Origin of the sequence: Salmonella sp. NW645 (genome assembly GCF_051703725.1) — a bacterium.
Classification (GTDB): domain Bacteria; phylum Pseudomonadota; class Gammaproteobacteria; order Enterobacterales; family Enterobacteriaceae; genus Salmonella; species Salmonella enterica.
Map to the genome: position 1 here is coordinate 320,582 of NZ_JAMMKR010000006.1, position 57,671 is coordinate 378,252.

General features: G+C 51.7%; 56 protein-coding genes, 1 tRNA gene and 3 pseudogenes (2 of these 60 running past the window's edge). 17 read left to right on the forward strand and 43 right to left on the reverse strand.

All coding sequences use genetic code 11. From position 1 onward, the window contains the following. On the reverse strand, positions 1–324 hold the 5' end (the start) of the coding sequence (locus tag NA389_RS15195; protein ID WP_000834258.1) for a glycoside-pentoside-hexuronide family transporter. The gene continues 1,059 nt to the left of window position 1, outside the view; 324 of the gene's 1,383 nt are visible here — the first part of the coding sequence; the start codon lies at positions 322–324; the stop codon falls past the left edge of the window. Positions 325–611: 287 nt separating this feature from the next. Here NA389_RS15195 and NA389_RS15200 point away from each other — a divergent pair. After that, positions 612–706 (forward strand) — tRNA-Sec (locus NA389_RS15200). A gap of 14 nt (positions 707–720) precedes the next feature. Here NA389_RS15200 and NA389_RS15205 read toward each other — a convergent pair. Continuing rightward, positions 721–1,081: pseudogene (locus tag NA389_RS15205) on the reverse strand (transposase); the annotation flags it as partial. Positions 1,082–1,460: 379 nt separating this feature from the next. Between NA389_RS15205 and NA389_RS15210 the strand changes: the two are divergent. The 3 genes and pseudogenes from NA389_RS15210 to misL form a co-directional block, all read left to right on the forward strand. Further along, positions 1,461–1,571, forward strand: a pseudogene (locus tag NA389_RS15210) (transposase); the annotation flags it as partial. A 756-nt stretch (positions 1,572–2,327) separates the two neighbouring features. Beyond that, entirely contained in the window at positions 2,328–2,945 is a 618-nt protein-coding gene (locus NA389_RS15215) for a helix-turn-helix transcriptional regulator (RefSeq protein ID WP_000984803.1), read from the forward strand. Between the two features lie 74 nt (positions 2,946–3,019). Then, positions 3,020–5,833 carry an intestinal colonization autotransporter adhesin MisL gene (misL, locus tag NA389_RS15220; RefSeq protein ID WP_071645422.1) on the forward strand — a complete coding sequence of 938 codons (2,814 nt, stop codon included), beginning with the start codon at positions 3,020–3,022 and terminating at the stop codon, positions 5,831–5,833. Positions 5,834–5,927: 94 nt separating this feature from the next. On the opposite strand, the gene NA389_RS15225 is transcribed toward misL, so the two are convergent. Together NA389_RS15225 and NA389_RS15230 are read right to left on the reverse strand one after the other, a co-directional pair. Next, positions 5,928–6,392 carry a hypothetical protein gene (locus NA389_RS15225; protein ID WP_023213975.1) on the reverse strand — a complete coding sequence of 155 codons (465 nt, stop codon included), beginning with the start codon at positions 6,390–6,392 and terminating at the stop codon, positions 5,928–5,930. 10 nt (positions 6,393–6,402) lie between these two features. Continuing rightward, the gene (locus NA389_RS15230; RefSeq protein ID WP_023229738.1) at positions 6,403–7,260 is read right to left on the reverse strand and encodes a winged helix-turn-helix domain-containing protein; all 858 of its coding nucleotides are present in this window, start codon (positions 7,258–7,260) and stop codon (positions 6,403–6,405) included. Between the two features lie 785 nt (positions 7,261–8,045). Between NA389_RS15230 and NA389_RS15235 the strand changes: the two genes are divergently transcribed. Continuing rightward, positions 8,046–8,726, forward strand: coding sequence for an isochorismatase family protein (locus NA389_RS15235; RefSeq protein ID WP_000106461.1), 681 nt, complete (start codon positions 8,046–8,048; stop codon positions 8,724–8,726). Positions 8,727–8,888: 162 nt separating this feature from the next. Here NA389_RS15235 and cigR read toward each other — a convergent pair whose 3' ends face one another. From cigR to NA389_RS15260, 5 genes are all read right to left on the reverse strand, one after another. Further along, positions 8,889–9,368 carry an anti-virulence regulatory inner membrane protein CigR gene (gene cigR, locus NA389_RS15240; RefSeq protein WP_001065324.1) on the reverse strand — a complete coding sequence of 160 codons (480 nt, stop codon included), beginning with the start codon at positions 9,366–9,368 and terminating at the stop codon, positions 8,889–8,891. 101 nt (positions 9,369–9,469) lie between these two features. Next, positions 9,470–9,556 (reverse strand): magnesium transporter protection protein MgtU, encoded by an 87-nt coding sequence (gene mgtU / locus NA389_RS15245; protein WP_252515021.1) that lies wholly within the window; start codon positions 9,554–9,556, stop codon positions 9,470–9,472. Between the two features lie 12 nt (positions 9,557–9,568). Then, positions 9,569–9,661: a protein MgtR gene (gene mgtR, locus NA389_RS15250; protein ID WP_001082118.1), complete on the reverse strand. Its 93-nt coding sequence runs from the start codon at positions 9,659–9,661 to the stop codon at positions 9,569–9,571. A gap of 21 nt (positions 9,662–9,682) precedes the next feature. Then, entirely contained in the window at positions 9,683–12,409 is a 2,727-nt protein-coding gene (mgtA, locus tag NA389_RS15255; protein ID WP_000131296.1) for a magnesium-translocating P-type ATPase, read from the reverse strand. Positions 12,410–12,627: 218 nt separating this feature from the next. Continuing rightward, complete coding sequence (locus tag NA389_RS15260) at positions 12,628–13,323, reverse strand: MgtC family protein (RefSeq protein WP_000392700.1); 696 nt, start codon at positions 13,321–13,323, stop codon at positions 12,628–12,630. Between the two features lie 506 nt (positions 13,324–13,829). Between NA389_RS15260 and NA389_RS15265 the strand changes: the two genes are divergently transcribed. Then, positions 13,830–14,732: an EamA family transporter gene (locus tag NA389_RS15265; RefSeq protein WP_000535970.1), complete on the forward strand. Its 903-nt coding sequence runs from the start codon at positions 13,830–13,832 to the stop codon at positions 14,730–14,732. Between the two features lie 42 nt (positions 14,733–14,774). Here NA389_RS15265 and NA389_RS15270 read toward each other — a convergent pair whose 3' ends face one another. From NA389_RS15270 to dagR, 8 genes are all read right to left on the reverse strand, one after another. Beyond that, entirely contained in the window at positions 14,775–15,716 is a 942-nt protein-coding gene (locus tag NA389_RS15270) for an Rpn family recombination-promoting nuclease/putative transposase (protein WP_000749540.1), read from the reverse strand. Positions 15,717–15,951: 235 nt separating this feature from the next. Beyond that, on the reverse strand, positions 15,952–16,695 hold the full coding sequence (dagF, locus tag NA389_RS15275) for a 2-dehydro-3-deoxy-phosphogluconate aldolase (RefSeq protein WP_001186144.1): 744 nt from the start codon (positions 16,693–16,695) through the stop codon (positions 15,952–15,954). After that, positions 16,682–17,791 carry a D-glucosaminate-6-phosphate ammonia lyase gene (gene dgaE, locus NA389_RS15280; protein ID WP_000188460.1) on the reverse strand — a complete coding sequence of 370 codons (1,110 nt, stop codon included), beginning with the start codon at positions 17,789–17,791 and terminating at the stop codon, positions 16,682–16,684. The genes dagF and dgaE overlap by 14 nt, the downstream gene beginning before the upstream one ends. Positions 17,792–17,794: 3 nt before the next feature. Further along, positions 17,795–18,655, reverse strand: a complete 861-nt coding sequence (locus NA389_RS15285) for a PTS system mannose/fructose/sorbose family transporter subunit IID (protein WP_001526325.1) — start codon at positions 18,653–18,655, stop codon at positions 17,795–17,797. After that, the gene (locus tag NA389_RS15290) at positions 18,652–19,401 is read right to left on the reverse strand and encodes a PTS mannose/fructose/sorbose/N-acetylgalactosamine transporter subunit IIC (RefSeq protein WP_061377880.1); all 750 of its coding nucleotides are present in this window, start codon (positions 19,399–19,401) and stop codon (positions 18,652–18,654) included. Before NA389_RS15290 ends, NA389_RS15285 begins: the two co-directional genes overlap by 4 nt. A gap of 145 nt (positions 19,402–19,546) precedes the next feature. Further along, positions 19,547–20,032: a PTS system mannose/fructose/N-acetylgalactosamine-transporter subunit IIB gene (locus NA389_RS15295; RefSeq protein ID WP_001284295.1), complete on the reverse strand. Its 486-nt coding sequence runs from the start codon at positions 20,030–20,032 to the stop codon at positions 19,547–19,549. A gap of 10 nt (positions 20,033–20,042) precedes the next feature. Then, positions 20,043–20,468, reverse strand: a complete 426-nt coding sequence (locus NA389_RS15300) for a PTS sugar transporter subunit IIA (protein WP_000214106.1) — start codon at positions 20,466–20,468, stop codon at positions 20,043–20,045. Positions 20,469–20,686: 218 nt separating this feature from the next. Beyond that, positions 20,687–23,485 (reverse strand): transcriptional regulator DagR, encoded by a 2,799-nt coding sequence (gene dagR, locus NA389_RS15305; protein WP_001252667.1) that lies wholly within the window; start codon positions 23,483–23,485, stop codon positions 20,687–20,689. 196 nt (positions 23,486–23,681) lie between these two features. On the opposite strand from dagR, the gene NA389_RS15310 reads away from it, so the two are divergent. Then, on the forward strand, positions 23,682–23,975 hold the full coding sequence (locus NA389_RS15310) for a YicS family protein (protein WP_000824215.1): 294 nt from the start codon (positions 23,682–23,684) through the stop codon (positions 23,973–23,975). Between the two features lie 105 nt (positions 23,976–24,080). Further along, a complete protein-coding gene (locus NA389_RS15315) occupies positions 24,081–25,463 on the forward strand; it encodes a glycoside hydrolase family 1 protein (RefSeq protein ID WP_001270481.1) in 1,383 nt (460 codons plus the stop codon). Positions 25,464–25,522: 59 nt separating this feature from the next. Here NA389_RS15315 and nepI read toward each other — a convergent pair whose 3' ends face one another. Next, positions 25,523–26,716 carry a purine ribonucleoside efflux pump NepI gene (gene nepI / locus NA389_RS15320; protein ID WP_001004800.1) on the reverse strand — a complete coding sequence of 398 codons (1,194 nt, stop codon included), beginning with the start codon at positions 26,714–26,716 and terminating at the stop codon, positions 25,523–25,525. Positions 26,717–26,931: 215 nt separating this feature from the next. Between nepI and NA389_RS15325 the strand changes: the two genes are divergently transcribed. Both NA389_RS15325 and NA389_RS15330 read left to right on the forward strand, forming a co-directional pair. Next, complete coding sequence (locus tag NA389_RS15325; protein WP_001217953.1) at positions 26,932–27,291, forward strand: type II toxin-antitoxin system RelE/ParE family toxin; 360 nt, start codon at positions 26,932–26,934, stop codon at positions 27,289–27,291. After that, positions 27,275–27,598: a helix-turn-helix domain-containing protein gene (locus NA389_RS15330; RefSeq protein ID WP_001274841.1), complete on the forward strand. Its 324-nt coding sequence runs from the start codon at positions 27,275–27,277 to the stop codon at positions 27,596–27,598. The genes NA389_RS15325 and NA389_RS15330 overlap by 17 nt, the downstream gene beginning before the upstream one ends. A 90-nt stretch (positions 27,599–27,688) precedes the next feature. Here NA389_RS15330 and NA389_RS15335 read toward each other — a convergent pair whose 3' ends face one another. The 15 genes from NA389_RS15335 to rbsK form a co-directional block, all read right to left on the reverse strand. Continuing rightward, positions 27,689–27,958 carry an HPr family phosphocarrier protein gene (locus NA389_RS15335; protein ID WP_000621024.1) on the reverse strand — a complete coding sequence of 90 codons (270 nt, stop codon included), beginning with the start codon at positions 27,956–27,958 and terminating at the stop codon, positions 27,689–27,691. A 9-nt stretch (positions 27,959–27,967) separates the two neighbouring features. Then, entirely contained in the window at positions 27,968–28,828 is an 861-nt protein-coding gene (locus NA389_RS15340) for a class II aldolase (protein WP_001131798.1), read from the reverse strand. Positions 28,829–28,890: 62 nt separating this feature from the next. Continuing rightward, entirely contained in the window at positions 28,891–30,375 is a 1,485-nt protein-coding gene (locus NA389_RS15345) for an FGGY-family carbohydrate kinase (protein ID WP_001113550.1), read from the reverse strand. Further along, positions 30,368–31,726: a PTS galactitol transporter subunit IIC gene (locus NA389_RS15350; protein ID WP_000997826.1), complete on the reverse strand. Its 1,359-nt coding sequence runs from the start codon at positions 31,724–31,726 to the stop codon at positions 30,368–30,370. Before NA389_RS15350 ends, NA389_RS15345 begins: the two co-directional genes overlap by 8 nt. Before the next feature lie 76 nt (positions 31,727–31,802). Beyond that, on the reverse strand, positions 31,803–32,090 hold the full coding sequence (locus NA389_RS15355) for a PTS sugar transporter subunit IIB (protein WP_000041396.1): 288 nt from the start codon (positions 32,088–32,090) through the stop codon (positions 31,803–31,805). After that, positions 32,087–32,560, reverse strand: a complete 474-nt coding sequence (locus tag NA389_RS15360) for a PTS sugar transporter subunit IIA (protein ID WP_001152237.1) — start codon at positions 32,558–32,560, stop codon at positions 32,087–32,089. Before NA389_RS15360 ends, NA389_RS15355 begins: the two co-directional genes overlap by 4 nt. A gap of 17 nt (positions 32,561–32,577) precedes the next feature. Further along, on the reverse strand, positions 32,578–33,321 hold the full coding sequence (locus tag NA389_RS15365; protein WP_000854957.1) for a GntR family transcriptional regulator: 744 nt from the start codon (positions 33,319–33,321) through the stop codon (positions 32,578–32,580). A gap of 352 nt (positions 33,322–33,673) precedes the next feature. Continuing rightward, positions 33,674–34,126, reverse strand: coding sequence for a DUF1198 domain-containing protein (locus NA389_RS15370; RefSeq protein ID WP_001519640.1), 453 nt, complete (start codon positions 34,124–34,126; stop codon positions 33,674–33,676). Between the two features lie 192 nt (positions 34,127–34,318). After that, complete coding sequence (gene uhpT, locus NA389_RS15375) at positions 34,319–35,710, reverse strand: hexose-6-phosphate:phosphate antiporter (RefSeq protein ID WP_000879181.1); 1,392 nt, start codon at positions 35,708–35,710, stop codon at positions 34,319–34,321. Positions 35,711–35,852: 142 nt separating this feature from the next. Next, positions 35,853–37,181, reverse strand: a complete 1,329-nt coding sequence (locus NA389_RS15380; protein ID WP_000948164.1) for an MFS transporter — start codon at positions 37,179–37,181, stop codon at positions 35,853–35,855. 9 nt (positions 37,182–37,190) lie between these two features. Further along, positions 37,191–38,693 (reverse strand): signal transduction histidine-protein kinase/phosphatase UhpB, encoded by a 1,503-nt coding sequence (gene uhpB / locus NA389_RS15385; RefSeq protein ID WP_001091247.1) that lies wholly within the window; start codon positions 38,691–38,693, stop codon positions 37,191–37,193. Then, complete coding sequence (gene uhpA / locus NA389_RS15390; RefSeq protein ID WP_000633672.1) at positions 38,693–39,283, reverse strand: transcriptional regulator UhpA; 591 nt, start codon at positions 39,281–39,283, stop codon at positions 38,693–38,695. The genes uhpB and uhpA overlap by 1 nt, the downstream gene beginning before the upstream one ends. 73 nt (positions 39,284–39,356) lie before the next feature. Beyond that, a complete protein-coding gene (locus NA389_RS15395) occupies positions 39,357–40,370 on the reverse strand; it encodes an aldose 1-epimerase family protein (RefSeq protein WP_000213194.1) in 1,014 nt (337 codons plus the stop codon). Between the two features lie 11 nt (positions 40,371–40,381). Further along, positions 40,382–41,698 (reverse strand): L-fucose:H+ symporter permease, encoded by a 1,317-nt coding sequence (fucP, locus tag NA389_RS15400; protein WP_000998359.1) that lies wholly within the window; start codon positions 41,696–41,698, stop codon positions 40,382–40,384. 30 nt (positions 41,699–41,728) lie between these two features. Next, complete coding sequence (rbsK, locus tag NA389_RS15405) at positions 41,729–42,649, reverse strand: ribokinase (protein ID WP_000350272.1); 921 nt, start codon at positions 42,647–42,649, stop codon at positions 41,729–41,731. A gap of 313 nt (positions 42,650–42,962) precedes the next feature. On the opposite strand from rbsK, the gene NA389_RS15410 reads away from it, so the two are divergent. Then, positions 42,963–43,748: a DeoR family transcriptional regulator gene (locus NA389_RS15410; RefSeq protein ID WP_000448643.1), complete on the forward strand. Its 786-nt coding sequence runs from the start codon at positions 42,963–42,965 to the stop codon at positions 43,746–43,748. Between the two features lies 1 nt (position 43,749). Here NA389_RS15410 and ilvN read toward each other — a convergent pair whose 3' ends face one another. The 3 genes from ilvN to ivbL form a co-directional block, all read right to left on the reverse strand. After that, positions 43,750–44,040 (reverse strand): acetolactate synthase small subunit, encoded by a 291-nt coding sequence (gene ilvN, locus NA389_RS15415; RefSeq protein WP_001171826.1) that lies wholly within the window; start codon positions 44,038–44,040, stop codon positions 43,750–43,752. A 3-nt stretch (positions 44,041–44,043) separates the two neighbouring features. Beyond that, entirely contained in the window at positions 44,044–45,732 is a 1,689-nt protein-coding gene (gene ilvB / locus NA389_RS15420; protein WP_000168439.1) for an acetolactate synthase large subunit, read from the reverse strand. A 106-nt stretch (positions 45,733–45,838) separates the two neighbouring features. Next, on the reverse strand, positions 45,839–45,937 hold the full coding sequence (ivbL, locus tag NA389_RS15425) for an ilvB operon leader peptide IvbL (protein WP_001541152.1): 99 nt from the start codon (positions 45,935–45,937) through the stop codon (positions 45,839–45,841). Positions 45,938–46,459: 522 nt separating this feature from the next. Here ivbL and NA389_RS15430 point away from each other — a divergent pair. From NA389_RS15430 to emrD, 4 genes and pseudogenes are all read left to right on the forward strand, one after another. Further along, positions 46,460–46,574: pseudogene (locus NA389_RS15430) on the forward strand (hypothetical protein). Then, the gene (gene tisB, locus NA389_RS15435; protein WP_000117642.1) at positions 46,571–46,660 is read left to right on the forward strand and encodes a type I toxin-antitoxin system toxin TisB; all 90 of its coding nucleotides are present in this window, start codon (positions 46,571–46,573) and stop codon (positions 46,658–46,660) included. Before NA389_RS15430 ends, tisB begins: the two are co-directional and overlap by 4 nt. 92 nt (positions 46,661–46,752) lie before the next feature. Then, entirely contained in the window at positions 46,753–47,613 is an 861-nt protein-coding gene (locus tag NA389_RS15440) for a DMT family transporter (RefSeq protein ID WP_001636137.1), read from the forward strand. A 202-nt stretch (positions 47,614–47,815) separates the two neighbouring features. Further along, on the forward strand, positions 47,816–49,000 hold the full coding sequence (emrD, locus tag NA389_RS15445) for a multidrug efflux MFS transporter EmrD (RefSeq protein ID WP_000828737.1): 1,185 nt from the start codon (positions 47,816–47,818) through the stop codon (positions 48,998–49,000). Here emrD and NA389_RS15450 read toward each other — a convergent pair. Both NA389_RS15450 and dsdC read right to left on the reverse strand, forming a co-directional pair. Further along, positions 48,927–50,012 (reverse strand): cellulase family glycosylhydrolase, encoded by a 1,086-nt coding sequence (locus tag NA389_RS15450; protein ID WP_000238926.1) that lies wholly within the window; start codon positions 50,010–50,012, stop codon positions 48,927–48,929. The two genes, emrD and NA389_RS15450, sit on opposite strands and share 74 nt — an antisense overlap. 63 nt (positions 50,013–50,075) lie before the next feature. Next, positions 50,076–50,999, reverse strand: a complete 924-nt coding sequence (gene dsdC / locus NA389_RS15455; RefSeq protein ID WP_001541637.1) for a DNA-binding transcriptional regulator DsdC — start codon at positions 50,997–50,999, stop codon at positions 50,076–50,078. Positions 51,000–51,224: 225 nt separating this feature from the next. Between dsdC and dsdX the strand changes: the two genes are divergently transcribed. After that, positions 51,225–52,562, forward strand: a complete 1,338-nt coding sequence (gene dsdX / locus NA389_RS15460) for a D-serine transporter DsdX (RefSeq protein ID WP_000543319.1) — start codon at positions 51,225–51,227, stop codon at positions 52,560–52,562. A 17-nt stretch (positions 52,563–52,579) separates the two neighbouring features. Continuing rightward, positions 52,580–53,902 (forward strand): D-serine ammonia-lyase, encoded by a 1,323-nt coding sequence (gene dsdA / locus NA389_RS15465; RefSeq protein WP_000428003.1) that lies wholly within the window; start codon positions 52,580–52,582, stop codon positions 53,900–53,902. An 81-nt stretch (positions 53,903–53,983) separates the two neighbouring features. On the opposite strand, the gene NA389_RS15470 is transcribed toward dsdA, so the two are convergent. The 5 genes from NA389_RS15470 to ibpB form a co-directional block, all read right to left on the reverse strand. Further along, a complete protein-coding gene (locus tag NA389_RS15470; protein WP_079917069.1) occupies positions 53,984–54,514 on the reverse strand; it encodes a radical SAM protein in 531 nt (176 codons plus the stop codon). Next, positions 54,511–54,873 carry a DUF202 domain-containing protein gene (locus NA389_RS15475; RefSeq protein ID WP_001113454.1) on the reverse strand — a complete coding sequence of 121 codons (363 nt, stop codon included), beginning with the start codon at positions 54,871–54,873 and terminating at the stop codon, positions 54,511–54,513. The genes NA389_RS15470 and NA389_RS15475 overlap by 4 nt, the downstream gene beginning before the upstream one ends. Next, positions 54,863–55,210 carry a YidH family protein gene (locus tag NA389_RS15480; protein ID WP_000703964.1) on the reverse strand — a complete coding sequence of 116 codons (348 nt, stop codon included), beginning with the start codon at positions 55,208–55,210 and terminating at the stop codon, positions 54,863–54,865. The genes NA389_RS15475 and NA389_RS15480 overlap by 11 nt, the downstream gene beginning before the upstream one ends. Before the next feature lie 443 nt (positions 55,211–55,653). Beyond that, the gene (locus NA389_RS15485) at positions 55,654–57,315 is read right to left on the reverse strand and encodes a putative transporter (RefSeq protein WP_001279795.1); all 1,662 of its coding nucleotides are present in this window, start codon (positions 57,313–57,315) and stop codon (positions 55,654–55,656) included. A 188-nt stretch (positions 57,316–57,503) separates the two neighbouring features. Then, a protein-coding gene (ibpB, locus tag NA389_RS15490; protein WP_001246919.1) for a small heat shock chaperone IbpB crosses the window boundary here: on the reverse strand, positions 57,504–57,671 show its final stretch. 261 nt of this gene lie beyond the right edge of the window; the window shows 168 of its 429 coding nt (coding positions 262–429); its start codon lies off the right edge, out of view — the gene reads right to left on this strand; the stop codon is at positions 57,504–57,506.

Consider the following 57,671-nt stretch of genomic DNA (forward strand, 5'->3'; position numbering starts at 1 on the left):
TTTGCCGTTCAGACTGAGATCCGGCGTGCTATAAGCCAGCACACAAACGATACCAAACGGCAACGCGCCAAACAGCACCCAGGGTCGGAATTTGCCCCAGCGAGAGCGGGTGCGGTCGGCCAGCAGGCCCATGCAAGGGTCGGAGATGGCATCAAGCGCACGCGCCAGTAAAAACATGGTGCCGACAAAACCAGCAGGAATGCCGAAAATATCGGTATAGAAGAACATCATATATAACATGACGTTATCAAAGATGATGTGGCTGGCGGCATCGCCCATACCATAGCCAATCTTCTCCTTAACGGAGAGAATCTCACTTTTCATTACGCATCCTTAACGCTCACAACGCCCACTGATACCGGTTACAGTTTTTGTAAACCTTCCCTGCGAGCGTGAATATTCCGTTATTTAGTTATCAAATTACGATTCTTGTTTTCTGTGATCAGGGTAGCGTCAAAAAGTGTGATGAAATGTAACTAATGGATTTTATGGGGATTTACATGAAACCGATCATGGCAGAAGGAAAGGGAAGTTAAAAAAGCACGGGAGGGGATGTGGAAACGCCAGGAAGTAGCTATAATGCGCGCGCCTCCATGTAGCAATCGAGGCGCGGAAGATCGTCGTCTCCGGTGAGGCGGCTGGACTTCAAATCCAGTTGGGGCCGCCAGCGGTCCCGGGCAGGTTCGACTCCTGTGATCTTCCGCCAATTAGCCTCTTCTGAACTAAATAAAATGAATTGCCACGCGCCCGTGGACTTCGGTATCCGACCCGAGCCTTTATCCCCACACGTTGCATCAACCACCAGACTTTGCTTACACCGCATTGTTCCTGATATCCCGCAGATCGAGACAGATCTTGCGATAGCCATAAACACAGCCCGATTCCAGCCAGAACTGCCTGTATGCCCCGTCAGATTCAGGTCAACATGATGCCGTCGTGAATGTGGCGGCTTTATCCAGGCGTAAAGACTATGGGTAGTAATATCAAGACGTGTTGCGACGCTGGAAACAGAATGGCCGCGCTCAATAACCTGTTTTACCGCTTTAATTTTAAACGCTTTGGGATAACATTTACCGCTCATGGGCTCCTCTCTTTAAGTCATCTTAAATGACTCTGCGGTGTCTGTTAAACCTGTGGCGATTCACTCCTCCGTTTTATCCAGACGAAATTATCCTGATAATGTGCTGTAGCGGCTGAATGACTTAATGTCACATCATCCTAAACATTGAATAGTTTCTCAGTTACCTGATTTTTCATTGTTATCTATTAGATACTGCAAGCATTTCATCTTTATACCCTTGTTCTCCATACGTCCTGTTTATTCGTAACCCCTCCCATTATTATATTTCAGTAGTAAAATATCCGTATACATTCTTATACCAGGTACTCATATTACTCCACATAATCGTGCTATTCACATTTAGAGATCACGTAATCGATCTGCTGACGAAGGAATCTCTATGTGTAAAGTCCGTCTCACTGAGCATCAGAACATCGCCGTAATTAAGTTGGTCGAAGCCGGACGAACGGTTAAAGATATCTGCCAGGAGGCGGATATTTCTGAGGTGACTGACGACATCTATAGACATTAGGTTTGACCACATTCTGTTTCTCACTAATGTGCTCCGGGGAAGAGTTTTCATCAGATGAGCAATTGAAAAGAGAAGCCAGAAGCTGAAGTTGCTTCGACCGATAAGTCTGTCGGTTGCTCAGACCGTCACGATCAGAATTAAGTTAGATCAACTTATTGGCAAGGTATAACTCCCGGCGTTAAGTTACAAGATTTTCTCATGGCATTAGCATTACACCCTCTTAAAGTTTACATGTGTCTCTATAAAATAGTCTTAAATTTGTATATAAGAAGTTGACGAGAGCACAAATGTCACCAATAAGTCATTGAATAACAATGCAATAAAAGAAAAAATCTTAAATTAGGTTTTAATAATAAGAATTCATTACAGGTTTACAGGAATTACTTTTATATTTCATCACATCACCCCGATAGTGACGAAGGCAGCAGATAGATGGTATTGAGAATCGTTATTCATCACTCTCATGATTTAGCAAATAGTGCTGTTTTAAGATTTTTTATGATATTGGAGATTATGTATAAAAATCCCAATGGGTGAAATACAAATCCGAAATGATGTATTACGACTGTCGGATCTGTCATGGCTCCTTAAAGCTGTATTTTAGGTCTTTCCAGGAGTTTATGACACTGACAATAATCCGCGACTTTTGACAGTCGTAGCACTGTATATTATCTGGATTGACACATTTATTTACCAATGAAATATTAATAGAAACATCGACGGGAGTCGTTCAGGATGATGAGAAAGCCTTCAGAAATTGTCCATTGCATTAGTTGCGATTTATCCTGTCAATTATTCCCTGACAGCGCAGTACGGGTGCAATACTGTCATAATGCGGCATTTTCCATCTGGCCAGATGGTAATGCTTTCCTGAAAAAAGGGTTTATTGAAAAGTTATTGCTTGATAGACACAACCATTTATCCAGCGGTTTTATCTTTGTTGATTTTTCTTTCCCGAATCTTCGACGATTTACCGATTTGCAATGGGCTGACAGTCTGGCAGACAGTGGCATGCATATTGTCCTGATTTCTGACAGAAGTTTAACTCCGCTGGCCAATTACTGGATTTTGAAAAGCAATAAAATACAAGGAATTATTTATTCCGATGACGATGATATTGTGCAACAGCAAAAGATGCACCGCTTGTTTACCGGTCGGCTCGCCAACAGTAAACGTGGACGAACGCTTAACTATACGGAATTTATATTACTGAAGCGCTTTGTATCAGGAATAAGTATTCAGCAGATTGTAAATATTGACAATATTGATATTAAGAAACTTTATGTGCATAAGCTGCGGCTTGAAAATAAGCTAGGGCATAGCATTCATAAAATAATATCAAATATTTTATAGATCCGTTTCCATTTTTATTATTTCCATATTATTGCGATGTGGAAGACGCTTTACGCCATAATGCAGGAGGCAGAATGCCAACTCCCCAAAATTACTCATTCATCGCCATAGCGGTATCAGCAGCATTAGCCTCTATGGTATTTTCCTCCCAAGCGGCCTGGGTTGACGTTGATAGTCTGCCATCCAGTGGGCTAGTCAGCCAGTTGCCGCCGGAATTACAGGCCATTATTCCCGCTCAGGCCAGTACCGGTTTCACCAAAGTCGGTACCATGCCCAACTACGTTTATCAGTGGAACACCGGCACCATCCCGGTTTATGGCAATGGCCTCACGCTTAATGGGCCGGGCGCGGAGGCGTTTGAACACACTGTCACGGTTATTCAAAACAGCGGGACGGGAAGTCCGGGCGTGATTTTTGGCAACGACCTGACCATTCGGACGCAGTCGGCGAATGCCGCGAATAATGGTAGAGACGTCGATGGCATCCGTACTCACGGCGCGAATACTCCGGATAACCCGGTATTTATTATTACCGGTGACCGTACCCGCATCTACGTGGATGGTCAGGATGGTGACGGTATTAACGCCGGATATAACTCACTGGGCCAGGGTTGGACCGGATCGGCCAATATTTATGTCGGCGACGATCTGTATATCAAAACAACCGGTAGCCAGGGACGTGGAATTACAGCCAACGCCATGAGGGATGCGTCACGTGCCAAAAATACGATTGTCGTCGGCAATCGTGCACATATTGTTACTACTGGCGACAGTTCGGAGGGGCTACGTACCGGACAAAGCGGTTCGTTGATTCGTCTGGGTGACGATGCAACCATCGAAACCTCCGGCGCATCCTCAACGGGGATTTACGCAGCATCATCCTCCAGAACCGAGCTTGGCAACAACGCTACTATTACGGTGAACGGTGCCAGCGCACACGCGGTATATGCAACTAACGCTACCGTTAATTTGGGAGATAATGCCACTATTAGCGTCAACAGCGCCAGTAAGGCTGCATCCTATAGTAAAGCCCCTGCCGGTTTATACGCCCTCTCCCGAGGCGCCATTAATCTGGCAGGCGGTGCGGCTATTACTATGGCGGGCGATAACAGTAGCGAAAGTTACGCCATCAGCACGGAGACTGGCGGCATTGTTGACGGTTCTTCAGGAGGACGTTTCGTCATCGACGGTGATATTCGTGCTGCTGGCGCCACCGCTGCCAGCGGTACGCTACCGCAGCAGAACAGTACGATTAAACTCAATATGACGGACAACTCGCGATGGGACGGGGCGTCGTACATCACCAGCGCTACGGCGGGCACAGGCGTTATCTCTGTACAAATGAGCGATGCGACCTGGAATATGACCAGCAGCTCAACGCTCACTGACCTGACGCTGAATAGTGGCGCAACCATTAACTTCAGCCATGAAGATGGCGAGCCATGGCAAACGCTCACCATCAATGAAGATTATGTAGGCAACGGCGGTAAGCTGGTCTTTAATACTGTGCTCAACGATGATGATTCCGAAACGGACAGGCTGCAGGTTCTCGGCAATACTTCAGGTAACACATTTGTTGCAGTAAATAATATTGGAGGAGCCGGGGCACAAACCATTGAAGGTATTGAAATTGTTAACGTTGCTGGCAATTCCAACGGTACTTTCGAAAAAGCAAGCCGTATTGTTGCCGGAGCCTATGACTACAACGTGGTGCAGAAAGGTAAAAACTGGTATCTGACCAGCTACATTGAGCCGGACGAACCGATTATTCCTGATCCAGTAGACCCGGTCATCCCTGACCCTGTCATTCCCGATCCGGTGGACCCTGATCCTGTAGACCCTGAGCCAGTAGACCCGGTCATCCCTGATCCGACAATTCCTGACATAGGGCAATCTGACACACCGCCGATAACAGAACATCAGTTCCGTCCGGAAGTGGGCAGCTATCTTGCCAACAACTATGCGGCAAATACGCTGTTCATGACGCGTCTCCATGACCGTCTGGGTGAAACCCAGTACACCGACATGCTGACGGGTGAGAAGAAGGTCACCAGCCTGTGGATGCGTAACGTCGGCGCCCATACTCGCTTCAACGATGGCAGCGGGCAGCTAAAAACCCGCATCAACAGCTATGTGTTACAACTGGGAGGCGATCTGGCACAGTGGAGCACTGACGGTCTTGACCGTTGGCATATTGGTGCAATGGCAGGTTATGCCAACAGCCAGAACCGCACGCAGTCGTCCGTGAGTGACTATCATTCCCGTGGTCAAGTCACCGGTTACAGCGTCGGCCTTTACGGCACCTGGTATGCTAACAATATCGATCGGTCTGGGGCTTATGTGGATACCTGGATGCTGTACAACTGGTTTGATAACAAGGTCATGGGTCAGGATCAGGCCGCTGAGAAATATAAATCCAAAGGAATTACCGCCTCGGTTGAAGCCGGTTACAGCTTCAGGTTAGGTGAAAGCGCGCATCAAAGCTACTGGTTGCAGCCCAAAGCGCAGGTGGTATGGATGGGCGTGCAGGCTGACGACAATCGCGAAGCCAATGGTACTCTCGTGAAGGATGATACCGCCGGTAATCTGCTAACCCGCATGGGCGTAAAAGCCTATATTAACGGCCACAACGCTATTGATAACGATAAATCTCGAGAGTTCCAGCCGTTCGTGGAAGCGAACTGGATCCATAATACGCAGCCTGCCAGCGTGAAGATGGACGATGTCAGCAGCGATATGCGTGGTACGAAAAATATTGGTGAACTGAAAGTGGGCATTGAAGGGCAAATTACCCCGCGCCTGAACGTATGGGGTAACGTGGCGCAACAGGTAGGTGACCAGGGCTATAGTAATACCCAAGGCCTACTGGGGGTTAAATACAGTTTCTGATTCAGGTAACAACAGAGCCGCTGATCTTCAGCGGCTTTTACCCGGAAGCGCTTTCATTTGGCTGATACGTTCCATAAACGGCTCCCAAAACAGCTTAATGTGTACAGAAAAATATCGGGCGTTTCCCGATAGTGAACATAAAGCCACGATGGCCCTGAGTCAGGATGGTGTAACTGATACTTTTCCCTGGATAGACATAAAAATCGGGTAAAACCGTCTCGATAACCGCATCGGACAGTGTTTCGTCACGCGTGACTTTGTTGATATCCGTCGATATAAAATGGGTGCTGTCTTTATTTTCACTCCATACATAGGAAACATCACGGCGGATCACGCCGCTCATTTTATTATCGACGTAATACGTTCCGCTGATGGAAACCACCCCAGTGCGTTTTTTCAGCGAATACATAAAGTCCAGCGTCAGGTTAGCCTGAGTGTTGTTATAAAACACAATCACAGGCGCCGTACATTTCTCTGGATCCCGGTTCTTTTCCGTATATAAATGAACAAGATGCCCAAGCCCTACTCCCAGAAACAGTAGCGTCAGGCAGGCTAACATCAGTGCCTTTTTACCCATGTGTCACCCCGCGGAAAAAAAGCGTCACGCAGCCTGTATCGCCGCGCGTTTTATACGGTTGCTGACAAATCAATGCCGTAACCGCTGGGGTGCGACTGCTGGAAGGAAAATAGACCCATGGGTATTTCTGACAATCCATACCGGTTTTTAGAATCATTGACTTATAGCCTGCAAAGCGGCTACCGCTTTCGATATCTTCATTCCGCGAGAAAAAATGACAACCCTGCGTTGTTTCAACCAGCGTGTAGCGATCATAAAAATCCTTATCGGGAACGGTTTGCCAGCTTATAGTGCCAAGCAAAATACCGACAGCAAATGTCCCGGTCATCCAAAGTACAGGTACATAATGTTTAAACCAACGCCCTGACATACGCGGCGGCGTCTCACCCTTTTTTTCTATTGTCTGAGCGAAGTCTTTGCGGATGGTCATGATGCTCACGCCAGGCTCAATCTGAAAGCCTCTACGCGGAACCGTGATTATCAGCGTATCTTCATTTTCGCCAACGGTACGTAATCCGCGGCGAATAATGGAGATATTCTGATAAAGCGTATTTGCCGACACCACCATGCCGTCTTCTTCCCACACTTTTTGAAAGAATGTTTGTTGTGAGACGACAGAGGGGGCGTTTTCCAGCAGAAGGCGCAAGCAACGGCTGGCGGGCGTTGTCAGAATAATGTTGAGATCTGGCCTCGATAATGACGCCAGGCGATTCATTTCTGGATTAAATTCAATATTATCGTTAATTATCCATAACATCGCATTGTTACCATGCCAAAACATAACGTAGTTGGAGAGGGTTAATAGACACCACTGAGTATAGTCTGATGCTGTGGCTGCGTAGCAGGACATGGATTGTCCCCTGCACATACCAATCATATAGAAGAGCGAGAGGCATAAGACATTAACAGGTAAGCGTAGACGTCGCTTTTCTCATTATAGCAGACTCAGGGGTGAAAGTACGTTTGGTTTTCTTGTTCGTTAAGTCACCTGTTTTGTGTTGAGGTGAGAATATCACCTTTAATCAGGTGGCCAAATTTACTGTGCCACTACGCTTTAATATCTCATATATAAATCATGAAAAAATATATCCTGACAATCTATATCATATGAAAGACAGGGTTTTATTGAACGTGTTCTCTATAATGGCTTGTAATATCCAAAAAAGCAGCACTCGTCATGTAGGGATAGTTTTCAATTTATTAAGAGTTACAGTAGCCATACTTAATGTCAGCACGCTTCCCACTTAATATTTAAGCTACGCTTTATATTATTTAAATATAAATAAGTTAATCCTTAAATTGAACTATTTCAAATTTATACTAAATAAGTTTAAAACTATCTATCAGAAACAATTTGTAGGGATATTGCCTGTTTTTTCAATCAATAATCCTCTCTGACATGTAAAATAGAAACATTTATTCATAATATGAATATTGTTGTGATAACAGATTCGCGTGAAAGTAAATCGACTGAAGGTGATGCCGATGAATATTCCTTCAGAAAGAACTCAACAGGGTAATCCAAAATCGGCAACGGATTACTGTCATCAGCTTAAAAACGGAAATCGCCCCGGCGATTAATGACTTTAACACTGATAGTGATTATCAGTGAAAGGCAACAACAAGGAATGAATTATGTCTACACCCGCGAATTTTAACGGTCAACGCCCTGCCATTGATGCTAACGACGCAGTAATGCTGCTGATTGACCACCAAAGTGGCCTGTTTCAGACCGTCGGCGACATGCCGATGCCGGAATTACGCGCGCGCGCCGCGGCGCTGGCTAAGATCGCTACCTTATGCAATATGCCGGTCATTACTACCGCATCCGTACCACAGGGACCGAATGGTCCGCTGATTCCGGAAATCCATGCGAATGCGCCACACGCGCAATATGTCGCGCGTAAAGGGGAAATTAATGCCTGGGATAATGCCGATTTTGTACAAGCGGTAAAAGCGACAGGCCGTAAAACGCTGATCATCGCCGGTACTATTACCAGTGTCTGCATGGCTTTTCCAGCCATCAGCGCCGTCGCGGAAGGTTACAAGGTATTTGCGGTAATTGATGCCTCCGGTACGTACAGTAAAATGGCGCAGGAAATTACGATGGCCCGCGTGGTGCAGGCGGGCGTAGTACCAATGGATACCGCGGCGGTAGCCTCTGAGCTGCAACGTACCTGGAATAGGGAAGATGCCGCAGAATGGGCGGATGTATATACCAAAATATTCCCGGCCTATCAGCTACTGATTGAAAGTTATACCAAAGCGCAGGAAGTAGTAAAAAATAATGAACTGCTGGATTCTCAGCGCGCATAAATAACGCCCTGAAGCGGCTAAATAGCCCCATTTAATGGGGCTATTTTACTTGCCATTTTGGTCCTGGGCAGAAAATCCTCACGTACTACGTGTACGCTCCGGTTTTTGCGCGCTGTCCGTGTCCAAACTGGCTGCGCCAATAACGCCTGGTGGGATAGGCTCTTAATCAAATACGCCATTAATAATCGCCGTGACCACCGCGGTACTGAGCGCGATCAGCACCAGATTATCCCCAACGATTTTCCACTCATAGCCCGGATAATAAGGTAATTGTCCTAGCATAGACGCCGGCACCGTTTTTTTAGCGATTCCCGGCGGCAGCGGTTTTCCTCTCGCCAGATTTTTCGCAATCCCCGGAGGTAAAGACTGATAACCCGTCAGCCCTAAATTCACTGCCAGTTGCCTGGCGACAGCATAGCTAATGTCCGACTCGACGTGATCCGGTTTACCGCCATTTTTACGGTGTTCCGTTTTTTGCCCGGCATTTCCTTTATGTCCGTTACCGTTATTACCCTGATTAGCCGCGTTATTACCATGTCCGCCGCCATTGCCATTTCCCGGATTCGCCAGCACAGGCGTAGCGCTCAGGGAAAACGTAATCAACGTCGCCAGGACGGCGGTTAAACCACGACGATTATTCATGATATTGCCCTTCTGATGTGGGATACCATGAAAATAGCGCCCCGCCATAAAAAGAACAACTACATCGATTCTTATTTTAAGCGGGGCTCGCCAACAGCAGCTTATCGTATCCAGATAGTCAGTAAAATCAGGATGATTGCTATCAGGACAACCTGATAAAAAATTTTGTCCAACCCTCTTTTTTGCATGGCGTCACCTCGTTATAAAACGATTTGCCAGAGGGCTAAACACAACACCAACAGGCTAATCAGTAAAAATATCAGCGCGATGATTTTATCGGGTGAGCGATTCATCTGGGCGATCCTCAAACATCATTAAAACCACTGGCCAAAGCGTTTGATATAAAAGCGCTTCATGCCTTGCGCCACCAGACAGTAGCTCAATAATGTCGCCACCAACCACGGGAAGTAGCTCAGCGGCAGCGGCTCCAGTCCAACCATCGCACCCAAAGGTGAGAATGGAATATAAATGCCTATCGCCATAATCAAGCCGGTCGTCAATAATACCGGCAACGTCGCCCGACTTTGGATAAACGGTATTTTCTGCGTCCTTAGCATATGCACGACCAGTGTCTGCGAAAGCAGACCCTCAATAAACCAGCCGGACTGAAAGAGCGCCTGCGCCTCTACGTTATTAGCCGCAAAGACGTACCACATCAACGCAAAGGTTGTGATATCGAAAATAGAAGACGTTGGGCCAATCCATAGCATAAAACGACCAATATTTTTCGCGTCCCATTTCCGCGGCTTACGCAGGAACTCTTTATCCATTTTGTCCCACGGCAACGACAACTGCGAAATATCGTACATCAAATTCTGGATCAACAGATGAATCGCCAGCATCGGCAGAAACGGAATAAACGCGCTGGCTACCAGTACCGAAAAAACATTGCCGAAATTAGAGCTGGCGGTCATATTCAGGTATTTAATGATATTGCCAAAGGTTTCCCGCCCTTTGATGACGCCTTCCTCAAGCACCATGAGATCTTTTTCCAGCAGAATAATATCTGATGACTCTTTAGCAATATCGGCGGCGCTATCGACGGAAATCCCCACATCCGCATCACGAAGCGCGGGCGCGTCGTTGATCCCATCCCCAAGAAAACCAACGGTATGACCATTTTTCTGTAGCGCTTGCAAAATACGCGTTTTTTGTAACGGCGTCAGCCGGGCGAATACTGCGCGTTTCTCCACTTCAGACGCCAGTTCGGCATCTGACATCGCCTCAACCTGGGTTCCGGTCAGGATATCGTGCGTATCAATACCCACTTCCAGACAGATACGCGCCGTCACGACCGGATTATCGCCGGTGAGGACTTTGACCGCCACGCCGTTATCCCGCAACGCGGCAATCGCTTTTCCGGCGCTCTCTTTCGGCGGATCGAGAAAAGTGAGCATCCCTTCGATGGTAAGTTCGGTCTCATCCTCCACACTTAATGTCGGATTGTTCCCGGAACCATCCAGCTTACGTGTCGCTATCAGCAATACACGGAATCCCTGCGCATTGTAATCTTCGGTTTTCGCCAGCAGCAGCTCGCGGCGTGTTTCCGTCAGCGCCACCACACGATCGCCTTCGCGAAGATGGGTGGCTACCATCATCATCTCTTCAACAGCGCCTTTGCAGATCAGGCATCTGTCTCCATGCTGCGTATCCTCCACCAGGACCGATACCCGGCGACGTACAAAGTCGAATGGCAGTTCATCGCGTTTAACGAAGCGCGCTTTTGTCGATGGCGCGATGCGACCCTCGCCAAAACGCAGTATGGCGCGATCCATCACATTCCGGGCGCCGCTCTGGCTGCTACTATTCAGCCAGGCCAGCATCAATACCCGGCTGCTTTTTACACCGCTCACATCCAGATGATGCTCCAGAAAAATATTGTCCTGGGTTAAGGTGCCGGTTTTATCTGTACACAACACATCCATCGCGCCGAAGTTTTGAATAGCGTTCAGGCGCTTGACGATCACTTTGCGCCGCGACATCGCAATCGCGCCTTTTGCCAGGTTGGAACTGACAATCATGGGCAACATTTCCGGCGTCAACCCCACCGCAACCGCCAGCGCGAACAGCGAAGCCTCTACCCAGTCTCCCTTACTGAACCCATTGATCAGCAGGACAACCGGCACCATGATCAGCATAAAGCGTATCAACAGCCAGCTCACGCTGTTGACTCCACGATCGAAAGCCGTCTGGGTACGCGTACCCACAATGGATTTCGCCAGCGAGCCGAACCAGGTACGGCTTCCCGTCGCAACCACGACCGCTTGCGCTCTGCCGCTGGTTACATTGGTTCCCATCAGACAGATATTGCCCAAATCTAACAGGCTTTTATCTTTGTCAGGCAATTGCTCGCTGTCTTTACCTGCCACATCAGCCATAACATCGTATTTTTCTACGGGTAATGATTCACCACTAAGAATTGACTGGCTGATAAAGAGATCGCGCGACGCCAGCAGCCGGACGTCGGCGGGCACCAGATCGCCTGCGGCCAGAAAAACCACATCGCCCGGCACCAGTTCTTCAATGGGAATCTCTTCCTGCACCGCGCCTATATTGCCCGGCCCACGACGCAACACCGTGGCGGTGGTGCGAACCATCTTTTTCAGCGCCTGTGCTGCTCTGTTAGTGCGAAACTCCTGCCAGAAACGCAATAACCCGCTCAAACTGACCATCGTCAGAATAATCAGCACGCCGGTGAGATCGGTCTCTTCGCCACGGCGTAACGGGAGCCAGTAATCCGTGATAAAACTGACCCCTGCCAGTGCGATCAGAACGTAAATAAACGGGTTATTGAATGCCTGCAGAAGCTGAACCAGCACCGGAGGAACTTGCTCATGCGCCACTTCATTGCGCCCATACACTTTCAACCGTTCGCTGGCCTCTTCTATCGTGAGGCCCTGACGATGGCTGTTCAGCCGCGCCAGTGTCTCCTCCGGGCTATGAAAAGCTTCCGCTTCGATCGGAAATACTTTTTTATGCTGCTTATCATTTTCTGACGCCGGGCGATTGAGTTTCCGGTTTTCAATGTTCATGTCAGTCATGATGAATCCCCAAAATTAAGGTGTAGTGTTTCCTGCATATCACGCCCAGGGAATAGCAAACTCACGATTTGAAGGTGAATGCCCCAGGAGAATTATCTATGCATAAAAAAGGTTATTGCTTACTCACTATTTTGAGTGGGTTTTATTTTATCGACTCGGGAATATCCATCATTCCCTCCTTATACGCCTGGCGTAATGTTGCAATTGAATAAAAACTATTATTGACTATCAATGCTCCAGTGAATTGCGGTGATATTATCGTTATCACCTATTCTGGATATAATCAGTTCTCGCGTTTTACGATAATCAGCATGACCCACGAGCTCGGCACGGATTTCTTTATAGCCCTGTTCCTGAGCGGGGACCGAACCTAACCCTTGTAAACAGATCGCGGCCTCTTTTACGATATTCAGTAACCACTGACGAACCTCGCTCTCATCTTCTTTATTACAGGTTACTTTCAGGATATAACGTTTTTCTCCCTCGGCGGATACCGGGAGTTGATTTATACGCTGCGCCGCTTCACGCAATAAAATATTGGCACAAAGAATAATGATCGTCGCCGCCAGCGCATTTTTGAACTGCCCTAAGCCGCATAACACGCCGATGCCCGCCGAACACCATAGCGTTGCCGCAGTGTTCAGCCCGCGCACATTCATCCCTTCGCGCATGATGACGCCCGCCCCCAGAAAGCCAATACCAGAGACAATCTGCGCCGCAATTCTCCCGGGGCTGTCTGGCGATGTCGTCATGGAGCTCAGAATAAAAACGGCGGCGCCTGTCGCCACCAGCGCATTAGTGCGTAATCCCGCCATACGTTGACGCCATTGTCTTTCCGCGCCAATCAGCGCGCCCAACAGCATAGCGGCCAGTAAATTCAAAATATAAGGAAACATTAACATACGTTCCTCCATTTTTTCTGGAAGAATAAGTACGTGCTATATTTAGCACACGACAAATTACTGCCCTGAGGCAATTAGCGTCGTGTTAACGGCGGAGGAAATAAAGCGTGTTTAAACATGAACATGACGATTACCTCGCGACAATGCGCGTGTTGTAACATTATTGGGATGACAATCGTCACAAGGGGAGATTGCTGCCCACCGGTTCGGCAAGCAGCGCAGGAATAGCGTGCGTTAACTTGCCAGATGATTTACGTAAAAGTGACTGTCCAACATATTACTCCTGCATGAATTTGCGCTTATTATAGTCAGTCAATATGTTCTGTAAAGTGCAAAGGCGGGGATAGTGACGATCTGTTTAAGTTTGTTTGATATTTTCCTATGTCAAAAAAATGACAATATTATGTCAATAACAGGCTCGCCTGAAATCATTAAACAATAAATTCCTGCTTAATGCCGACGATAGCTCTGTTATGATGCCTGCACGTAAAAAAATAAAACAACATGACGAGGAAAAAATGGGTTCCACCAGAAAAGGGATGCTAAACGTCCTGATTGCCGCCGTATTGTGGGGGAGTTCAGGTGTTTGCGCGCAGTACATCATGGAGCAAAGCCGTATGTCGTCACAGTTCCTGACGATGATACGTTTGTTATTCGCCGGGCTGATACTGGTGACCTTCTCCTTTATGCACGGCGATAAGATATTTTCGATTCTTAAAAACCGCAAAGATGCACTGAGTCTGCTGATTTTCTCCGTGGTGGGCGCGCTCACCGTTCAGCTAACCTTCCTGCTCACGATTGAAAAATCCAATGCCGCCACCGCGACAGTGCTGCAATTTTTATCGCCGACCATTATTGTCGCGTGGTTTGCATTAGCGCGAAGAACACGACCAGGCATTCTGGTCTTAACCGCCATTCTTACATCGCTTATCGGCACCTTTTTACTGGTGACTCACGGCAATCCAACATCGCTGTCGATCTCTTCAGGCGCGCTGTTCTGGGGTATCGCCTCCGCATTTGCCGCCGCCTTTTATACGACCTGGCCTTCCAGGCTAATCGCCCAATACGGCACACTGCCAGTGGTCGGCTGGAGTATGTCCTTTGGCGGCCTTATTCTGCTGCCCTTCTACGCTAAAGAAGGAACGCACTTTGCGGTGAGCGGCAGTCTGATTCTGGCCTTTTTCTACCTTGTGGTGATTGGTACGTCGCTGACGTTCAGCCTGTATTTGAAAGGAGCGCAACTGATTGGTGGCCCCAAGGCCAGCATTTTAAGCTGCGCGGAACCGTTAAGCAGCGCCCTGCTGTCGCTGCTGCTGTTGGGGATTAGTTTTACCTTGCCGGACTGGCTGGGCACGCTGCTCATTCTCTCGTCAGTGATTCTGATCTCCCTCGATTCCCGTCGACGCGCGCGGGCCGCTTAACGCCGTTGATAATCACGATGACCGGGCGGAAGAGGGAAAAGTTTAATGGCGCTTTGCCTTAATCTCTTCGTCAGAAAGCCCGGTAATCATCAGCACCATCTCTCGCTCGATCCCCTGTTCCAGCATCGTATGCGCAATACGCAAGGCCTCCTCCTGCTTACCTTGATGTATACCTTGCTGTATGCCTTGTTGCACGCCTTCACGCTTACCTTTTCTGCGCCCCGATTCACGTATTCTGTCTACGATCGTCATTAATCTCTCCTTGTGTTGGGGAACACGACGCGCCACCTCGCGGATAAACTTGCCAAAACGAGGCGTGCTGCCATGCTGTATTAGCAAATAATTAAACAGCGCTTTTAGCTGACTGTCATTAGCGTTTCCCGTAATCAGAAGTACCGCTAAGCGCTCGACCAATCCCATCAGGTCGCGCTGACGTATATGCTTTTGTACCAGCTCCAGCATCGCGATACGTCGATGCTGCATAATCTCGTTATCCGGCACCACCGTAATGTCTACCAGTGGAAATGCCGTCGCATAAAGCTGACGCGCCAGTGCAGGATCGTCAAACTCATCCAGCCAGCACAGCGAAAAGGGATACGGGCTTTTCGCGCCATGGTAAAACAGCATGGGAATCACCAGCGGTAACGTTTTATGGCCAGCATCCAGATGGCGCTGCATCGCGGCAGTCGCGTAACGCATTAACCGGAACGCCATATGCGCGTCCGGCGTACTCTGATGCTCTATAACGACATAGATATAACCGTCGCCTTCACACGTTTTTAGCGACCAAAGGACATCGGAATAAAACGCGCGTAAATTTTTCTCGATAAAACTGTCCGGCGCCAGTTTCAACGTCGTCAGATCGCAACGTATTCTTAGCGAATGGGGAAGATGAATATTGAGAAAATCCCGCGCGGTATCCGGATGGCGTAAAAACGTTTTGAATACCGCATCATGGGGCGTGGACGTGGGGCTTTTTTTCATGGCGATCCGTCACCTGAGGAATAAGATGACGCCACTGTACTCGCCAAAAATACAGACAGCATTCAGGAAAATTTAACCCTGCGAGGAGGCCCGAAAGGGAATCACTGACGGCTGCAATACGTACATTTTTGCCCGGCCTGCTACGCATTATCGCCCGGTAGCGTAACGCTAACCGGGCCTACAAATACACGTCATCTGTAGGCCAGGTAAACGCAGCGCTCTTCGGCGATAAACCTCACACCAGCGCTTTGACTATCTCCATCAACCGAATGATGTCTTCGGGGCGCGTATTGCCGGTTTGCGGATCGATAATCGAGCTGTAAACATGCGGCATGACGCGCGGCACGCCTGCCTCCAGGCAGGTTTGCAGGATAATACCGAAATTATCCAGTGAGATACCGCCGGTCGGCTCGATGAGCGTCATGCCTTGGCGGGCGGCGATTGTCGCCAGCGCATAGAGTTCCGGTAACGACTTCTCGCCGCCCATCGGGAAAAACTTCGCCGCATGTGCGCCCATATCCTGCATCATGCGTACCGCCGCTTCACAGGAAACGCGGGCTGGCGTTCCCTGGCTGCTGCTGACGCCGGTAGAAATCACCACCTCGCCAGGCGTTCCCGTCGGGCTGACCAGGGCGTTAATATGTGTTTGCTCGCCGCCTGTCGCCGCCAGTGCGCCCGCTGCGAAGCCGCTGCCGGTAAAAGTCTGGTTGACGTGGGCCGGGTGAGTATGGGCAGCAATCATCGCCGCTTTGTAGTACTGCGCCGGGTCGCCTGCGCCCAGACCCACTGAGATAGACGGCACCTCCGCCATCCAGCGTTTCACCTCCGGCACGCCCTCTTCTACCGTAGCGAACTGCGCGGAAAGTACGCCAATGACCGCATGGCCTTCGGCGGCTTCATAGATAGCCTTCGCGTTGGCGATATCCTTTGCCAGCACGTTAATCGCTACCCGCTGACGATAAAAATTAATCTGCTGCATGTTCTGCAATCTCCCTGAGTCGCGCCACAATCAATGCCATTTCCCCTTCGGCTACCGTGCGTGGATCGAGGCTAAAAACCCCCTGATGAAGCTGATATTTGCGGGCGTAAATCGCTATCTCACCGCCGCGCAACTGCGCTTCGACGTCCTGCGCATTCAGCCCCAATTCAGATGCGTTCACCCGCACACGAATACGCCAGATTGCACGCCCGGCTTCATCCTGTTCGATATCGGCATAAAGACCATGGATGGCGGAAATCGCTTCCGCGACCGGCTGTAACTGTGCTGCGGTCACGGTCGTCTGGCCCTGGTGGTAATTCTCCAGCGCATACACCAGCCCAACCATGTTTTCCTTGCCGATTTTCATCGCCCTGGCAATCCCCTGGTGCTGCGCTTTGCAGGCGGCAATCCACGTTTTCCTACCAGTGATAAAGCCAGAGGTTGGCGCATTAAAGGCTTTCGCGCCGCTATAGATAACCATATCCGCGCCGCTCGCCACCCAGCCGCGCAAATCCTCTTCCGCCGCGGCATCGACAATCAACGGCAGGTGGTTGGCCTGCGCCACCTGTACAAAATCGTCAATGCTCAACATGCCTTTCTGTACGCAATGGTGTGATTTCACATACAGTAGCGCGGCGGTCTTTTCGTTAATGGCGCTTTCCAGTTGCCAGCGGGCCGCCAGATTGCTCGACCCCACTTCCACTATGCGCCCGCCGCCAAGACGAATGGCGCTGGTGACTGGCGCGCCGTAGTCCACATTATGCCCGCGCAGCATCACCACCTCATTGGCCATACCGCTACTGTCCGGCATCAGGGCGACGCGCGCCCGATCGCCGTGGGTGATAGCGGCAGCGACGGCAATGGCAATACCCGCCGAGGCGCACGAGGTGATATAGCTATCTTCAGCACCCGTATAGCGCGATACCAGTTCGCCGGTTTTTTCCACCAGCGCGTCAATCTCGACGAAAGCGGAAGCCGCGCGCGCGGTGGCCTGCATGACCTCCGGCGCGACGCTTGAGACGCCCAGAATGGTCATTTTGCCGCAGGCGTTAATGACCTTTTTCAACCCCAGTTGTTGATAGATATTCGGCGTCATGATTTACAGCACTCCCAACAACGAACAGACTATGCTCAGTGCGACAATCGACAGTAAAATGGTGGTGTAGCGCGGCCCTTTTTTTACCAGATAGAAGTAGATGGCGAATACCGCCGCCAGTGGCAGTAAGCCCGGCGCGATAGAGTCGAGGATCTGCTGAACCACCACTTCAGATCCTTTCAAAGCGCTAATTTTTAACGGCGTGGTGATTTTGACGTAGCTGGCGGAAAGCGCGCCCATCATGATCAAACCCAGCACGTTGGCCCCGTAGATCAGTTCTTTGATTCGCCCCCCTTGCAGCAGGCCGATAATCGAATCACGCCCCAGCGTATATCCCTTGTGGACCATGCCGTAGCTGATCGCCAGGGTGATCGCCGGGTAGAGAATCAGCGGGATAATACCGCCCATCGCGCTGCCATTTGCCGCGAACGGAATAAAGATCGCTATCAACAGCGGCATCACCGCCGCCCAGATAATCGAGTCGCCCATCCCGGCAAGTGGCCCCATCAGGCCAGTTTTAATGCCGGTGATAGACGAGTCGTTAATCGGCTCGCCGCGCGTTTTTTGTTCTTCCATGGCAATAGAGATGCCCTGAATCACCGCGCCGAAAGTCTGCTCGGAATTAAAGAAGTTAAGGTGGCGTTTTAGCGCTTCTACCTGCTCCTCTTTTTGCGGGTAGAGTTTTTTGATGATCGGCGTCATCGAGGCGCAGAAAATCAGGCTTTGTAAGCGCTCATAGGAGCTGGAAACCTCGGCGCCCAGCCAGTAGATAAACCAGGCTTTGGTGATGTCTGCTTTGGTCAGCGCCCCGCTTTCCCGCGCGCGCTCAACCAGTTCATGTTGCATTACGTCACTGCTCATCATGCTGCTCCTTCATTTTTCGCCAGGCCTTTAATCAGGAAGGCGACACAGGTGCCGAAGATGGCCATCGCCATGATGTCGACCTTGAGGTACAACACCGCGAAGAACCCGCCGATAAACCACGGCAACAGGCTCTTTTTACCGATCACCATAATGGTGATGGCAAAGCCCAGCGCCGGCAGAATGCCGCCCATGATTTCAAAGGAGTGGGTTAACCAGTGCGGCATCAGTTTAAGGAAACTTTCCACCACACCCTGGCCAAAGTAGTTAGCGGCAAAGACCACCGGGAAGCGCAGCACCAGCCCCAGCAATGCCGGGTAAAGAAAGGCGCAACGCATGATGCCCGCCATGTTTGCCGTTTCCGCGTGTTTATCCGCCATATGCACCCAGGCGGCGTTCAGCGTGCGCCTCAGCTGATCGAGAAACACGCCAATCACGCCAAACGGGATTGCCAGCGCGATCGCCAGGTTTGGGTCCATACCGGCCTTCACCGCGATAGGAATGGAGATACAGGCCGCCAGCGCCGGGTCCGACGGCACGTTGCCGCCCGGCGTTGAGGTCACGCCCAAATAAACGAGCTGCATCCCTGCGCCGATGATCATCGCAGTCTGCATATTGCCAAGCAAAAGCCCGACAAATACCGCGATCACCACCGGTTGTAACAGCATCGCGGAGAAGGTGTAGCCGAGGCGTAAACGGGCAAACCAGTAATACAACCCCATCAGGCTTGCAAAGAGTAAGGTATCCATAGTGTTATCCTATACACTTCATCCTTCAGGCTGCCTCTTTGTTGGCTGCCTTCGCTCACCCCAGTCACTTACTTTAGTAAGCTCCAGGGGATTCACTCAGTTGCCGCCTCGATGCATCCAGAATGATTTTGTGTCTATTAAAGGGTTAGAATTTTTTCAGGATATCGTCGAGCGGCTGCGGCTTATCTTCCGGGATGGTCTGGAAAAATACCTGAACGCCACGGTTTTTCAGGTCGTTAAGAATGCCGACGTCTTTTTCATCCAGCGTAATATTCTGAAAAACCGCCTTGCGGTTTGGCCCGCCGCCGAGACCGCCAACCTGAATGCGGGTGACGTCAAATCCCAGTTGTATGGCGTCCTGCACCGCCGCCAGTGAGGGAAAAAGCACCAGCACGTTACCGTCGCCAAGCTGATTTTCTTTCCATGCGGCGGCAAAACTTTGGTTGCCGAAGCAATCCACTTTGATATTTGGCGGCGCGGCCATCAGGTAGATATTTTTCATAAACGGATCGGCATCCAGTTCATCACTCACAACGGCTATCCGGTTCGCCTGAGATTGTCCGACCCACTTCGTGACAACCTGCCCATGAATGAGACGGCTGTCGATGCGGCATAAAACGATATTGGCCATGATGTTTTCCTTAGAGTGATTGTTGTAGCTGACGTACATGGGCGACCACATCCAGGCAGCTACTGCGCCCGGCCTCAACTAACTCATCCACGCAGGCGGTTAGCATCCCTTGTTCGCGCCTGTCCAGCGCCTCCAGCAGTAGCGACGCATTCAGTCCGGCAATCACCGCCACCGGATAATCGGCGCTTAGCCGCGCCGCGACGTTGGATGTCGTGCCGCCGACAAAATCCGTCAGGATCAGCGAGCCTTCCGGCAGCGTTTTCACCACGGCCTCGACGCGTTGATAAAACTCGCCCAGCGTATCGACAGGCATTAGCGCGATTTCCGTCACGCCTTTAATTTCGCCCGTGACCATACGCAGGCTGTTGCAAAGCGGTTGTCCCCAGCCGCCATGCGTCAGCAGCAGGATGTGGGGCAACGGTTGTGTGGTAGTCAAAATGGCCTCCTGGCGCAATTACATGAGGACACCGGCATATATTGCCCGGTGGCACTGCGCTTACCGGGCCTACAGGACACTCCCGGTAGGCCGGATAAGGCGTTTACGCCGCTATCCGGCATAACGCATCATCAGAAGAGCAAAGGTTGTGCCAGAATTTGTGTCACGCGAGGAAGAAGAAAGGTCTGGCGAGGCGCGAAGCCCCGCCAGTAAAAGGATTAGCTATAGAGCAGTTCGTAGATATAAAAATATTCCGCATCTGATAAACGGATGGCGTAGGCATCTTCGATCGGCAGAAAAGCGGATTTGATGACACTAAACGCGCGCGCGTCCAGATTCGGCTGACTTTCCAGCGCCATCTGTAACGGTTTTCGGTTAATCACAATACGCTCTACCATACAGCAGCAGTGGATCAGGAAGCGTAGTGTCACCTGGCGGCTTGGTTTCAGGGAAAGCGAAGACGTCAGATGGTTAAAAACGCCCTCCATCTCTTTCAGAATACGCTGCGGGTTAAGCACGGAAATATGATTGATGATGCTCTCCATCGTTAGCGCGCTGATAAAGCGCATGGCGCTGCGCTCCATCTCCAGACGGCGTTCAGCGTTGGACAGATCGGGCGTTAACAGGCTCAACACCAGTTCCGGCCCTTGTTCGGAGAAAAGCTCTTCCAGCGAAATAAACGGAATATCCGGCAGCCCCGGCTGGAAAGTGCCGACAATCCCCGCCAGCCGCTCGCTGGCATTCAATGCCTGCTGAACGCGCTCCAGACTTCGTACCTCGTTATAATCAAGGATCACCATCCTGGTATCTTGCGACATCAGTTCGCCAAAGCTCTCCTCCAGCACCTTTTTGATTTTTTCCGCCGTTCCCATGCCGGTAATACAGGAGATGACCAGCACTTTGCCGCCGTTCTCCTGCTGCGGCGTACAAAGCTGGCAGGGGATATTTTTACTCTGCAGGAGCGCCGTCAGCTGTGGTAAATCGCTGGTTTCATAGCTTAAATCTAGCCCGACTTCCAGCAGACTGGTCAGCGTGATGTTCGGCATGAGCAAAACATCTATCTGGAATAACTTACTGATCGTACTGCCGAAATGGATCAATGAACCGATGTCCACCAACAGGATAAGCCGCCGATATTGGCGGGTTTGAATCATTTGGGTCAGCGTTTCCAGCGTGTCATGCACCGACTGTTCAAACGGCATGTCGATGGCGCTGAACAGCTCGCGCTCCAGCACACGGTTGACATATTGCGCCTGACTGGTGGCAGTGGTCGCGCCGTGGGCGATCAAAATGACCCCGCAGTCGGGGCTGGCATCGATACGCTGACGATAATGGCGGCACTCTTTCAGGAACAGGCATAGCCAGACCACTTCCGTCGCCGGACACTGAATATGCAGCAGTTCGTTGATTTTCCGACACAGCAGCGCGGCGTTGTCATATTCGTCTTTGCAGCGATCCAGGATCAAACTGGAAGAGTAAAGCTGCGGGATCAGGCCACGCTGCACGTAGCCTATCAGCGCCAGGAAGTGTTTACGCAGTGGGTTAACCAGATTTTCCGGCAGCGAAAAGCCCAACACCTGCTCTACGCAGCCAATCAGCAGCGTCACGCGCTCTTCAATCTGGTCGCCATAGCGCGGCGGATGCGCCACGCTGTCGCGGCTGTAGAGACCGTATTCAAAAATCGAGCTGAGTTTATTTTTCAGGATCGCCAGCGTCTCCGCCGGGGGGACGTTACTGTTGCGCAAATTAACATATTCGCGCGTCAGGAAGCTGTAAAAGAGGTCGCTCTCTTCAATTTCCGCCCCGGTCGCCAGCGACGTCTTCAATGCGGGCAGCGTGCGCGCGTCTATATTTAGCCGCGCTTTACCGTCAAACAGAGTATCCACCAATAGACGCTGTTCCGGCGTCGGGTTAACCGACATCTCCGCCAGCCGTTTATCCAGCTGTAGCGTGTCGTTATGCTCGGTCATTCCCGATGCCCACGCCTGAGCGCAAAGAAACTGAATATCGCTTTTTAGCTGACCGATATTGCCTTCCAGGGGTTTATTCAGCAACCAGAGCAACAACGGTTTATCAATGCTGACCGTGCGTTCTATTTTGCGGCTTTCCCGCTGTAAGAACCCCACGATCAGTTCGATCTGTTCTTCAACGGAACGCTGGCGAATGCCCGGCAAATCAATGCATACCTGAATACGCCGCTGGAAAGTACGTAACAGCGCCGACCCGACCGGCTCGGTAGTGGCGCAAATCAGGCGTACCGAAATTGATCGCGGCTGGCTGCTCACGCCGAGCGGACGGTACTCGCCTTTATCCAGAATAGAGAACAGCTTTTCCTGCCCTTCATAAGACAGACGGTGCACCTCGTCCAGCAGCAGATAACCACCGTCCGCCTGCTCCACAAGGCCTGTTTTATGTTCATTCGCACCGGTAAACGCCCCCTGCCGATGACCAAACAGATGCGAGGAGAGCAGTTCCGGGTTATGGGCGTATTCCGCGCAGTTAAAGTAGACCAGCGGCGGGATAGCGCCGCTCGCCTGTTCACAGGCGAAACGGTGCATCAGTTCCGCAAAAAAGGTTTTACCGACGCCGGACGGCCCGGTAAGCAGAACGTGTAAACCGTGCGGATAGAGCACTGCCGCACGGCCTTTTTCTACCGCATCGCGCAGGCTGCGATCGTAACCAATCAGGCTGGTAAACGGATCGTCGGGCGCATAATGCTCTTCATGCGGCAGCACATCCGCCACCGACCGCACCTCGCGTTCAGACTCTTCCAGCTGTCGTCCCAGCAACGTTTCCAGCGCCTGGCGATGCAAAAAATAGACCGGGCGGCCACGGCTTTTGATTGCCAGGCCGTCATTCCATAACTGATTGAGATCTTTGCTGACGGAGTTACGCGCCAGCCCAAGATTGAAACCTATCGCCTCCGCCGTAAACGCCGTCTCCTGCGCCAAATCGGCAAGACATAGCCCGCGCGTCAGCCGTTCCAGCTCTCCCAGTACGATCTCAATACGTCTCATTACACTACCGCTTACGAAATAAAAGAGTGTTCAGAACATACACTATTCTGCCACGCAAGAAAGTGAAGGCGCAGCGAGAAACCGCCTTCCCACTTTTGCCTGACTTCAACGCCAACGGATAGCACGCCACGATGAGTGAACGTCGCACGGTCTACACTTACTCTTGAAAAAGTGCAAACCGATAAGGATACCGTTTATGAAACGAAAAACGCTTCTGCTTATTGCCGCGCTTGTCGCGCTACCGGGCGTCACGTATGCCGACTCTCCGTTTAGCTCGCTTCAGACGGCACATGAAAAAACCACGATTTTAAAGGATTTGCGCAAAATGTGTACGCCCAAAGGCGCTCTAACCGATGAAGCCTGGGAGAAAAAAATCATGGCGAGCGAGGGGAACCAGCAGCATATTCGGGAGGCGATGATCGCGATAGAGCGCAACAATCAGCATAACTACTGGCAGGCTCTCGGCAAGGTGGAATGCCCGGAGATGTAGCACACCTTTTCCGTTTTTTGGTCGCGAAAATGCGGACTGTAACCGGTTTCTGTTCGCCAAAACCGCGTATTCTGGAGCGAATTTACGCGATCAAGGAGCACGACAATGCGATACCGTTTTCCCGATAACTTCTGGTGGGGCAGCGCCTGCTCAGCGTTGCAAACCGAAGGGGATAGTCTGAATGGCGGTAAAAGCCAGACCACGTGGGATGTGTGGTTCGAGCGCCAGCCGGGTCGTTTTCATCAGGGCATCGGTCCAGCAGAAACCTCAACGTTCTATCGCCACTGGAAGCAAGACATCGCGCTACTGAAACAGTTAAAACATAACAGTTTTCGCACCTCGCTAAGCTGGGCGCGGCTCATTCCAGATGGCGTAGGCGAGGTGAATCCACAAGCGGTGAGCTTCTACAATCACGTCATCGACGAGCTACTGGCGCAGGGCATCACGCCGTTTATTACGCTGTTCCATTTTGATATGCCGATGGTCATGCAGGAGAAAGGCGGCTGGGAAAATCGCGACGTCGTAGAGGCGTTTGGTCGGTACGCGCAAACGTGTTTTACCTTGTTTGGCGACCGCGTGAAGCACTGGTTTACCTTTAACGAGCCGATTGTGCCGGTGGAAGGCGGCTATTTGTACGACTTCCACTATCCCAATGTGGTGGATTTTAAACGTGCAGCCACCGTGGCGTACCATACCGTGCTGGCGCACTCGACCGCCGTGCGCGCCTGGCGCGCCGGACGCTACGACGGTGAAATCGGCGTAGTGCTGAATCTGACGCCGTCCTACCCACGCTCGCAGCATCCCGCCGATGTGCAAGCCGCGCATCATGCGGATCTGTTATTCAACCGCAGTTTTCTTGACCCGGTATTAAAGGGAGAATACCCGGCGGACTTGGTGGCGCTGCTGAAAACCTATGACCAGTTGCCTGCCTGTCAGCCAGGCGATCGTCAGCTTATTACCGACGGCAAAATCGATTTACTGGGGATTAACTATTATCAGCCGCGCCGCGTGAAATGCCGTGATACGGCGGTGAATCCGCAAGCGCCGTTTATGCCGGAGTGGTTATTTGACTATTACGACATGCCGGGGCGCAAGATGAACCCTTACCGCGGCTGGGAAATTTACGCGCCAGGAATTTACGACATCATCACCAACCTGCGGGATAATTACGGCAATCCGCGCTGTTTTATCTCCGAAAACGGGATGGGCGTTGAGAACGAGCAGCGTTTTGTGCAAGCGGGACAGATTCACGATGATTACCGGATTGACTTTATCTCTGAGCATCTTAAATGGCTGCATAAAGGCATTAGCGAGGGCTGTCACTGTCTTGGCTACCACATGTGGACCTTTATCGATAACTGGTCATGGCTGAACGGCTATAAAAATCGCTATGGTTTTGTACAACTGGATTTAGCCACCCAAACGCGCACGGTGAAAAAAAGCGGAGAATGGTTTGCCGCCACCGCAGAGCATAACGGTTTTGATTAAGCGTTTATTATTGCCGGATGACGACTAACGTCGTATCCGGCCTACAAATGGCAGCAATATCAACTCATTGGCGTAATACGGACTTTCGCCGCCACGACTAATGCCGTCAACAGCATCAGTCCGCCGGAAAGCGCCAGCGGCGAAAGCAGCCCGAAATTGTCGAGCGCATAACCGCCCACTGCCGCGCCACAGGTATTTGCCAGTTGAATCACCGCGACCTGGATGGAACCGGCTTTTTCCGCCTGATCGGCAAGGGAACGAGTGATCCACGTTGACCATCCCACCGGCACCAGCGCAAACGCCAGTCCCCAGATAATCGCTATGACCGCCGCCACGGTTTTGTCGCTTCCCCACACAATGAGCGTCAGCGCGCTCAGCGCCAGTAGCAGCGGCGCACCGGCCAGCGCCAGTTTTACCGAACGTTTCAGGACATAAGATGAGAAAGAAGTACCAACGAAGCTGGCAATACCAAAACTTAGCAACACCAGCGTCAGACCATCAACGTCAAAGCCCGCCAGATTCATATAGACCGGGCGAATATAGGTAAAGAAAGCGAACTGCCCGGCAAAAGACATAAAGATGGCGATCATCCCGGCCATCACGCCAGGGCGTTGCAACAGGCTAAACATATTCTGTTTCTGGTGAGAAGGTTCGCCCGGCAGCGACGGCAGTGATTTCACCACCCAGATGACGCACAGTACGCCCATCACCGCAGCGGCGTTAAAGACATTACGCCAGCCAATAATACCGCCCAAAAAACTGCCCAGCGGCGCGGCGATCACTAACGCGATGGAAACCGCGCCAAAAATCACCGACAGCGCTTTCGGCACGGTACGCGCGGGAACCAGTCGCATGGTCAGCGACGCCGACATCGCCCAGAATCCGCCCAGCGCCAACCCAAGACAGGCGCGGCCCAGCAATAGCAGCGTAAAGCTGTTGGCAAAGGAGACCATCAGACAAGAAGCCGTCAGCAAAACGGCGAACAGAATAACGATATAACGCCTGTCGGTCGCCTGAATAATCTGGGTAATGAACAGGCTGGAAAACATCGCGACAAATGCCGTAACGGTGACCGACTGACCGGCGACGCCCTCGGAGATCCCCAGATCCTGCGCCATCGGCGTCAACAGACTAACGGGCAAAAACTCAACGGTAATCAGGCAGGCGACACAAAACGCTACGGCAAAAACGGCTGACCAATTAGGCCTGGCAACCCCATCAGCGCGGAATTTTTCTGCGATATTTTCATTCATTGTGGTTACCTGCGTCGTTTTAGTGCGGAAAATCCACGCAGTGTAACATTACAAAATGTGATCTGATTAACGTTTTAGCAACTGACATTGTTGCGCTGCATTTTGCGAGGCTGGTCGAGCGTTGAGAATTATCTTCTCTCGCTGCGTGCAAAACCAAAAGGTAAGACATAGTGTATCACCTGGTGCTATACTTTAGATTACAGGATGTCAACCTGATGCGAATCTTCAAAACCAGGTGGTTTAACAGAGAAGCGAAGTCCCACACGATAAAAGATGACGAGTTAAGCGAGGCCATCAACGCCGTACTGCAAGGAAAAGCAGATAATCTTGGCGGCGGAGTTTATAAAAAACGTCTCAATCAAAATCGCGATCGCGCAATCGTGTTGGCAAAGGGAGGCGAGCATTGGTTTTACACCTTCCTGTATGCCAAACAGGATATGGCCAACATTAGCTATCGTGAACTCGCGGGTTTCCGTGAGTTAGCAAAACACTATGCTTGCCTGACCGAAGATCAGATAACGGCACTCATTAATAACAAAGAACTGGTAGAGGTGCGCCATGTCAGCAAAAACTAAATTCAAAAGCCCTGCCTTTGAAGCGATTCATAGCGCGGCATCTGGATTATTTAGCGTGGATGCCATTCCCCAGGAGACAATGCGCAGTTTTGACACGGCCTGCTTAAGCAGCATCAAAGACCTGCAGCCACTTGAAATAAAAGCGTTACGAGAAGAACTCAACGTTAGCCAGCCGGTTTTCGCTCGGTACCTGAATACCAGCGTATCAACGGTTCAAAAGTGGGAAAGCGGCGCCAAGCGTCCCAGCGGGATGTCACTGAAACTACTTAATGTTGTCCAAAAACACGGGCTAAAGGTGCTGGTATGAGGGTTTTACCGATGGTCTGTTAAGGCTATTCATACGATAATGAGTGCAGGAAGCCTCTACAACTTCCTGCGCTGTTTGACGGGAATTGCACTATACTGACTCACCAAAGCCATCAGCAAATGCAGATTTTAATTCATCCATAAAAGCCAGTTCATCCTGTCCATCACAAATTAAATCAATCATTGTGTTTCCCTTTACGCCAGCCCCCAAAATACTCATCATTCCTTTAATGGGAATTTCTTTGTCATTATTAACTAGCGTTAATGAAGACTGGTATTTTTTGACAATTTTCGCAAGCGTAGCGGCTGGCCGCGCATGAAGCCCCGTACTGTTCATAACGAGTACTTTTTGTCTAATCATATATTTTCCTTAAGAGACTTTGCGGAATGCTGAGTGATTTTTATTCATCATCTTAATTTTAGAATAAACATCATCCTCAACTGCCTGTTTTGCGTTCGCCATGACACGCGCCAGATTAGCCTCGTTGTTATTATTTACCCAAGCCTTACCGACAGTAGTAATAAAGGCTTTACGCAAATCACTCGCAATATTCACTTTGGCTACTTTGTAATTAACAAAGCTGCGAAGAATATCCGCGTCAATACCAGAACCTCCATGAATAACCAAAGGGACCGGACTGACAGACGCGATGCGTTGTAATAGCGGGATATCAATGCGTGGGATATCTTCAAGACCATGTACATTACCAATTGACACTGCCAGCATGTCGCACCCTGTCTCCTCAACAAAGCGCTGAACCTTCTCAGGTTCAGTTTTGCAGTCAGCCTCGCTGACATGATCATCTTCCTTACCCAGAATAGCGCCTAATTCCGCTTCGACGGGAACACCAAATGATTTACAGAAATCGACGGCTTCTCGGGTAAATGCAATATTTTCTTCGAACGGTAGCGCCGCGCCATCAATCATTACTGAGGTAAATCCGGCCCGGACAGCCTGCTTAACATCTTCCAGAGTTTTCCCATGATCCAGATGCAGGCTGACAGGAATATCCATTTTATCGGCATGTCGCTTAACTATTTCATAAATGTAATCGTAACCTGAAAGCTGTGCATTAGTAGGAGCAATTTGAATAAAATTGGGCAATCCGGAACGTTCTATTGCATTAAGAATGGAAATTGTTGTCTCCAGGTTCGTTGTATTAAATGCACCCGCAAGGACATGTTTTTCCTGAATACAATTTAGCAGGATCCTACCATTGACTAAAGGCATATTAACTCCAGATATTTATGTGAGCAGTGTAAGTAAATTATCGAACTATTGATTTATCACAGTTATTCACCAATAAGCGCCCCTTCTTGCCGCAGTTTAAATTGGTAAAATGACAGCCATTGCTGCTGATATATTTTCAACTTTGCAGAACGAACCGCGTCAGGAAAATATCGCTCAGCCACAGGAACAGTCGGGGGGACAACATTCGGACAGGCTATCAACAATGCTCCAAGGGAGACGGTTTCATCAAAAGCAATGGCCTCAATTGGACACTGGAGGATGTCAGCCTTCAACTGGAGCCAGTATGGGTTTTTCACCGCAGGGCCAATGACTTTTACTGTCCTGCCCGCCGGGATATTAAAGCACCCGTGACAGTGTGCAAACTCCATCGCCAGGCCAATAAAGACACTCTCAAGCAGAGACTCCGGAGGAAGTGAATCCGTCAGACCAAAAAGCAGGCCACGGGTGTGCCGATTTTTATTTGGCGAACCCGAGCCCCGCAAATGAGGAATAAATACCGGCACATGCTCGACAGACCAGGAAGGTTTGAGGTATTGCTCCATGGCTTTTTCCAGGCCTGTGCTTATTTCCTTATCAGTTAAACGAAAGGTTTTTTTCACCCATTCAAGCGCATAACCGCCGACAGGCAGAGAAGCGAAAAGCGTGAAAAATTCACCATCGGAGTAACAACCATTTGCCAGCTTATCCCTGCGAGCCTGCACACCAAGCGTTGGTTGTGTATTCAGCAGTAAAATACCCTCTGTCGTGCCGGTAGAATTCAGCACATCGCCCGGTTGCATCTGTAATGCGCGGGCACCGACCATATGATCGTGCCCGGCCAGGGTAACTTTTACCTCATGAGAGAAGCCCAATTCCTCTCTAAGCGTTGCCGTCATCCATCCGGCCACTTCACCTGGCTTTATCAACGGAGCCAGTACACCGAACGGTATGCCGAGAATCCCGGCAGCATTACGAGACCAGGTACGGCGAGCAATGTCCAGACACAACGTTCTACTGGCCAGGGATATTTCCGTCTTTTTCGCACCTGTCATTCGCCACAACAACACTTCTGGTGCATGTAACCAGCAGATATCTTTTCTTTCATGCAAGGAGTAGTTATCAAGCAACCATCTCATTTTAAATGCTGAGTAATTACTGTGAGGTGGCAATCCCGTTATAGAATACAGTTCTTCAGCCTCTGCCTTGCTTAATGACGAGAGATAAGATTCACCACGTCGATCATACCAGGCCAGCATCGGGGTAAGAATGACGCCCTCCTTATCCACAAAGACGCCAGACTCACCGAAACTCGCAATACTGATATTTTTTACCGGAAACGGTACTGAAGCCACCAGTTCAGCCATTACCAGTCGCAGTGCCTGCCACAGCGCTTCGATATCGAAATCTACCTCGCCTTTGTCCGACGATATTATTGGCGTCGGAAACTTGCGGACTTCCAGAACTGACACGTCATGACAGGAATAACAGCTGACTTTGCAGTTAGTTGTGCCAATGTCAATGACAAGCGCTGCGTGGTAATCAGGCATAGACCGTTCCTTTTGTCAGGCGAAAAACACCATAAATAATCAGCGCAAGCACAGGAATTAGCCCGATAGCAACAATATTTCCGTTGAATATTTCAAGCAGCCAGAAACGGAAGGGGTTACCGCCATCAAGGAAGCTTGATACCTGACCACTTGACCCCTCAGCCATTTTGAAATTGACATCTTTAGCCATACCGGTAATAAATGGCGCAATTTTGGTCGCAATCCACAAGTCGGCGACAATAACAGGAATTGCGGTTATCACAGCCCGGAAAATATTGCCACGACATGCCAGTACAATCATGGAAGCCATGACTGCCAGGTTCGCAAGGTCTCCGAGTGGCAGGACTTTATTGCCAGGAAGAAGGAATGCAATAAAGACAGAGATGGGTGTCAGAATCAGTGCTGTAGATATAATGGCTGGGTTACCTACTGCTACCGCGATATCCAGTCCGATAAAGAGATCATCACGGCCAGGATATTTGGCATTCAAATATTTCTTAATGGCTTCAGACAGAGGTAATAAACCTTCCATCAAAATTCGTACCATACGCGGAAGAATGAACATGACACCGCCAATGCTGATCCCCAGCAATAGGATATGTTTAAAGTCATACCCGGCAATGATGCCCAACAAGACCCCCAGAATAGTACCCACCATCATAGGCTCACCGAAGATTCCCATTTTTTTCTGAACGTTTTCCGGATCAATATGAATACGGTTAACGCCAGGGATTTTGTCGATAATTTTGTCGAACAGCAATCCAATCGGAAAGAAGACGACAGATGACAGGGTCGGAAGTGAAATACCTTCCAGACCGAAGTACTTTGCCACTAATGGCGCAGACCAGTCCGCCAGTTTGAGAACCACGATCGCGGCAATAGCGGCTGCGGACAGACCCAAAACAAAACTCCCTGTGCTGTAGTAAACCAGCGTTCCAGCCAGGGCAAAGTGCCAGTAGTTCCACATGTCGACATCAACAGTACGTGTCTTATTCAGAGCCAGCATGGCGACATTAATCAGCATCGTCAGCGGAATGACAAAGGGTGCGATTGGTGAGCCCCAGGTAATTGCGGCCAACGGTGGCCAGCCTAAATCGACAACAGGAAGGCTAATACCAGTTCGCTCAACCATTGCCTGTGCAGCCGGGCCTACATTGCTGGTAAGTATGTCAAAGATGGCATAAATTCCGACAAACCCTATTCCGACAATTAATGATGAGCGAAGTGCTTTGGCGGGTTTTACTTTGAAGAACAATGCCAGGAAAAAAAGGACCAGCGGCAATAAAACCGTTGGGCCAAATCCCAGGACATATTGCACAACGGTATAGAGAGTATGTGCTATATCATTCATATCCAACCTCTTATTCAGATGTGACCAGACCTCGCGTTAGCGCCTGGATAATTTATCTGTTTTTTTATTTATGAAATCAGGCTTGGCCTTTAAGGATTGAAACTATTTTTTCAAGAACTTTATCTTCACCTACTCCGGTAATGATTGGCAGACCACTAACAACCGGAATATCCAGTTCATAAGGAACTTTCGTTGTTGATACAACCAAAGCTGCACCATCGGTATTGTTTGGCAATGAGGCTACATTAGTTTGGGAATAATTAACATCAAGCCCATTGTCTTTACAATATTCCATTACTTTTTCTGCCACAGCCGTGGAAGTAGCAACACCCGTTGCGCAAACAAATAGTATCATTTTACTCATACTTCACCTCTTTCAGATATGCGTGTGTAAATTGACTGATAAATTTCATCATCATTCATGACCAGTAACTGCTGCATAAAATCCTCATCCTGGATCACATCCATAATCCAACCCAGTACGTTGAGCTGCTTATTGCTTTCACCTAAAGCAAGCATAAACACCACCCTGACAGGTACGGGATCTGGTTCCCCGCCCATATCTTCGAAATTGACGGGTTCTGCCAGTATTCCAACGCTAATGGCGTTTTGGCGAACATACCTGTGATCAGTATGTGGAATAGCGACACCTACAGGCTCAACCGGTAGACCCGTTGGAAAATTCTGTTCTCGCGTAATGACGTGATCGGCAAAATCAGATACAACCATACCATCGTTAATTAACGGACTGGCAAGAGCCTTGATTATGTCATTCTGACTCACCTCTTTAGGGAGGTGGCGAACATAATGACGGCGAAAATGAATATCCTGCATAGATTCCTCTTTGCTAGTTAGGCATCCAGGCGCTGTAAAATAGTGCCAAGATAATATTTATTACCTTTTAACCAGACGTTACCAAAATCAATGGCCAATCCACTAGAGAAAAATACCAACTGTTCCAAATGCAAAACAGGTGCGTCTTCACCAATATCAAGATAATGGCCTCGCTCATTACCAATTAATTTGGCTGCGTAACGGCTTTCAGAAAAACTTATTTTCTTATCAGATAATCTTTCTATTGCTGAAAATAAATTCTCCCTGGTAAAATCTACATCAATAATACCGGGGCAGAGATCAATGTTGATACGATTTTCAATCAACATGACTTTTTCATCGCCAATACAACGAAGGCGTTTAAGAAATAAAACATCTTGTCCCGGTTTGATACTCAGTTTCTCTGCTACAAAGCGGTTAGCGGGCTCCAGTCGGGAGGTTATAACACTGGTTGTGAAGTTTATCTTCTGGCTGGCTAAGGCTTCAGCAAAGGAGAGCAAACCTTCACCCAGTGGGTAAGCAACATTTTCCTTCTTTACGAAAGTTCCTTTACCCTGCACTTGCACAAGAACGCCTTCCCGGACAAGTTGGTCAACCGCTTTTTTAACGGTACCGCGACTCACCTCCAGCATATCCATGATTTGAAACTCTGAAGGTATCCGGTCATCCTCAACTAATTCTCCGCTATAAATACTTTCCCTTATCCACTCCACAACCTGTTGATACAGTGGGATGTGTGAACTTTTACTCAATGTTTTCATGGGGCGCGCCTAAACATTTAGAGTTGTCTATAGACAATCATGTACAACTTCGAGTTTATGATAAGAAATTTTGAGACAGGAGGTATGGCAAGGAGTCACAGTTTTAGTGTTCAAAACAAGATCACATTTCCGTGATATATGTCACGGAAATGATGAGCTATAAGTCTCTGATGTTTTGGCGTCGTTAGCGGTTATTCGGTGCGTTACTTCTGTGGTTCACCCTTAGCAAATACGATGGCGGCTACGCTTTATTTGGCTAACGATGAATCGCGTCTCCAGGCCGTTAATCGTGGCTCGCCGCCCTTGCCAGCCTCATTCATCTCGTCTTTTGTTAACGAGATAGTGAAGAGTATCAATGCAGCCAGTGGACACCCTCTTCCGGCTGAAAAAAGGCGTTATAGCGCAGTTGAAACGCGTTGATCTCCTGCATATCGGGTTCCATTTCGCGCAAAAAGCCCAGCGCCAGCCGTACCTGCGTATCGGTGATCGGCGCAGCTAAACGCGCTTTTTGCAGCAACCGATGCCACCGCTGCAAATTCTGATCGCCGCCATCGACAATCACCATTTGCCAGATCAGTAACACCTGAGCGGCATTTTGCAAATGCGACTCATCAGGGCGATGCAGATACTGTAAAAACTCACCGCCCGCCGTTTTACCCATCTGATCAATCATCGATTCTATCGGCACTACATCAATATTCAGACGTTCGCTCAGGCGGCGAATCGCCCGGCGAGTATCCGATGTCAGCACCCGAAAACCCACAATAAACACCACCACAAACGTGGCCAGAATCAACCAAATCATGCGCACATCCGTCACCAAACAGGATGCCCATCATAACGGTAAATTTATAACTGTCGACGTTCTGGCCTGTCAGGATGTGATTTATTAACGCCTGTCTTCATTTACGCAAGACGCCGGATATCCTGTCTGACGAACGCAAGGCATAAAAAAGCCCGGCGTTAAGCCGGGCAAAACGTTACCAAATGCACACATTTAAGCGATATTGACTTGCTGAATTTTTTTCTCACGGCGGATTTTGCGCTCTTCCATCACGGCGACCATCGCCATCAGGCAGATACAGCCGATCGCGGCGGCGTCCAGCGCGGCGAAGGTGCCCGCCCAGCCGGTCAGACCAAAAACGGGGGTACCGTCGGCAATCATGCCCAGACCCAGCTTGGCAAAGCTATCGCCGATAAGATAAGCGAAGGTTCCCTTGATACCGTCCGCAGCGCCGATGGCTTTTTTCGGTACGAAACCGACTGCCGCCACGCCAATTAATAGCTGCGGCCCAAACACCAGGAAACCGAGCGCGAACAGCGAGGCCAGATAGACATACTGGTTGCTGGCGTGCTGGTAGACGCCGAGGGTGGCGATGATTAACGCCAGCGCCACACAGGCTACCAGCGCACGACGACCGTTCGCCAGGTCAGAGAGCCAGCCCCACAGCAACGTGCCGACCAGCGCGCCCACTTCAAACAAGGTAAAGCCCTGAATCGCCACCTCTTTAGAAAGTTTCAGTTCCTGGAAGGCGTAGACGGTTGACCACTGGTCGATACCAATACGCACCACATACAAGAAGATATTGGAGAAACACAGCAGCCAGATCACTTTGTTTTTCAACACATATTCAACAAAGATCTGCCACTTGGTCATTTCGTTTTCTTCAGTCTCTTTATCCTCTTCGCTGATCTCTTCGCCGAACAGTTCTTCAGCTTTACCCAGACCGTAAGACTCCGGGGAGTCGCTGCCAAAACGCAGACCGATAAAGCCAACAATCAGCGCGATAATCGACGGGAAGATAAACATGCCGATGACGTGACCGTCGAACAGGTAGTTGGCGCCGAACAGCGCCACGCCTGCCGCGCCCGCGCCGCCGAGGTTGTGGGAGATATTCCAGAAGCCGAGAAAGGTGCCGCGTTTACGACGCGGAGTCCATTTGGTGATGGTCGAGTAGCTGCACGATCCGCCGGTACTCTGGAAGAAACCGCTCAGGGCATAGAAAGCGATCATCAGAAACAGACTGGTTGACCCCGCGCCCATACTGGCGCTGAAGCCGAGCATACAGATAGCGGAGAGGATCAACATAAACGGTAGAAACTGCTTGGTATTTTTACCGTCAGCGTAGTAGGAAACCAGCGTTTTCCCCACGCCGTAGGTGATCGAGAAGCCCAGGCCAATCATCCCCAGCTCGGTCATGCTCAACCCGTAGGTAGAGATCATGTCGTTCTGCGCGATGTTAAAGTTTTTGCGGATCAGGTACATGGTCAGGTAGCCGATAAAAACCACCAGATAGGACTGCATGAACGGCTTGAACCACATTTTACGCCGCACATCGAGCGGCAGATCCAGGGTCGGCTTGCGCACCTGGTTTAAGAAGGCCAGCATGGATTACTCCTGAGCTAATTTTTATACCTGCGAATGGCAGGCATTGTAAAAATCCACAGGAAAAGTGGCCTGCGACAGCGTCCAGGCAAAACCGGGAAAATTTCTTAGTTTTGCCCCATTCAGCGCAAAAAGGTGAGGTGCGTCACGCTTCGCTGGTCTCGCGTGGGGCCTGGGCGTTCAGAAATGGCAGCAGCAATAGCGCGGAGATCCCCGCCGCGATGGCGATGACCGCAAAAAAACCGGTCCAGTGCCAGATCTCCAGCACTTTCGCTAACGGCCAGCCGGAAAGCGACGCGCCGAGATAGGCGAACAGGCCGACAAAGCCGGTGGCCGCGCCCGCCGCCTCTTTATGCGAGCACTCCGCCGCCGCCATGCCAATGAGCATCTGCGGGCCGAAAACAAAGAAACCGGTGGTGAAGAAACAGGCCGCCTGCATCACGTAACTGGCGAACGGCATCAGCCACAGCGAACCCACAGAGAGCAGAATCCCGGCGGCGAAGATTAAATTCATCGGTCCGCGGTTGCCGTTGAAGAGTTTGTCCGAGCCCCAGCCCGCCACCAGCGCGCCGATAAATCCCCCCAGCTCAAACATCGATACTGCCGTGTTGGCCGTGACCAAATCCACGCCCAGCGTCTCGGACATATACAGGTTGCCCCAGTCATTGATCGCCGCGCGCACCACGTACACTAAGACGTAACACAGCGAAAGCAGCCAGATATAGGGATTCAACAACACATATTTAGCGAGGATTTCTTTGCGGCTTAGCCCCGCGCCCTCTTGCTGTTGGGCGACCTCCAGCGCATCGTGCCGCCAGTCGCCTACCGGCGGTAAACCAATCGCCTGCGGACGGTCGCGCAGCCGCCAGCAGAGGACCATGCCCACCCCGATGGCAAGCAATCCGGCCACCATCATCCCGACACGCCAGCCATAATGCAGGGCGACAGCGGCCATAACGAGAGGGATCAGCGCCCCGCCGACATTGTGCGCGGTGTTCCATAACGCCCACCAGCCGCCGCGTTCGGTACGCGAGTACCAGGCGGTCAGCAAACGGGCGCAAACCGGCGATCCAAACCCCTGGAAAAAGGCATTCAACGCCCATAGCAGAGCAAAGGCCCACAGCGAGGTCGAGAAGCCGAACAGAATATTCACTACGCCGGTCGCAATCAGCCCGATGCCCATAAAATAGCGAGCGTTAGAGCGATCGCTAACGATGCCGGAAACAAATTTCGACACCCCGTAGGTGATGTAAAACAGCGTCGCCAGCAGGCCGATATCGCTGCGACTCAGAATGCCGCTGGCAAGGATTTCCGGCGCGGCGGCGTTAAAGCTTTTACGGGTGAAATAGAACAGCGCGTAACCCAACCAAATGGTGATCAGGATGTGCCGCCGCCAGTAGCGATAGCGGGCGTCAACCTCGTGCTTATCGGTGATGAGCGGCGCGTTGGCCGGGGCTTTTAAAAACGAAAGCATTATCCTTCCTTAAACGTAACGCTGGGGCAACGAGACGCTCACCCGCGTACCGTGGGTACAAGAGATGGTTAGCGTCCCGCCGAGCGCCGACACGCGTTCGCGCATTCCGGTCAGGCCGAAGCCCTGCTGCTGAGAGCCCGGCGGCAGGCCGCTGCCGTCATCCTCAATCACCAACATCAGCCGCTCATCCTGCTGCCAGCCCTGGAGCGTCACCGCGCTGGCATTGGCATGTTTTACGATGTTATTCAGCCCTTCCTGACAGACGCGAAACAGCGTCACGCGCTGACTTTCACTCAACGCCGTTTCGTCAATTCGCCAGTCGAGGTGACTGACAATACCGCGGCTTTCCAGCTCCATTTCGCGCAGCAGCGAACGGATGGCCTGCGCCAGCGTTAAGTCGTCTAACTGGCGCGGGCGCAAGCGCCCCAGCAGGCGACGCACGGCGTCATACACGCCCAGCGAAAGCTGCTCGATAAGTTGCCCGCTCTGCTTCACGCCGCCGTTATCCGCCGCCAGTCGTTGCACAATGCCCGCCTGGGTTCGAATCGCGGTGATGGTCTGCCCGATGTCATCGTGCAGCTCACGCGCAACATCGCGCCGCACGCTCTCTTCGGTCTCCAGAAGACGCTCCGCCAGCCGATGGTTGCGCGCCAGCTCCTTTTGCAACGACTGGTTCAGCTCGCGCAGACGCTGAATGCCCGCGCCAAGCAGTAGCCCGGTCAGGCTTTGCGCCAACAGCGAAAGTAATAAATCGACGGGATGATCGTGCCAGGTCTGGCTGGCGATCAGCGCGATAGCGTTCATCAGTGTGGCAATGAGCGCGCCCTGCCAGCCATAATGCCAGGCGAGCGCGATAATCGGCAACGCCAGGCAGAACGGCGTAAAGCGCGAAAGTTCAGCAGGTAACCCCAGTTGCAGCCACAGACTGACGATAAACAGCAGCAGATACCAGATCAGATGCCGCCCGCGCCAGTTTACCGGCTGCGATACCAGCGATGGTCCCAGCGGCAGCCAGGTAGTGCTGGTGAGATAGTGCCAGAAAACCAGGCAGATGGGGGCCAGCGTCAGCCCCCCCGTGAGGGTCAGCAGTAGCGCGTTCCATGCCGCTTCCCCCTGCCCCAGCCAGGGCAGGGATTGCAGTAGCGCCGCGGCGGTGAGGGCCGCGCCCTGAAGCAATAACGTGCGCCAGTCGCGCTGATGGCGGTAACGCGAAGTCAGCGCCACGGGCAGTAGCGTCAACACACCACCGATCATCAAAAGCGGCAGATGGGCCAGCGCAACTTCCTGCGCTAACCAGTACACCAGTAGCCACTCCGCGCCCAGCAATACTGGCCAGTATCCACGCGGGCATTGCAGCATAAGTCCCAGGCGCAGGCCGAAGGGAAAGAGCAGCGCCGCCAGCTCCGGGCGCTCTACCAGATGCAGGCTGATGCTCCACAGGCAGAACCACGCGGCGGAGAAAATAAAAAAGCAGGCAGCAACGGTGATTAAACGGGAAAAAAAGGTGTTCATTACCAACCGTCAAACATGCGATGCGCCAGTTCAACGTCATTGCTGACGCCTAATTTTTCCAGCAGATTCGCGCGATGGACATGCACCGTTTTTGGCGACAGCCCCAGCTCGGCGGCAATCTCTTTTACCGCCATACCCTGGGCGAGTTTTTCCGCCACCTGACGCTCGCGTTTGGTCAGCGGATCTTGCCGACCCGCCGCCAGTTTCACGGCAATATCGGGGGTCAAATAGCAGCCGCCCGTCGCCACCGTATGCACCGCGGCGATCAGCTCATCCGGACTACAGCGTTTAGAGAGAAAACCGCGCGCGCCGGCGTTCAACGCCTGTTCCACCAGCGCCGGGCTATCGTGAACCGAGAGCATGATCGTCGCCATCCCTTTTGGCAGTTGGCTTAGCAGCTCCAGTCCGGAAATATCCGGCATCGAGATATCGCAGATACACACCTGTACGCCGCGCCCCGGTAAGCCTGCCAACGCTTCGCGCCCGGAACCAAACTCAGCGACCACCTGCAAATCGGGTTCCAGCCCCAGTAGCTGTGCAAAGCCGGAGCGGACGATAAGGTGGTCGTCGATAAGGGCAACGGTGATCATGGGTTCTGTCCTGATGGATAAAAAAACGCGCTTACCTTAACGATAAGCGCGCGGCTGTTCAAGCCTTGAGCGGTCAGACAATGCCTGTCGTGACGGTGAACGTCCGGGTTTGCTGCGGTTCCAGTTGAAGCAAGGTTCCATTTCGCTGCGCCGCGAGAAAACCTTCAGGCCGACAGGTCGCGGGCAGGGCAAAGGCGGCAACCTGCTGATCGCCGTTATAAAGAATCCAGCGGGTCACGTAATTCAGCTCCGCGCTGGCGAAACGTGTCACGAACGTGGTGCCATCCGGGGCGATCATACTGAATTCCGGGGTATCCGTGTACCTGTCCAGTTCATCGGCGAAGAACACGATTTCCGGGTCGTAAAAGCCAGGCTCGTTGAGCGTTGCCAGCGAGGCTTCACCCTGCAAAAGTCGTTGATTAAACGCCAGCCACTGCGCCGTGGGTTTGACATGCGCCGGCACCGACTCGCGTAGCTTCAGCGCGGTATCCGGGATATTCTGGCGGAACGTGGCGTTCGGCACATAGGCATAGTTCATGTGGCACATGTACTGTAGCGGCATGGCGACTGAAGCCAGGTTAGTCACTGTCATCTGAATATCAAACAGCGCGCTTGCTTTACGCATTACCACCGTAGGTTGCGCCTGATAATGATGACCGAACCCCATCACATACTCGTAGCGCCCGGTCACGCGCAGACTGTCGCCCTCTAACTCCAGCCAGGCGTCGTCCATGGCAGCGCAGGGCATCTCGCCGTGCAGCGGATGTGTATCTTCCGGCGACGGGCAGCCATTCGCCAATAGTCCGGAATGGAAAGCAAAGCAACCATACGTTGCCACCACTTCCGCAGCCGGCTTCGGCTGGCGGAACATGTTGCGCATAGTCAGATCATGACCGTCAAACTGCGCGTCCCAAATCATCTGCCCCATCCAGGGCAGAATCACCAGATGACCGCAGCTGTTTTGTATTTTCAGTCCTTCCACGCCGCTGGCGTAACGAAACGCCGTAACCGTAAAATCGTCATTTTCCAGCAAGATACGCGGCTGCTCGCTAAAAAGCTCCCGCCATAATGTAATACGTGTTGTCATGGTTGATCTCCTCAGGACGCGGCGACTTCAGCCAGGTTGCCGCGCACTTTGCTTTCGCGCCAGAAGTAAACGCCAACGTAAACAAAGCACAGCATGGAAACCAGGAATGAGAGCTGTAGCGAGTGGAACATGTCCGCCACATAACCCTGAATCGCAGGAACCACCGCCGCGCCGACAATCGCCATCACGATGACCGCCCCCGCCATTTCAGTATGTTCGTTATCGACGGTATCGAGCGTTCCGGCATAAATGGTCGCCCAGCAGGGGCCAAACAGAACACTGACCAGCACCGCCACGTATACCGCGCTAAAGCTGGGCGCCAGCGCCACGTAGGCCAGGAACAGCGCGCCGATCACAGAGTAAAGGATCAGGACTTTTTCCGGGTTAAAGCGCGTCATCAGAATGTTGGCGATAAACTTGCCGATAAAAAAGCAGGCGAAGCTGTAGACCATAAAGGTTGAGGCATCGCGCTCATTGATATCGCCTAATTCCAGCGCCAGACGGATAGTGAACGACCAGACCGCCACCTGCATTCCCACATACAGGAACTGCGCCACAATACCGCGACGGAAACGGGCGTTGCTGGCGAGATAGCGTAACGTATCCAGCGCCGAAGGACGTTTATGACTCGCGGTTTGCGCGACTTTACAGGTCGGGAAACGCGTCAGCAGGAACAGTACCATCACCACTACCAGAACCATAATCATGTACTTATAGGGTTCCAGAGTGTTTTCCAGCATCAGCACCTTGAAGTTGTGGACTTGCTCGGCATTCATGCCCGCCATCTGTTTTTCCAGGCTTTCCCCTTCGGAAAAGACCAGATATTTACCCAATAAAATGCCTGCCGCCGCGCCGATCGGATAAAAGGTCTGGCTGATATTCAGCCGCAGCGTGGCGTAGGCTTTCGGCCCGATCATCGAACTGTAGGTATTCGCCGCCGTTTCCAGGAAACTCAGGCCAATCGCAATGGCGAAAATCGCCGCGAGGAACATGGTGTAGGTCGCCATGTGCGACGCCGGGAAAAAGAGCGTACAGCCGACAATGTATAGCGTCAGGCCGATAAGTATCGCCACTTTATAACTGGTTTTTTTAATGACCAGCGAGGCCGGAATAGCAATTAAAAAATAACCGCCATAAAAGGCGCTTTGTACTAATGCCGAAGCAAAGTTGCTCAGCGAAAATACACTTTTAAATTGCGTAATCAGAATATCATTTAACGCGGCTGCGCATCCCCATAATGGGAATAAACAGGATAACAAAATAAACTGGAACAGAGGTGTCTTATTCAGATACCCGTCGGGCATCTGAACGATGTTTTTATCGTTCATAGTGCTACCTTTAACAGTGCAGGGTGATTGTTATTCGTTCAACGAAAGATACTCATTAAATTGCTCAATGCTTGGATAAGAGGATTGGGTGCCTTTCCCGGTGACGCTGAAAGCGGCAAAGAGGACGGCTTTTTTCATGGCGGCTTCCACATCCCCGCTCTGGACATAGTAATGCGCGAAACAGCCGATAAAGGCATCGCCCGCGCCGCTGGTATCGACAGCGTTCACTCTAAACGCCGGAACATGGACTTCCTGGTCACGCGTCATCCACAGCGCGCCTTTCTCACCCATGGTGACAATAATATTGTTCAGCCCTTTATCTACCAGCGAACGTGCCGCTGCGCGAATATGGTCATAGGTATCCACTGGCATACCGGTTAATATTTCCAGCTCGGTTTCATTGGGTACAAAGAAATCGCATTTACAGGCATAAGACATATCTAATTCCCGTAATGCTGGCGCAGGGTTTAATAACACTTCAATCCCATGTTTCTTGCCAAATTCTATTGCGTGATAAACCGTTTCAAGCTGAACTTCCAGTTGCAGAACAATAAGCTGGCATTTTTTTAAATCTTCCGCCGCGCGATCGATATCTTCCGGCGAGAGAAACTTGTTGGCGCCTTTGATGATCAGAATGCTGTTGCTGGAGTTGGCGTTGACGAAAATCGGCGCTACGCCGCTGCTGGTACACGGTACTTTTTCTACATACGTCGTATTGATCCCCCAGGATTCGAGATTACGAATGGTGTTGTCGGCAAAAATATCGTCGCCCACTTTGGTCAACATCAATACTTTTGAATTGAGCTTAGCGGCCGCCACGGCCTGGTTCGCCCCTTTTCCGCCGCAGCCGATTTTAAACGCCGGCGCTTCCAGAGTTTCCCCTTCTTTAGGCATCTGGTTGGTGTAGGTGATAAGGTCCACCATGTTAGAGCCAATAACCGCGATATCCATTTTACTCCCTCTCAGAAATCGTCACACGACAATGATATTAAAATAACATTATCATGTTACTTCCGTATCATTTGTGACTATGATCGCGATTAGAGGATCATTTTGCCATTTACTGCGTGAACAATCCCTGGCGGAACAAATCATTTTTAGGGTTACAATTTACTGAAAATTAACTATTTATTGTTATAAAACGCGAATAAGCCCACTTTTATTTCCTGACGGCCGGACGTATAGTAGTGCCACACTGTAATGTTCTCAGAAACACATAAATGTTACTGATGGAACATAACAACATGATTTGCGGAGAGGGTGAATGGAGACCAAGCAAAAAGAACGTATCCGACGCTTGATGGAGTTACTGAAAAAGACCGATCGAATCCATCTGAAAGACGCCGCGCGGATGCTGGAAGTTTCGGTGATGACCATTCGCCGCGATCTCAGCCAGGATGATGACCCTTTACCGCTGACGCTGCTCGGCGGCTATATCGTCATGGTAAATAAGCCTACGTCTTCAACCAATATGCCGCTGCCGGCGAAAAAGACGCATCATCGGGACGACCTTCCCGTTGCGATCCTGGCCGCCGGCCTGGTGCGTGAAAACGATCTGGTTTTTTTTGATAACGGTCCGGAAATGCCATTAGTTATCAGCATGATACCGGATGATATTACCTTTACCGGGATTTGCTACTCGCATCGGGTATTTATCGCGCTGAATGAAAAGCCTAATGCCACGGCGATTCTGTGCGGCGGCACCTATCGGGCCAAGAGCGATGCCTTTTATGATGCCAATAATCCTTCGGCGCTGGATTCGCTCAATCCGCGCAAAGTGTTTATTTCCGCCAGCGGCGTACATGAACATTTTGGCGTGAGCTGGTTTAACCCGGATGATCTTGCCGCCAAACGTAAAGCGATGGAGCGCGGTCTGCGCAAAATTTTGCTGGCGCGTCACGCCCTGTTTGATGAGGTCGCGCCTGCCAGCATTGGTTCGCTTTCTGCCTTTGATGTCCTGATTAGCGATCGCCCATTACCGACAGATTATGCCGTTCACTGTCGGAATGGTTCCGTCAAAGTCATCACGCCTGATTCGGAAAGTGAATAACTTACTCAAAAAAGACGGCAATTTTATTGAACATGGTGGGATCGGACTGGTTTCGTACCACCTTCGCCACGTCTTCCAGTTTATCGATCTGACTGATCATCTGTTCAAGCCGCTGATCGTCATTGACCAGAAGCCAGATGCGGCTCTGATCGCTACCCTGAATCGGTAAACAGAGAATACCCTCAACGTTGAAAGCGCGTCGGGCGAACAGCCCGCAGACGTGGGTCATCACGCCAGGATGGTTGCGAACGGTCAGCTCCAGAATAACGTTATCATGTGATTGTTTCTGCATGGCTTATTCCCCCACCATCTCTGTATTTGCCGCGCCCGGCGGCACCATCGGATACACTTTTTCTTCCGCATCAATGCGCACGTGGATCAACGCCGGTCCAGGACGACGAATGATAGCCTGCAACGCCGCCTGCGGATCGGCTTCGTTATTCAAATCACAGGTGTCCAGACCAAACCCGGCGGCAATCTGCATAAAATTGATGCTTCCCGGATAGGTTGCCGCAAAAACGCCCTGTTTATAGAACAGACTCTGTTGCTGATGTACCAGTCCCAGCGCGTCGTTATTCATCAGGATGATTTTCACATCCAACTGGTTTTCGCTGGCGGTAGCCATCTCCTGAATATTCATCATCAAACTACCGTCACCGGAAAAACACAGCACCTTGTTGCCCGGATTCGCCAGCGCCGCGCCAATCGCCGCGGGCAGACCAAACCCCATGGTGCCCAGCCCGCCGGAAGTCAGCCACTGACGCGGACGGTTGAGCGGATAAGCCTGCGCGGTCCACATCTGATGCTGACCTACGTCAGTGGTAATAATCGCGTTGTCGTCCACACAGGCGGCGACTGCGTTAATCAGCCCATAGTGACTAAGCGGGTTATTTTCCTGGGGAATACTGCAAGGGAATTCTTGCTGCAAGTCCGCCACCAACTGATGCCATGCTTCCCGCGGCTGTGCCTCGATATGGGGAATTAACTGTGCCAGTACATCATCGACATCCGCCTGAATAGCCACATGCGGCTGCTTAATTTTGCCTAACTCGGCGCGATCGATATCCACATGGATGATTTTGGCGTTCGGACAAAACTGCTCCGTTTTGCCAATCGCCCGGTCATCAAAACGCGCGCCCAGGACAATCAGTAAATCGGCCTCTTGCAGAATAAAATTGGTACTGCGCGCGCCGTGCATCCCCAGCATTCCTAACGACAGCGGATGCGCCTTAGGCAGCATTCCCAGCGCCATTAAGGTCATTGTCGTCGGCAGTTGCGCTTTTTCCGCCAGTTCGCGCACGCGTGTCGGCGCATTGATCACGCCGCCGCCCAGATACAGCACCGGACGCTTCGCCGCGTTAATCATTGCGGCGGCCTCGCGGATACTCTCCGCGCTAAACTCCGGCGGGGGTGATTTTTCCGCCGGCGACGGCAACGCATCCAGCTCAATTGTCGCCGTCTGCACATCTTTAGGAACGTCTATCCACACCGGGCCGGGACGCCCCGACTGCGCCAGACGAAAAGCATCGCTCATCACCTGAGGCAGCTCATTGATATTTCTGACCAGATAGTTGTGCTTGGTGATGGGGATAGAGATACCGTAGGTATCCACTTCCTGAAACGCGTCAGTACCGATCATGGACGCCGGAACCTGCCCGGTAATGCAGATTAACGGAATGGAATCCAGGCGCGCATCGGCAATGGCCGTGACCAGATTGGTCGCGCCCGGCCCGCTACAGGCCATACAAACAGCAGGTTTACCCTCCGTCCGCGCCATCCCCTGCGCAATAAACCCCGCGCCTTGTTCGTGGCGCGCCAGAATATGACGGATTTGCGTGCTTTGGCTTAACGCGTCGTAAACGGGGAGGATCGAACCGCCGGGAATGCCGGTGACGATACGAATCCCCTGGCGCTCCAGAAAATGAACAATAAATTCCGCGCCCGTAAAGCGCTGAGGTGTAGATGTTGTGCCCGAACTTGCCATGCTCCATTCCTTTTATTCTGAGCCGACGTTCCGGGAAGGTGTCTTAAACAAAAAACCCCGCCCGGTTTGCGCCGGCGGGGTTTTGGAATCGTGTGTGTTCCGGACCCTACGGCGCATTGCCGACGACCACCACCACACGCACGACGACCACTGCGCGAGATGGCGCAGTTGTTAGTAGGGTCGCGTTCAGCATGGAAGGGTTCATTAGGGGCCTTGTCTGTTTGTTATTAACACGTTTTATACAAGCACAGCGCTTTCAGCATGACAACGGAAAAATTTTCATCTGCACAAAAATGCTTCAGCGATCACATTTTTCTACGAATTTACACGCTTTGAGTATAGGCGTGATAAGCGTAGCGCCCTCCGGTAATCGCCGGGATTGATGATCACGCGTTTCACAATGCCGGAAAACAAAAAACCTCGCCGAAGCGAGGTTCTTACAGCGTAATGCGGGTGGTAGCCGCGAAGCACACTGTGTTATGTCAACAGCAGAAGTATACGCGTTCTGTGCAGAACGCGCAATTTCGGCGCGAATTTTGATGAATTTGAGTATGGATCAGAAGCTCCGTTCTGTCTATAAATTACTGTTAATTTATACAGTACTTAACTATAATGTCTTTGACACAATGTGTTATGCGGGGGCCGCATCGTAAACCGGCGCAACGAAGTCCTGGCTGAAACGGGTGGTGCCGTCAGCGCCTTAACCCCCTCGTGAGCACACTGTGTTATGTCAACACGCACACTATTCCTCGCAAAAGGGATCGCGTGCGCAACAGCTGACAACAGGCAGCGGAAAGGTACGTCGGCTGGCAGTGCTCCTTAACCACAGGAGACGCGTATGAGCGTAGTGGATATCACCATTCTTATCCTGAAACTCATTGTTGCAGCACTGCAACTGCTTGATGCTGTTCTGAAATACCTTAAGTAATTCAGATTCAAGCCGCACCGAAGGGGAGCGGGCAACCGCTCCCCTTTCACCTTATCCGCTGGTCTTTCGCTTCCCGGGTATGTTACGTTTTTATGACATCCTCAACGACGCCTGACGCTATGACCCTTTCCGTTTTCTGCATTTTGCTGTTCGCCGCGCTGCTACATGCCAGCTGGAACGCCATTGTCAAAGCGGGAAACGATAAGCTCTACGCCGCGATCGGCGTCAGCGGTTCCGCGGCGGTCATGGCATTGATCCTTTTGCCCTTCTCGCCGCAGCCAGCTCACGCCAGTATCCCTTTTTTAGCGGCCTCTACCGCGCTCCAGGTGGTGTATACCGTCCTGGTGGCGAAAACCTATCAGGTCTCGGACATGAGCCAGACCTATCCTCTTATGCGCGGCACCGCGCCGCTGCTGGTGGCGCTCATTAGCGTTCTGTTTCTTGGCGACAGCCTGTCGTCGCTAGCCTGGGTCGGCATCGCAGTGATCTGTATGGCGATACTTGGGATGGCCTGTAATGGCCGCGCCAGTTCTCAACGTGGTGTCGTGCTGGCATTAACTAACGCCTGTTTTATTGCCGGATATACGCTGGTGGACGGGACCGGCGTAAGACTCTCCGAAACGGCGCTGGGCTATACGCTATGGTCATTTTTTCTCAACGGCGCCTGCCTGTTAACCTGGGCGATGATTGCGCGGCGGCGGGAAGCGTCGCGTTATCTGGCGCAACAGTGGAAAAAAGGCATTTTTGGCGGGATTGGCACTATGGGATCTTATGGGCTGGCGCTATGGGCCATGACCCAGGCGCCGCTGGCGGTGGTCGCCGCGCTGCGTGAGACGTCGATTTTATTCGGCGCGCTGATAGCCTGGCTGCTACTTAAAGAGAAAGTGGCCGGGCTACGTCTGGTGGCGGCTGGCGGGATTGCCCTCGGGGCGATTTTACTCCGTCTGTCATGATTGCCCAATAACAGCCGCAGACGTAACACATTCTCGGCAACATTTGTTGCCGCTTTTGTTTACATATCCTGCCGTTCCTTCGTCTGCCATTGCTGGTCGCTGTCTGGCCTTCTTTTTCTGGTGTGATAGATTCCTCTCGCATTTATGGGAATGCGCAGCAAGTTATTCTTATTTTTTCTTTTTTTGAAAAGTAATCAGCGAAATGAAAAGGCAGAGAAACGTCAATTTGTTGTTGATGTTGGTGTTACTAGTGGCCGTAGGGCAGATGGCGCAAACCATTTATATTCCCGCCATCGCCGATATGGCACAAGCGCTAAACGTCCGGGAAGGCGCCGTCCAGAGCGTAATGGCTGCTTACCTCCTGACCTACGGCGTCTCGCAACTGTTTTACGGCCCGCTTTCCGACCGGGTTGGGCGCCGCCCGGTAATCCTCGTCGGCATGTCTATTTTTATGGTAGCGACTCTGTTCGCCATGACCACGCATAGTTTGACGGTGTTGATTGCCGCCAGCGCCATGCAAGGGATGGGAACCGGCGTTGGCGGAGTAATGGCGAGAACGCTCCCGCGCGATCTGTATGAAGGAACGCAACTTCGTCACGCCAATAGCCTGTTAAATATGGGGATTCTGGTCAGCCCGCTGTTAGCGCCGCTGATTGGCGGTCTGCTGGACACCCTGTGGAACTGGCGCGCGTGTTACGCTTTCCTGCTGGTGCTTTGCGCTGGCGTCACCTTCAGCATGGCGCGCTGGATGCCGGAAACCCGCCCCGCCGGCGCGCCGCGCACACGGCTGATCGCCAGCTATAAAACGCTGTTTGGCAACGGCGCATTTAACTGTTATCTGCTGATGCTAATCGGCGGGCTGGCTGGCATTGCGGTCTTTGAAGCCTGTTCCGGCGTGCTGATGGGGGCAGTATTAGGTCTCAGCAGTATGGTGGTAAGCATTCTGTTTATTCTGCCGATTCCGGCGGCGTTCTTCGGCGCCTGGTTTGCCGGACGCCCGAATAAACGCTTCTCAACCCTGATGTGGCAGTCAGTTATTTGCTGTCTGCTGGCAGGCCTTATGATGTGGATTCCCGGCTGGTTTGGCGTGATGAACGTCTGGACGCTACTCATCCCCGCTGCGCTGTTTTTCTTCGGCGCCGGGATGTTATTTCCACTGGCCACCAGCGGCGCGATGGAGCCGTTTCCGTTCCTTGCAGGCACCGCTGGCGCGCTGGTCGGCGGGCTGCAAAATATTGGTTCCGGCGTACTGGCGTGGCTTTCGGCAATGTTGCCGCAAACCGGTCAGGGCAGTCTGGGACTGTTGATGACCCTTATGGGATTACTGATCCTGGCGTGCTGGCTGCCGCTGGCGTCACGGATATCGCATCAGGGACAGACGGTTTAACGTTCCCCTCGCCCGGCTTTTTGCCGGGCGTTTCACATTCCGGCGCGATCATCGCATTGAGCAGGGGCTCCTGCGCCGGGCGCCACGCTCCTTCTTCGCCGTCATAAAACTGAGTGTCTGCGTTTATCGCATACGGAATATGCGCTTTTTTCAGCTCGCAGGCCATAAAACGGGCAAACGCGAACTGTGAAGCGACCGGCGTCATTTTTATCGACTCTCCCGGCGCCCATCCGCCCACCCAGCTTGCATGGCCGGTCTTATGCTGCCAGCGAACCGCGGCGTTAATCCGTGCCCGAATCGCCGCTTTTTCCGCCGCCGTGCCTGACGTCCACGGATATTTACCGCCGCTTTTCAGGGGCCCCCACGGGAAGATGTGCCACTCCGCCAGTACATAGTTCTGGCTTTGCGCCGGCAGTTTAAGCGCCGACAAATCCTCCGGCGCGGCGCGCATGCGGGGGGCAACGAAAATCATCCGCTGTGGGTCAATGGCGTGAATCAGGCGGATGGTTTTGTCATATACGCGATTCAGCGACGCCATATTATGATTAAGTTTGTCGGCAGGCTCATAAATGAGATCGAACCCCAGAAGCGGGGATGTCTGACCAAAATAGCGCGCGACCACGCTCCACCAGTTGATCAGCTCCTTTTCATGGCTGGCGCTGGGATCGGTTTTATACGCATCCGCCTGATAGGCAATAATGGGTATGACGCCATAGTATTCGCAGGCTTCTACCAGCTTACGCAAATGGATGAGGCGCGCTTCCGTCGGCGCGCCTGCCACACGGATACGGACATGCGTTAACCCTTTTGCCTTAAAATCCCGCACGACCAGCGGATCAAACTCGCGGATACCCCGTTCCGTTCGCGCCCAGTCAACATCCATCCCAACGCCAAGCTGCTGCGCATAGCGCGCCGCCGTCAAAGGCATCGGTTTCGCATAGACGACCGCGCTGGTCAGCATGAGAGAGGCAATAAGCGGTTTAAACACGACGCCCCCTAAAATTTTTACCACGGTGATAGCACGTATTTAGCATATTCACTCCCGGCAGGTGTAGCGACAAAGCGTAATAAATCTTCACACCTGTTCCTGCAACCAGCGAATAAATGCCTCGATTTTCGGCCACTGCCTGCCAGGCAGAGTGGTGACATAATAATGCTGATGACATTTCAGCCTCATGTCACCAAAAGGCGCAATCAGTTCGCCGCTGTCGAGACGCTTTTGCACCAGCCGTTTACGCCCCATCGCCACGCCAATGTGGTTCATCGCAGCAATCACCGCTAAATCAGAACGATCGAAGCCAATGCCGGATGAATCCGGCAAATTTACCGCAAAATGCTGCGCCCAACTGTGCCACTCATCGGTGCCCGAATCGTTACTCCACGCCTGTCTGTCGTGCAAGAGCGTACAGTGCCGCAAGTTATTCAGGTTGTCCTGCAAGGCGAAACGACGGGCGTAATCCGGGCTGCAAACGGGCAAAATCGCCTCATCCATTAAAAAATGGTGCGTGAGCTGCGCCGACGGCGCATCGTCAAAATAGATAGCCAGGTCAATGCCGGCACGCTGTAGGTTAACGTTATCGTTGCCGGTCAGCATAGTGAGAGAAATTGACGGATAGCGACGGGTAAAGTCCCCCAGCGCAGGCACCAGCCAGCACTGGGCGATAGAGGGACGGGAATACACGGTCAACGTGCCGGACAGTTCCTGATTTTTGATATCGAGGATTTCCTGATTCAACGTATCCAGCGACGATTTCAACGCCCAGAATACCCGTTTGCCTTCATGGGTAAGCTCCACTTTACGGTGAGAGCGGACAAATAGCTGGATTCCCAACTCGGCTTCCAGTTGATTGATACGATGGCTTACCGCACTTGGGCTTAACGACAGCTCATCTGCCGCCAGAGCAAAGGACTGGTGTCTGGCCGCGACTTCAAAAGTATAGAGTTTGGATAACTGCCAACCGTTGAGTAAGCGGTTTCGGGTATCGCGAAGGGGTTCCATGGCAACCTCAGTCATCTTTTAATTTCCCGAAGTGTAAAAAAACACGCTGAAAAAATCCGCACATAGATGAAGCAAAATGAACCATATCGCAAAATAAAGGCAATATTAGATGGAAATCACATAGTTGATTCAATTTACATCATGTTAATGGCAAATTATATCGTTTGTCAGGGAGTGCTGTTTTTCTGTCCAATAAGAACAGATTAATCACAGGGTAGGTGAGATATGCACGCTCAAATCTGGGTAGTGAGCACGCTGCTGATCAGCATCGTGTTAATCGTATTGACCATCGTGAAGTTTAAATTCCACCCCTTCCTGGCGTTACTGCTCGCCAGTTTCTTTGTCGGCGCGATGATGGGCATGGGGCCGCTGGAGATGGTCACAGCGATAGAAAACGGAATAGGCGGTACGCTCGGTTTTCTGGCCGCCGTTATCGGTCTTGGCACCATCCTCGGCAAAATGATGGAGGTTTCCGGCGCGGCGGAACGCATCGGGCTTACGCTCCAGCGCTGCCGCTGGCTCTCTGCTGACGTGATCATGGTACTGGTGGGGCTGATTTGCGGTATCACGTTGTTCGTGGAAGTGGGCGTCGTGTTGCTCATCCCACTGGCGTTTTCTATCGCTAAAAAAACCCATACCTCGCTGCTGAAGCTGGCCATTCCGCTGTGTACCGCGCTGATGGCCGTCCATTGCGTGGTACCGCCGCATCCGGCTGCGCTGTTTGTCGCAAATAAACTGGGGGCGGATATCGGCTCGGTGATTGTCTACGGTCTGCTGGTCGGACTGATGGCCTCATTGGTCGGCGGCCCGCTGTTCTTAAAGTTTCTGGGTAATCGTCTGCCGTTCAAGCCCGTACCGACAGAGTTTGCGGATCTTGAAGTGCGCGCCGAAAACACCCTGCCATCGCTGGGCGCAACGCTGTTTACCGTTCTGTTGCCGATTGGCCTGATGCTGGTGAAAACCGTCGCTGAACTGAATATGGCGAAAGACGGCACGTTGTATACGCTGCTGGAGTTTATCGGTAATCCGATCACCGCGATGTTTATCGCTGTCTTTGTAGCGTATTACATACTCGGTCTGCGCCAGCATATGGGTATGAGCACGCTACTTACCCACACCGAAAACGGCTTTGGCGCCATTGCGAACATCCTGCTGATTATCGGCGCGGGCGGCGCGTTCAACGCCATTCTCAAAAGTAGCGGGCTGGCGGACACGCTGGCGGTGATCCTCTCAAATATGCATATGCACCCGATTCTGCTGGCATGGCTGGTAGCGCTGATTCTGCACGCGGCGGTCGGCTCTGCGACGGTGGCGATGATGGGCGCCACCGCGATTGTTGCGCCCATGCTGCCGCTCTATCCTGACGTCAGCCCGGAGATCATTGCGATTGCCATTGGTTCCGGTGCCATTGGCTGCACGATCGTGACCGATTCCCTGTTCTGGCTGGTCAAGCAGTATTGCGGCGCTACGCTGAATGAAACGTTTAAATACTATACGACGGCCACGTTTATCGCATCTGTCGTTGCACTGGCTGGCACATTCCTGCTTTCCTTTATCATCTGATCGTAAAGAGACGTACTATGGAAAACATACAAAAGCTCATCGCCCGGTATCCTTTGGTCCAGGATCTGGTCGCCCTCAAAGAAACCACCTGGTTTAACCCGGGCACCACCTCTCTTGCACAAGGTCTACCGTATGTCGGCCTGACGGAGCAGGACGTAAACGCCGCCCATGACCGTCTGGCGCGCTTTGCGCCGTATCTGGCGAAAGCGTTTCCGCAAACCGCCGCCGCTGGCGGCATGATCGAATCTGACGTGGTCGCTATTCCGGCCATGCAAAAGCGGCTGGAAAAAGAGTATGGGCAAACGATCGACGGTGAAATGCTGTTAAAAAAAGACAGCCACCTGGCAATCTCTGGTTCCATTAAAGCGCGCGGCGGCATCTACGAGGTGCTAACGCACGCGGAAAAACTGGCGCTGGAGGCGGGTCTGTTAACCACCGACGATGACTATAGCGTGTTGCTTTCGCCGGAATTTAAACAATTCTTCAGCCAGTACAGTATCGCCGTCGGTTCAACCGGCAATCTGGGGCTATCGATCGGTATCATGAGCGCCTGCATCGGTTTTAAAGTGACGGTACATATGTCTGCCGACGCCCGCGCCTGGAAAAAAGCGAAGCTGCGTAGCCACGGCGTGACGGTCGTGGAATACGAAGATGATTACGGCGTGGCGGTTGAGCAGGGTCGTAAAGCAGCGCAATCCGATCCAAACTGTTTCTTTATCGACGATGAAAACTCCCGCACGCTATTTCTGGGCTATGCGGTAGCGGGTCAGCGTCTGAAAGCGCAATTCGCGCAACAGGGACGCGTCGTTGACGCCAGCCACCCACTGTTTGTTTATCTACCGTGCGGCGTTGGCGGCGGCCCTGGCGGCGTCGCCTTTGGCCTGAAACTGGCATTTGGCGACAACGTCCACTGTTTCTTTGCCGAACCGACCCATTCACCCTGCATGTTACTCGGCGTTTATACCGGTCTGCACGATGCCATCTCAGTACAAGATATCGGTATTGATAACCTGACGGCGGCTGACGGCCTGGCGGTAGGTCGCGCTTCAGGCTTTGTTGGTCGGGCAATGGAGCGTCTGCTTGACGGCCTCTATACCTTAGACGATCAAACAATGTATGACATGCTGGGCTGGCTGGCGCAGGAGGAAGGAATTCGACTGGAGCCATCAGCTCTGGCAGGGATGGCCGGGCCACAGCGCATTTGCGCCGCCACCGAGTATCAGCAAAGGCATGGATTCAGTCAGACGCAGCTCGGCAACGCGACGCATCTGGTATGGGCAACCGGGGGCGGCATGGTGCCGGAGGATGAAATGGAACAATACCTGGCAAAAGGACGCTAATACTCGCTCAGTGCCGGAAAGACGGCAGCGCCATCCGGCACGCCATCGCCTGATGGCGCTACGCTTATCAGGCTTACGACGCTAACGCAGCATCACCATCAACTCCTCCGGCGAGCGATGCTGTTTCAGTAAATCCCGCATCACCCGCATATGCGGCGAGGAGTAGTTAAAAAAGGTCTGGTAGCCCTCGCAAAGCCGGTTTTTCCCCTGGCTATCCCGATGCTCAGGGCATCCGCCGCCGCAAAATCGTAATAAAGAGCACTTCTGACATTCAGCGCTTAGCGGCGCCTTGTCCGGCGCTTCAGCGCCATTCCTGCCGCCGCACCACTGCTGTAGCGTCTCATCAAAAAGGCGAACCGAGATACGCTGAATATCTTCACGTACCCAAATATCAAATACGCTATTTAAAAACCGCCCCCAGTCTGCTGAACACAATGAATCCTCGGTCAACATTCCGTTCCGGTCATGTTCCAACAATGGGATAAAATGGACATTGCGAATGCCGAGCCGTTGTAAGTTACGGTACAGTTGCTGAGGGCGCTGGCTATTCTGGCGATTTACGACGACCTGAATCTGGTCATCACTCACGACAATGTCCTGACGTCCTGTCATATAAAGTTCCCGATAAATGCAATAAGTTGGCGAATATGGGTAACAGCAAACAGGATTGCGAGCGACAACACCGCGAGGGAGATCAAAAATTTGTCACGCACGACATGAGTTTCGGAAAAATCGCTATGCGCGACATCCATCAAATTACGACTCAGGGTATAACGCCAAAGAATCACCGCCACTATCGCCAGAACGCTGATTGACACCCAGAACAAGAACCCCGCCTGATGCCAGTGGTGCCTGACGGCTAACGCCATTAACGCCCCATATCCCAGCAGCGTGCGAAACCAGGCCAGCGAGGTACGTTCCGGTTGCAGTCCCGGATCGTTCTGCCGACGGGCTTTACGACTATCCGGCATACAGTACCAGCCCCATTACAATCACCGCGACAATCATCAAAATAACGCTGATGATCAACAGGCTATGGGTATAGGGCAAATCCTCTTTCAGACGCATCGCTTTTTCATTACGTAACCAGCGTAGATAGCCATAAATCGCCAGGCCGCCCGCAAACAGACAGAGTAATAACGCCAGCAGTTCACGGATCACTGGCGTGGCAAAATCCGGGGCGAGCTGATCAAGACCGACGCCTGCCGCCAGAAATCCCAGCGAGGTGCGAATCCACGCCAGAAAGGTACGCTCATTTGCCAGTGAGAAGCGATAATCCGGCGCTTCTCCGAGGCGGGAAATCTTCATGACGACTCCTTTTACGTTCTTATGTATTCCCGTTCGTTTTCAGAATACCACTCACGTTGTTGCTGATATGCTTCACATTATCCCGCAGCAAGGGAATCTTATTGCAAAATAACTGTAGTTCACTGGTGATGTGTTTCGGCGCAACCGCGCTCATTGCCGCTATTTTTCATTTCAGTTGCGACCTTTTTCAACGCCACCGCCAGGAAAGGCATTATTGCCGAATTAAAAGCTGAAAAACCACCCGTCGCGACGAAAAAAAAGGCGAAGAAGATTGATAACTAACTGAAACAAATTGGAATTATGCTCGTTGCCATTACGCTGATTAGCGCGTTCATTGAGGAAAGAGATAAGAAAAAGAGCAGAAGTGTGACCGGTGCGGCGCGCGTTATCCAGCCTGGATTTAACACAGTGCATAGGCCGGATAAGCAACGCGCCATCAGGCGCTAACCCATTCCCCAAAAAATCACCGCCAGCAGTTGTGGCGTGATAATACGCAGGAACATCACTAACGGATAGACAGTCGCGTAAGAGAGCGCCGCCGCGCCGCTGGTGGCATGAAGATTGTTGGCAAATGCCAGCGCTGGCGGATCGGTCATCGAACCGGCCAGCATCCCGCACAGCGTCAGATAGTTCATTTTGGCAAAAATCCGCGCCAGCAAACCGACGGTAATCAGCGGAATAGCGGTGATGAAAATACCATAGCCAATCCAGCTTAATCCTTCGCCCTGCGTCAGCGTATCGACAAAATCGCCGCCGGATTTCAGCCCAACGACCGCCAGAAACAAAACGATGCCTAACTCACGCAGCGCGAGGTTGGCGCTCGGCGGCATAAACCAGTACAGCTTACCGATGCTGCCGATACGCCCCAAAATTAGCGCTATGATCAGCGGCCCGCCGGCCAGCCCCAGTTTTAACGCGACCGGGAATCCCGGCACAAACAACGGGATTGACCCAAGCAGAACCCCTAATCCGATGCCGATAAACACCGGCAGCATCTGCACCTGCTGGAGTTTTTGCTGCGCGTTGCCGACCACATTGGCTACCGCATCAATCGAGGCTGGACGCCCCACCAGATTGAGAATGTCGCCAAACTGCAGGCTGGCGTCGCTACTGGCGACCAGCTCAACGCCCGCGCGGTTAAGACGGGAGATAACCACGTCATAACGCTCTTTAAAGTGCAAATCGCGGATACGTTTGCCGAGCACTTTTTCGTTGGTGACGACCACACGCTCGACGCGTAAATCCGTGCCGCGCGTCGACAACGAGGTGTCCACTTCCTTGCCGATCACCAGTTGCGCGTTATGCAGGTCGGTAGATTGGCCGACGAGGTGCAGCAGGTCGCCTGCCTGGATAATCGTCCCCGGCGACGGCACCATCAGCGTGTCGTCGCGTTTCAGGCGTGAGCAAATGATTTTATCGCTGTTCAGGATCGGCACATCCTGAATAGCCATATTATTGAGGTTCGGATTCTCGACACGGATATTCATTGTTTGAATTAATGAATGACCGTTAGCGAGAGAGGATTCATGCCTCTGCGCCTCCGCCTCGACGTTAACGCGAAAAATCAACCGCATCAGCCACATGGTGAGCAAAATACCGCAGATGCCAAACGGATACGCCATCGCATAGCTCATCCCCATCTGATCCACCAGATCCACTGGCGTTCCCAGATCGCGCAGGATTTGCTGACCCGCCCCTAACGCAGGCGTATTGGTGACTGCGCCGGAGAAAATCCCCAGCACCACTGGCAGCGGAATAGCGAAAATTTTATGCAGAATCGCGGTGACCAACCCGCCCATAATCACAATCAGAACAGCAAACAGATTGAGACGCAGCCCGGAAACGCGTAGCGAGGCGAAAAACCCCGGCCCCACCTGTATGCCGATGGTATAAACAAAAAGGATCAGGCCGAATTCCTGGATAAAGTGCAGCATATCGCCGCTCAGCGTCACCCCAGCCTGATCGACGAAGTGGCCGACGATAATACCGCCGAACAACACACCGCCAATACCAAAGCCGACACCGCGCACTTTAATGTTGCCGATCCATAAACCGACAACCGCCACCAACGCCAGAACGCTGACCGTCAATGCGATATCACTCATCTTTTCTTCCCTGTGAGTAACATTTCAATTTATAGGGATTATGACTGAACCGTTAAGGCATATATACAGCATGGCGCACATTCTCATGTTACAAAACCGCCCAGACGTCCTGACTTCGGCAGCGTCTTACCCTTTTTCGTGGCACAAAAAAGCCCCGCCATCTCTGGCGGGGCAAGGCAAGGAGCTCATTAGCTATTTAATGCGGAGCGTTCGTTAATGGCGATACGCTGCGGCGCAATGGTTTCCGGCTCGTTGCGGGTTAAATCAATATGCAGCAGGCCGTTGGTAAACGTCGCGCCGGAAACTTCCATATTCTCAGCCAGCGTAAAGCTCAGGCTAAAAGGCTGCATGACCAG

Bases quoted from the DNA above. Each gene is read 5' to 3' on its own strand.
- NA389_RS15215 (WP_000984803.1), top strand. From the start codon at position 2,328: ATGATGAGAAAGCCTTCAGAAATTGTCCATTGCATTAGTTGCGATTTA.
- misL (WP_071645422.1), top strand. From the start codon at position 3,020: ATGCCAACTCCCCAAAATTACTCATTCATCGCCATAGCGGTATCAGCA.
- NA389_RS15225 (WP_023213975.1), bottom strand. From the start codon at position 6,392: ATGTTAGCCTGCCTGACGCTACTGTTTCTGGGAGTAGGGCTTGGGCAT.
- NA389_RS15230 (WP_023229738.1), bottom strand. From the start codon at position 7,260: ATGTCCTGCTACGCAGCCACAGCATCAGACTATACTCAGTGGTGTCTA.
- NA389_RS15235 (WP_000106461.1), top strand. From the start codon at position 8,046: ATGTCTACACCCGCGAATTTTAACGGTCAACGCCCTGCCATTGATGCT.
- cigR (WP_001065324.1), bottom strand. From the start codon at position 9,368: ATGAATAATCGTCGTGGTTTAACCGCCGTCCTGGCGACGTTGATTACG.
- mgtU (WP_252515021.1), bottom strand. From the start codon at position 9,556: ATGCAAAAAAGAGGGTTGGACAAAATTTTTTATCAGGTTGTCCTGATA.
- mgtR (WP_001082118.1), bottom strand. From the start codon at position 9,661: ATGAATCGCTCACCCGATAAAATCATCGCGCTGATATTTTTACTGATT.
- mgtA (WP_000131296.1), bottom strand. From the start codon at position 12,409: ATGACTGACATGAACATTGAAAACCGGAAACTCAATCGCCCGGCGTCA.
- NA389_RS15260 (WP_000392700.1), bottom strand. From the start codon at position 13,323: ATGGAGGAACGTATGTTAATGTTTCCTTATATTTTGAATTTACTGGCC.
- NA389_RS15265 (WP_000535970.1), top strand. From the start codon at position 13,830: ATGGGTTCCACCAGAAAAGGGATGCTAAACGTCCTGATTGCCGCCGTA.
- NA389_RS15270 (WP_000749540.1), bottom strand. From the start codon at position 15,716: ATGAAAAAAAGCCCCACGTCCACGCCCCATGATGCGGTATTCAAAACG.
- dagF (WP_001186144.1), bottom strand. From the start codon at position 16,695: ATGCAGCAGATTAATTTTTATCGTCAGCGGGTAGCGATTAACGTGCTG.
- dgaE (WP_000188460.1), bottom strand. From the start codon at position 17,791: ATGACGCCGAATATCTATCAACAACTGGGGTTGAAAAAGGTCATTAAC.
- NA389_RS15285 (WP_001526325.1), bottom strand. From the start codon at position 18,655: ATGATGAGCAGTGACGTAATGCAACATGAACTGGTTGAGCGCGCGCGG.
- NA389_RS15290 (WP_061377880.1), bottom strand. From the start codon at position 19,401: ATGGATACCTTACTCTTTGCAAGCCTGATGGGGTTGTATTACTGGTTT.
- NA389_RS15295 (WP_001284295.1), bottom strand. From the start codon at position 20,032: ATGGCCAATATCGTTTTATGCCGCATCGACAGCCGTCTCATTCATGGG.
- dagR (WP_001252667.1), bottom strand. From the start codon at position 23,485: ATGAGACGTATTGAGATCGTACTGGGAGAGCTGGAACGGCTGACGCGC.
- NA389_RS15310 (WP_000824215.1), top strand. From the start codon at position 23,682: ATGAAACGAAAAACGCTTCTGCTTATTGCCGCGCTTGTCGCGCTACCG.
- NA389_RS15315 (WP_001270481.1), top strand. From the start codon at position 24,081: ATGCGATACCGTTTTCCCGATAACTTCTGGTGGGGCAGCGCCTGCTCA.
- nepI (WP_001004800.1), bottom strand. From the start codon at position 26,716: ATGAATGAAAATATCGCAGAAAAATTCCGCGCTGATGGGGTTGCCAGG.
- NA389_RS15325 (WP_001217953.1), top strand. From the start codon at position 26,932: ATGCGAATCTTCAAAACCAGGTGGTTTAACAGAGAAGCGAAGTCCCAC.
- NA389_RS15330 (WP_001274841.1), top strand. From the start codon at position 27,275: ATGTCAGCAAAAACTAAATTCAAAAGCCCTGCCTTTGAAGCGATTCAT.
- NA389_RS15335 (WP_000621024.1), bottom strand. From the start codon at position 27,958: ATGATTAGACAAAAAGTACTCGTTATGAACAGTACGGGGCTTCATGCG.
- NA389_RS15340 (WP_001131798.1), bottom strand. From the start codon at position 28,828: ATGCCTTTAGTCAATGGTAGGATCCTGCTAAATTGTATTCAGGAAAAA.
- NA389_RS15345 (WP_001113550.1), bottom strand. From the start codon at position 30,375: ATGCCTGATTACCACGCAGCGCTTGTCATTGACATTGGCACAACTAAC.
- NA389_RS15350 (WP_000997826.1), bottom strand. From the start codon at position 31,726: ATGAATGATATAGCACATACTCTCTATACCGTTGTGCAATATGTCCTG.
- NA389_RS15355 (WP_000041396.1), bottom strand. From the start codon at position 32,090: ATGAGTAAAATGATACTATTTGTTTGCGCAACGGGTGTTGCTACTTCC.
- NA389_RS15360 (WP_001152237.1), bottom strand. From the start codon at position 32,560: ATGCAGGATATTCATTTTCGCCGTCATTATGTTCGCCACCTCCCTAAA.
- NA389_RS15365 (WP_000854957.1), bottom strand. From the start codon at position 33,321: ATGAAAACATTGAGTAAAAGTTCACACATCCCACTGTATCAACAGGTT.
- NA389_RS15370 (WP_001519640.1), bottom strand. From the start codon at position 34,126: ATGATTTGGTTGATTCTGGCCACGTTTGTGGTGGTGTTTATTGTGGGT.
- uhpT (WP_000879181.1), bottom strand. From the start codon at position 35,710: ATGCTGGCCTTCTTAAACCAGGTGCGCAAGCCGACCCTGGATCTGCCG.
- NA389_RS15380 (WP_000948164.1), bottom strand. From the start codon at position 37,181: ATGCTTTCGTTTTTAAAAGCCCCGGCCAACGCGCCGCTCATCACCGAT.
- uhpB (WP_001091247.1), bottom strand. From the start codon at position 38,693: ATGAACACCTTTTTTTCCCGTTTAATCACCGTTGCTGCCTGCTTTTTT.
- uhpA (WP_000633672.1), bottom strand. From the start codon at position 39,283: ATGATCACCGTTGCCCTTATCGACGACCACCTTATCGTCCGCTCCGGC.
- NA389_RS15395 (WP_000213194.1), bottom strand. From the start codon at position 40,370: ATGACAACACGTATTACATTATGGCGGGAGCTTTTTAGCGAGCAGCCG.
- fucP (WP_000998359.1), bottom strand. From the start codon at position 41,698: ATGAACGATAAAAACATCGTTCAGATGCCCGACGGGTATCTGAATAAG.
- rbsK (WP_000350272.1), bottom strand. From the start codon at position 42,649: ATGGATATCGCGGTTATTGGCTCTAACATGGTGGACCTTATCACCTAC.
- NA389_RS15410 (WP_000448643.1), top strand. From the start codon at position 42,963: ATGGAGACCAAGCAAAAAGAACGTATCCGACGCTTGATGGAGTTACTG.
- ilvN (WP_001171826.1), bottom strand. From the start codon at position 44,040: ATGCAGAAACAATCACATGATAACGTTATTCTGGAGCTGACCGTTCGC.
- ilvB (WP_000168439.1), bottom strand. From the start codon at position 45,732: ATGGCAAGTTCGGGCACAACATCTACACCTCAGCGCTTTACGGGCGCG.
- ivbL (WP_001541152.1), bottom strand. From the start codon at position 45,937: ATGAACCCTTCCATGCTGAACGCGACCCTACTAACAACTGCGCCATCT.
- tisB (WP_000117642.1), top strand. From the start codon at position 46,571: ATGAGCGTAGTGGATATCACCATTCTTATCCTGAAACTCATTGTTGCA.
- NA389_RS15440 (WP_001636137.1), top strand. From the start codon at position 46,753: ATGACATCCTCAACGACGCCTGACGCTATGACCCTTTCCGTTTTCTGC.
- emrD (WP_000828737.1), top strand. From the start codon at position 47,816: ATGAAAAGGCAGAGAAACGTCAATTTGTTGTTGATGTTGGTGTTACTA.
- dsdC (WP_001541637.1), bottom strand. From the start codon at position 50,999: ATGGAACCCCTTCGCGATACCCGAAACCGCTTACTCAACGGTTGGCAG.
- dsdX (WP_000543319.1), top strand. From the start codon at position 51,225: ATGCACGCTCAAATCTGGGTAGTGAGCACGCTGCTGATCAGCATCGTG.
- dsdA (WP_000428003.1), top strand. From the start codon at position 52,580: ATGGAAAACATACAAAAGCTCATCGCCCGGTATCCTTTGGTCCAGGAT.
- NA389_RS15470 (WP_079917069.1), bottom strand. From the start codon at position 54,514: ATGACAGGACGTCAGGACATTGTCGTGAGTGATGACCAGATTCAGGTC.
- NA389_RS15475 (WP_001113454.1), bottom strand. From the start codon at position 54,873: ATGCCGGATAGTCGTAAAGCCCGTCGGCAGAACGATCCGGGACTGCAA.
- NA389_RS15480 (WP_000703964.1), bottom strand. From the start codon at position 55,210: ATGAAGATTTCCCGCCTCGGAGAAGCGCCGGATTATCGCTTCTCACTG.
- NA389_RS15485 (WP_001279795.1), bottom strand. From the start codon at position 57,315: ATGAGTGATATCGCATTGACGGTCAGCGTTCTGGCGTTGGTGGCGGTT.